This window comes from Streptomyces sp. NPDC127119 (assembly GCF_042677425.1).
GTDB lineage: Bacteria > Actinomycetota > Actinomycetes > Streptomycetales > Streptomycetaceae > Streptomyces.
The window spans coordinates 1-40,936 of sequence record NZ_JBHXTO010000087.1 but is presented as its reverse complement, the minus strand read 5'-3'; the positions used below and the strand labels follow the sequence as shown (position 1 = coordinate 40,936).

Annotated in this window: 31 protein-coding genes and 5 pseudogenes; 11 read left to right on the top strand and 25 right to left on the bottom strand. The window is 69.1% G+C overall.

Annotation, left to right across the window (positions count from 1 at the left end; translation table 11 throughout):
- Positions 1-49: 49 nt before the first annotated feature.
- From ACFVH5_RS29570 to ACFVH5_RS29560, 3 genes are all read right to left on the bottom strand, one after another.
- Positions 50-4,438 carry an FtsK/SpoIIIE domain-containing protein gene (locus ACFVH5_RS29570; RefSeq protein WP_385836763.1) on the bottom strand — a complete coding sequence of 1,463 codons (4,389 nt, stop codon included), beginning with the start codon at positions 4,436-4,438 and terminating at the stop codon, positions 50-52.
- Between the two features lie 140 nt (positions 4,439-4,578).
- Positions 4,579-4,872, bottom strand: a complete 294-nt coding sequence (locus ACFVH5_RS29565; RefSeq protein ID WP_210891234.1) for a WXG100 family type VII secretion target — start codon at positions 4,870-4,872, stop codon at positions 4,579-4,581.
- Positions 4,873-5,025: 153 nt separating this feature from the next.
- The gene (locus ACFVH5_RS29560; RefSeq protein ID WP_385836761.1) at positions 5,026-7,152 is read right to left on the bottom strand and encodes a hypothetical protein; all 2,127 of its coding nucleotides are present in this window, start codon (positions 7,150-7,152) and stop codon (positions 5,026-5,028) included.
- Positions 7,153-7,508: 356 nt separating this feature from the next.
- Here ACFVH5_RS29560 and ACFVH5_RS29555 point away from each other — a divergent pair, with 356 nt between their 5' ends.
- Positions 7,509-8,948 (top strand): hypothetical protein, encoded by a 1,440-nt coding sequence (locus ACFVH5_RS29555; RefSeq protein WP_385836760.1) that lies wholly within the window; start codon positions 7,509-7,511, stop codon positions 8,946-8,948.
- Between the two features lie 71 nt (positions 8,949-9,019).
- On the opposite strand, the gene ACFVH5_RS29550 is transcribed toward ACFVH5_RS29555, so the two are convergent.
- From ACFVH5_RS29550 to ACFVH5_RS29535, 4 genes are all read right to left on the bottom strand, one after another.
- A complete protein-coding gene (locus ACFVH5_RS29550; RefSeq protein WP_385836759.1) occupies positions 9,020-9,610 on the bottom strand; it encodes a sigma-70 family RNA polymerase sigma factor in 591 nt (196 codons plus the stop codon).
- Between the two features lie 461 nt (positions 9,611-10,071).
- Entirely contained in the window at positions 10,072-10,878 is an 807-nt protein-coding gene (locus ACFVH5_RS29545) for an alpha/beta hydrolase (RefSeq protein WP_385836758.1), read from the bottom strand.
- A 203-nt stretch (positions 10,879-11,081) separates the two neighbouring features.
- Positions 11,082-12,302, bottom strand: a complete 1,221-nt coding sequence (locus ACFVH5_RS29540; protein ID WP_385836757.1) for a metallophosphoesterase — start codon at positions 12,300-12,302, stop codon at positions 11,082-11,084.
- 584 nt (positions 12,303-12,886) lie between these two features.
- On the bottom strand, positions 12,887-13,780 hold the full coding sequence (locus tag ACFVH5_RS29535) for a LysR family transcriptional regulator (protein ID WP_385836756.1): 894 nt from the start codon (positions 13,778-13,780) through the stop codon (positions 12,887-12,889).
- 101 nt (positions 13,781-13,881) lie between these two features.
- Here ACFVH5_RS29535 and ACFVH5_RS29530 point away from each other — a divergent pair, with 101 nt between their 5' ends.
- Positions 13,882-14,970: an alcohol dehydrogenase catalytic domain-containing protein gene (locus ACFVH5_RS29530; protein WP_385836755.1), complete on the top strand. Its 1,089-nt coding sequence runs from the start codon at positions 13,882-13,884 to the stop codon at positions 14,968-14,970.
- A gap of 644 nt (positions 14,971-15,614) precedes the next feature.
- Here ACFVH5_RS29530 and ACFVH5_RS29525 read toward each other — a convergent pair.
- From ACFVH5_RS29525 to ACFVH5_RS29510, 4 genes and pseudogenes are all read right to left on the bottom strand, one after another.
- Positions 15,615-15,905 carry a hypothetical protein gene (locus tag ACFVH5_RS29525; protein ID WP_385836754.1) on the bottom strand — a complete coding sequence of 97 codons (291 nt, stop codon included), beginning with the start codon at positions 15,903-15,905 and terminating at the stop codon, positions 15,615-15,617.
- Positions 15,906-16,090: 185 nt separating this feature from the next.
- On the bottom strand, positions 16,091-16,909 hold the full coding sequence (locus ACFVH5_RS29520; protein ID WP_385836753.1) for an ANTAR domain-containing protein: 819 nt from the start codon (positions 16,907-16,909) through the stop codon (positions 16,091-16,093).
- 956 nt (positions 16,910-17,865) lie between these two features.
- Complete coding sequence (locus tag ACFVH5_RS29515; protein ID WP_385836752.1) at positions 17,866-18,996, bottom strand: amidohydrolase family protein; 1,131 nt, start codon at positions 18,994-18,996, stop codon at positions 17,866-17,868.
- 95 nt (positions 18,997-19,091) lie between these two features.
- A pseudogene (locus tag ACFVH5_RS29510) lies at positions 19,092-19,271 on the bottom strand (hypothetical protein); the annotation flags it as partial.
- 392 nt (positions 19,272-19,663) lie between these two features.
- Between ACFVH5_RS29510 and ACFVH5_RS29505 the strand changes: the two are divergent.
- The 3 genes and pseudogenes from ACFVH5_RS29505 to ACFVH5_RS29495 all read left to right on the top strand — a co-directional run.
- Positions 19,664-19,971: pseudogene (locus ACFVH5_RS29505) on the top strand (transposase); the annotation flags it as partial.
- 127 nt (positions 19,972-20,098) lie between these two features.
- The gene (locus ACFVH5_RS29500) at positions 20,099-20,782 is read left to right on the top strand and encodes a response regulator transcription factor (protein WP_385836751.1); all 684 of its coding nucleotides are present in this window, start codon (positions 20,099-20,101) and stop codon (positions 20,780-20,782) included.
- Entirely contained in the window at positions 20,779-22,254 is a 1,476-nt protein-coding gene (locus tag ACFVH5_RS29495; RefSeq protein WP_385836750.1) for an ATP-binding protein, read from the top strand. The genes ACFVH5_RS29500 and ACFVH5_RS29495 overlap by 4 nt, the downstream gene beginning before the upstream one ends.
- 296 nt (positions 22,255-22,550) lie before the next feature.
- Here the strand turns inward: ACFVH5_RS29495 and ACFVH5_RS29490 are convergent, their stop codons facing one another.
- The 4 genes and pseudogenes from ACFVH5_RS29490 to ACFVH5_RS29475 all read right to left on the bottom strand — a co-directional run bounded on the left by ACFVH5_RS29490 (position 22,551) and on the right by ACFVH5_RS29475 (position 25,812).
- Positions 22,551-24,707 (bottom strand): MMPL family transporter, encoded by a 2,157-nt coding sequence (locus tag ACFVH5_RS29490; protein WP_385836749.1) that lies wholly within the window; start codon positions 24,705-24,707, stop codon positions 22,551-22,553.
- A gap of 86 nt (positions 24,708-24,793) precedes the next feature.
- Positions 24,794-24,985: pseudogene (locus ACFVH5_RS29485) on the bottom strand (monooxygenase); the annotation flags it as partial.
- A 198-nt stretch (positions 24,986-25,183) separates the two neighbouring features.
- Positions 25,184-25,576, bottom strand: a pseudogene (locus ACFVH5_RS29480) (transposase); the annotation flags it as partial.
- The gene (locus tag ACFVH5_RS29475; protein WP_385836748.1) at positions 25,471-25,812 is read right to left on the bottom strand and encodes a hypothetical protein; all 342 of its coding nucleotides are present in this window, start codon (positions 25,810-25,812) and stop codon (positions 25,471-25,473) included. The pseudogene ACFVH5_RS29480 and the gene ACFVH5_RS29475, both read right to left, overlap by 106 nt.
- Positions 25,813-26,299: 487 nt before the next feature.
- Between ACFVH5_RS29475 and ACFVH5_RS29470 the strand changes: the two genes are divergently transcribed.
- Positions 26,300-27,766 carry a non-reducing end alpha-L-arabinofuranosidase family hydrolase gene (locus ACFVH5_RS29470; RefSeq protein WP_385836746.1) on the top strand — a complete coding sequence of 489 codons (1,467 nt, stop codon included), beginning with the start codon at positions 26,300-26,302 and terminating at the stop codon, positions 27,764-27,766.
- A gap of 636 nt (positions 27,767-28,402) precedes the next feature.
- Here ACFVH5_RS29470 and ACFVH5_RS29465 read toward each other — a convergent pair.
- Positions 28,403-29,062, bottom strand: coding sequence for a hypothetical protein (locus tag ACFVH5_RS29465; RefSeq protein ID WP_385836745.1), 660 nt, complete (start codon positions 29,060-29,062; stop codon positions 28,403-28,405).
- A gap of 413 nt (positions 29,063-29,475) precedes the next feature.
- Between ACFVH5_RS29465 and ACFVH5_RS29460 the strand changes: the two genes are divergently transcribed.
- Positions 29,476-29,775 (top strand): ferredoxin, encoded by a 300-nt coding sequence (locus ACFVH5_RS29460; RefSeq protein WP_385836744.1) that lies wholly within the window; start codon positions 29,476-29,478, stop codon positions 29,773-29,775.
- A gap of 16 nt (positions 29,776-29,791) precedes the next feature.
- On the opposite strand, the pseudogene ACFVH5_RS29455 reads toward ACFVH5_RS29460, so the two are convergent.
- Positions 29,792-29,842, bottom strand: a pseudogene (locus ACFVH5_RS29455) (hypothetical protein); the annotation flags it as partial.
- Between the two features lie 294 nt (positions 29,843-30,136).
- On the opposite strand from ACFVH5_RS29455, the gene ACFVH5_RS29450 reads away from it, so the two are divergent.
- Complete coding sequence (locus ACFVH5_RS29450) at positions 30,137-30,376, top strand: hypothetical protein (RefSeq protein ID WP_385836743.1); 240 nt, start codon at positions 30,137-30,139, stop codon at positions 30,374-30,376.
- A 145-nt stretch (positions 30,377-30,521) separates the two neighbouring features.
- Here the strand turns inward: ACFVH5_RS29450 and ACFVH5_RS29445 are convergent, their stop codons facing one another.
- The 3 genes from ACFVH5_RS29445 to ACFVH5_RS29435 all read right to left on the bottom strand — a co-directional run bounded on the left by ACFVH5_RS29445 (position 30,522) and on the right by ACFVH5_RS29435 (position 32,271).
- Complete coding sequence (locus tag ACFVH5_RS29445) at positions 30,522-30,749, bottom strand: hypothetical protein (protein WP_385836742.1); 228 nt, start codon at positions 30,747-30,749, stop codon at positions 30,522-30,524.
- A complete protein-coding gene (gene chvE / locus ACFVH5_RS29440) occupies positions 30,736-31,824 on the bottom strand; it encodes a multiple monosaccharide ABC transporter substrate-binding protein (RefSeq protein ID WP_385836741.1) in 1,089 nt (362 codons plus the stop codon). The genes ACFVH5_RS29445 and chvE overlap by 14 nt, the downstream gene beginning before the upstream one ends.
- A gap of 231 nt (positions 31,825-32,055) precedes the next feature.
- Positions 32,056-32,271 (bottom strand): hypothetical protein, encoded by a 216-nt coding sequence (locus ACFVH5_RS29435; protein WP_385836740.1) that lies wholly within the window; start codon positions 32,269-32,271, stop codon positions 32,056-32,058.
- A 326-nt stretch (positions 32,272-32,597) separates the two neighbouring features.
- Between ACFVH5_RS29435 and ACFVH5_RS29430 the strand changes: the two genes are divergently transcribed.
- A complete protein-coding gene (locus ACFVH5_RS29430) occupies positions 32,598-32,990 on the top strand; it encodes a GNAT family N-acetyltransferase (RefSeq protein ID WP_385836762.1) in 393 nt (130 codons plus the stop codon).
- A 4-nt stretch (positions 32,991-32,994) separates the two neighbouring features.
- On the opposite strand, the gene ACFVH5_RS29425 is transcribed toward ACFVH5_RS29430, so the two are convergent.
- Positions 32,995-33,903 carry a LysR family transcriptional regulator gene (locus tag ACFVH5_RS29425; protein ID WP_385836738.1) on the bottom strand — a complete coding sequence of 303 codons (909 nt, stop codon included), beginning with the start codon at positions 33,901-33,903 and terminating at the stop codon, positions 32,995-32,997.
- A 97-nt stretch (positions 33,904-34,000) separates the two neighbouring features.
- On the opposite strand from ACFVH5_RS29425, the gene ACFVH5_RS29420 reads away from it, so the two are divergent.
- On the top strand, positions 34,001-34,837 hold the full coding sequence (locus ACFVH5_RS29420) for an SDR family NAD(P)-dependent oxidoreductase (RefSeq protein ID WP_385836737.1): 837 nt from the start codon (positions 34,001-34,003) through the stop codon (positions 34,835-34,837).
- Positions 34,838-35,889: 1,052 nt separating this feature from the next.
- On the top strand, positions 35,890-37,284 hold the full coding sequence (locus ACFVH5_RS29415; RefSeq protein WP_385836736.1) for an MFS transporter: 1,395 nt from the start codon (positions 35,890-35,892) through the stop codon (positions 37,282-37,284).
- A 466-nt stretch (positions 37,285-37,750) separates the two neighbouring features.
- Here ACFVH5_RS29415 and ACFVH5_RS29410 read toward each other — a convergent pair whose 3' ends face one another.
- The 4 genes from ACFVH5_RS29410 to ACFVH5_RS29395 form a co-directional block, all read right to left on the bottom strand.
- Positions 37,751-38,080, bottom strand: coding sequence for a hypothetical protein (locus ACFVH5_RS29410; RefSeq protein ID WP_385836735.1), 330 nt, complete (start codon positions 38,078-38,080; stop codon positions 37,751-37,753).
- A gap of 29 nt (positions 38,081-38,109) precedes the next feature.
- Positions 38,110-38,856, bottom strand: a complete 747-nt coding sequence (locus ACFVH5_RS29405; RefSeq protein ID WP_385836734.1) for an anti-sigma factor domain-containing protein — start codon at positions 38,854-38,856, stop codon at positions 38,110-38,112.
- A gap of 295 nt (positions 38,857-39,151) precedes the next feature.
- Entirely contained in the window at positions 39,152-39,811 is a 660-nt protein-coding gene (locus ACFVH5_RS29400) for a fasciclin domain-containing protein (protein ID WP_384802814.1), read from the bottom strand.
- Positions 39,812-39,916: 105 nt separating this feature from the next.
- On the bottom strand, positions 39,917-40,936 hold a 1,020-nt coding region (locus ACFVH5_RS29395), incomplete at its 5' end, for a sulfite oxidase (RefSeq protein WP_385836733.1).

The window sequence follows — 40,936 nt, the reverse complement described above, 5'->3', positions numbered from 1 at the left end:
GGCCGACCGGCCTCCACCCCACTCCTCGTCGCGCCGCTGTCCGCCGGCGTCAGTCCTCGGGGCTCGTGGCCGGAACCTGTACGGCGGCCAGAGTGCCGTCCCCGAGGTGGAGCAGACCGCGTCCCGCCTGCGGAGCACCGCCGATGAGCCCGCGGGTGAGCCGCACGCCCACGACATCGCCGTCGCTCAGACTCTGCGGAGAGAGCAGCATGCCGGACCTGTTCCGCTTCACCTGACCCACCCAGCCCGCGAGACTCAGGGACAGCGACTCGGCGTTGCCCGCCACGACCAGCCCCCAGCCGGCCCCCGCTCCGCCGCGCGCCAGCAACGCCAGATCGGGGTCGATCTCCGCGCCCATGAAGAGTTCGGCGTCGTCCACCAGGATCACCGCGGTCTCCTGAGGGACGCTTCCGAGCGTCTCGCGGAACACGGCGGTCGACACGTCCGCCTCGGTGAGAACGGCGACGACACCCGGCCGCCCCGCCAGTTCACGCAGCGGTGACCTGCGCGGAGCGAGCACGATGACACCGCTGCCGGCCGCCAGGACGGAACACGCCACGCTCAGCAGAGCGGTGCTGCGGCCGGTGCGCGGCGGGCCGGCGATAGCGAACGTGGGCACGTCCGCCAGATCGGGACCCAGGGAGACCAGCGTGTCGCCGCCGACCGCGACCAGCGGACGCAGCGGACCTCCCGCGGTGTGCAGCGCCGTGGCATCGGCGTACGAGATGCGGTCGGGCAGGACGTCCAGCCGCGCCGGACGCCGGGCGTCGGGAACCTCCGCCTCCCGCAGGGCCAGAGCGGCTCCCAGTTCCGTGAGCACCTGGGCCTGCGCGGTGCCGGCCAGGTCCGTCGACAGCACGGCGATCTGCGCCTCGCTCAGATCCTGGGCCCGCAGCGCCCTGCCCGGCGCCGGATCGGTCGGCGCCGACCGGGACGGAACGCCCACCGTGCCGTAGTCCGAGCGGTCGTTGAGCCGCAGGACGAGCTTGTCCTCGGTCGTCCCGGCGAACCGGCCGCTGCCCAGCACCCGGTCGCCGGCCAGCACCACGTGGATGCCCGCGCCCGCCCCGTCCCTGAGGAGCTTGAGCATGCGCTCCAGGAAACTGCCGTTGTCGAACGTGGCGAACTCGCGCTCGAAGACCTCGAACCGGTCCACCAGCACCACGATGTGCGGCAGCCGCTCGTCCGCGGGCGCCATGCTCCGCAGCTCGGCGAGGTCGGCGGTCCCGCGCGCACCCAACAGCGTCTGACGCGAGCTGAGTTCGGCGACGAGCCGGTCGAGCAGGCGGTTGAGCCGCTCGGTCTGCTTGCGGTCCACGACGGCACCGCAGTGCGGCAGCGCGGTCAACGCGTTCAGCGCGCCGTTGCCGCAGTCGATGCCGTACAGATGCACGTCCTCCACCCCGTGCGCCTGGGCCAGCGCCGCCGACAGCGTACGCAGCGCCTGTGAGCGGCCACTGCGGGCGGAGCCGACGATGTGCAGATGGCCCGCCCGGTCGAGGTCGAACACCAGCGGACTGCGGTTCTGTTCGGCCGGCAGGTCCACCAGACCGTAGGCGACGGCGGGCAGCGACGCCTCGCGGTCGGCGACCGGCTTGGGGGACTGCGCGGGTGTCCAGGCGAGGACGTCCGGCAGCGCGGGCAGCCAGGGGCTCGGCTGGCGTGCCACCTCCGCGAGCCGGGCCGCCCGGGCGACGGCCGAGGTCAGCGTGGAGAGATCCGTGACGGCGGAGACGTTCCCGGCGGAGGAGCCTGGCCTGCGGGCCACCGGCCCGCCCAGCTCCTGCCAGCTCAGCGTGCGGGCCCGCACCGGCACCTCGGTGTCCACCACGGCCGCCGCCGCGGGACTTCGGCCGCCCACCCGGGCCGCCTGGAACGGCAGCAGCGCCGAAGGGCCCAGCCGGGCGTAGGCGCGGCCGGGTGTCGCGGAGGAGATCTCGCCCGCCTCGGGGGCGTCGATGATGTCCCGGCTCTCACCGGTGTCCGTGGTGCGCAGCGCGATGCGCAGGTTGGTGTTGGCCCGGATGTCGGCGGTCACGGCACCGCTGGGCCGCTGCGTGGCCAGGATCAGATGGATGCCCAGGGACCGTCCCCGCTGCGCGATGTTGACCAGCCCCGAGATGAAGTCGGGGAGTTCGCGCGCCATGGAGGCGAACTCGTCGATGACGAGCAGCAGTCGCGGCAGGGGCGGCAGCACGTCCCCGCCCCTGGTCCGCTTGTCGAGGTAGTCCTCGATGTCCTTCGCCGCCGCTTCCGACAGGATCGCCTCCCGGCGGCGCAGCTCCGCTCCCAGCGAGACCAGCGCACGTTCGACCAGGTGCGTGTCCAGGTCGGTCACTATGCCGACAGTGTGCGGCAGTTCCGCGCACTCGGCGAACGCGCTGCCGCCCTTGTAGTCCACGAGGACGAACGTCATCTCGTCGGGCCGGTTGACGACGGCGAGCGTGGCTATGATGGTCTGCAGCAGCTCCGACTTGCCCGAACCGGTGGTGCCCGCCACCAGACCGTGCGGGCCGTCCCGCACCAGGTCCACGGCGAAGTCGCCGTCGTAGCCGGTGCCCATGACCGCGCGGGTGCTGCGTCCCGACAGCGCCCAGCCGGCCACCACGGCCTCCGCCGTCGGCGGTTCGAGGCCCAGCAGATCGAGCAGCCGCACGGCGCCCGGGAGCACGCTCTCGTCCGAGTCGCCCACGCCCCGCAACGGCGCCAGGACCCGCCCCAGCCGGTCGTACCAGCCGGGATCGGGAACGTCGGTCCGTACGTCCTCCAGTGCCGCGCCCCCGCCGGTGCGCACCCGGGAACCACCGTCGGTCCCGGTGGGCAGCACCACGACGGCTCCGCACTCCTCGGGCAGCAGACGCTCCTCGCGGTCCATGCAGATCGTGTGCACCCCCACCGACGGGCCGTCGCGCAGCAGAGCGACGACACCCGGCAGGGAGCGGGCCCGGCGGGCCTGGTCCAGGATCACCAGGACGTCGGGCTGTCCGGCCACCCCGCCCCGCCGCAGCTCGGGCCCGGCGGCGAGACGGGACGCGACGAGCTGGCCGAGTTCGCCGATGCGCCGGGCCAGCGAGTCGGCGGTGGATCCCACCAGCGCGTACGTGTCCTCGGACTGCGGCCGGCAGTGCGGCAGCCAGCGTGTCCAGGCCCAGTCCCGCTCGGCGTCGGGGCCGGCCAACACGACGATCCGCAGATCCGCCGGACTGTGCAGACTCGCGGCCTGTGCCGCCAGCCAGCCGGCGAGCCCGCTGGAGCCCGGACCGGCGATGCCCGCCACTCCGGCACGTCTCAGGGGCACGGTGACCGGGACCTGGTTGAGGCCGGGCACCGTCGTGCGGCGGTGTTCGTCCTTCGTCGGGTCCTCCACGCTCACGGAGGACGGAATGTCGGCGGTACCCACCCGCAGGGTGAGGAAGTCCGCGTCCTGCCAGCGCCGTTCCCAGAGCCGTTCCGAGGGCTGGGAGGCCATCTGGAGCAGCGCGGCAGGATCCGGGTGCGCCGCCCTGAGGGCGCGCTGTTCCTCCCGTACGGCGTCCTCGATGTCCGACCGCAGACGCTCCATCGTGCGCTGGTGCTCCGCGAACTGCTCCTGGTACTTGAGCATCGCCTGCTTGCGGCCGCCGAACTGGGTGACCAGGGCGGCGATCGGTGACAGCAGCGCCAGGAAGACGAAGGTCCAGCGCCCCGTGACGAAGATGGCGATGACGGCGCTTCCCGCCGGCAGCAGCAGGATCGGCAGCAGGGGAATCGGGCGCTTGTCGGGTTTGACGGGTGGTGAGGGCAGGCGGAAACGGGGATTGCCGAGCGTGGGCAGGAAGCGGGGCGGGCGGTTGAACTCCAGCCCCAGCCCGTCGTCGGACGGGGTCAGCGGCGCCTTGGCCGATGTCCTCGAACTCAGCTCCAGCAGGACGTCCCCGACGGCCAGTTGGCTGCCCGCCCGCCAGGCCGCCCCGTCGCTCAGCGGCCGGCCGTCCAGCTGCGCGGCCTCACCGGGGGAGACGAACGCGGTGCCGTCCACCCTGACCTGGACCCGGGCGGCGAACGCGGGCACCGAGGAAGCCAGCCGGACACGGCAGTTCGGCGCGCTGCCCAGGTCGTACTCGCCCGGCGTCAGACGGAAGACGGTGCCGGCCCCCGGCCCCGAGACCAGCCGCAGTTCCGTCATGCCCTCGGGCTCGGGCGCCCAGGGAAGGGGCGCACCGAGACCGAGGTCCATGCCGTCGCGTATCCCCGCGGCCTGCAGGGTCAGGTCCGGATCGACGGGTTCGGCCCCCATGTAGAGGGCGGGGTCGACGCCGAACCCTCCGCCGGCACCGTCCTGCCCGACCGCACGGGCGAGTTCCGCCGCGAGCCGGCCCGTCCGGGCGGAGGGTTCGGTGTCGACGACGACAGGGATGGACACCCCCTCGTCCTGGGGGGCACGGACGCTGACGTTCAATCGCACGGTGATCGATGTCCTTCCACATGGGGGTGACGGCGGGGCGACGGGATGACGGGCCGACGGAGGCGCGAACCGGGTTGCAGAGCAACGGAGTTACGGGATGACGGGGTTACGGGATTACGGGGTCACGCGGGACGTCAGCCCAGGTTGGAACCGAGCTGCTCGTCGGTCTGCGAGAAGGCGTCGCCGACGGCCTTGACGTACTGGCTGATCCCCTGAAGTCCCTGGTTCACCTGCTCGAAGCCCTTGGCGAACTCGTCGAAGAAGGGCTGGAACTTCTGCTGTGCGGCGGGCGTGCTGTAGCCCTGGGACAGCAGCTGGGTGATCTTGCCGCGCACCTCGGTCAGCTTGTCCTGCAGCGACGAGAAGTCGTTGAGGAGGGAGGCCGAGGCGGCAGCGGTCTCGTCCGAGTTGACGGCGAAGTTGGGCATGGTTGTGCTCCTTGCGTAGGGGTGGGAAACCCGCCCAGGGAGTGGGCGGAGACTTTTGGCTCTGCGCGCTGCGCGCTGAGTGCTGCGCCGTGTGTCCCGCGGGCCGCGGGCCGCGGGCCGCGTCCGGTGTTCCGGGTTCTGTGTCCGGTGGCTCTAGGCGCCGGGGGAGGGAGGACGGGGGACGTCGGCCGCATCCGCCGGCGCGGTGGGCGAGGTGGGCGCGGTCGGTGACGTCGGCGAGGCCGGGGAGTCGGACGAGTCCGGCCGGTCGCTGACGGGCGAGGAGGGCGCGGTGGTGAACGCGTCGCTGGTCGGTGAGGAGGGAGGGGTGGTGAACCTGTCCGCCGTCGAGGAGGAGGGGGCCGTGGTGAATCCGTCCGCCGTCGGCGACGAGGGCGCTGTGACGAATCCGTCCGTCGTCGGCGACGAAGGAGCGCCGGCGAACCCGTCGGTGGAATCGGTGGAACCCGTGGGATCGGCCGAGGCCGGGGAGGGAGGCGGCGGCCCGTTCTCGGGCGAAGGACGTGGGCTCCCAGGGGGCGTCGGCGTCTGCGGGCCGTCCGCAGACACCGGGGAGTCCTGGTGTGTCGGGGTCGGGATCGGGACCGGGACCGGCGTGGCGGGCCGGTCGGCCGGGAGGCCACCGTCGCCCACCGAAGGCCGCGGACTCGACGGCGGGGACGGCTGAGGCGTCGGGGTCGGTGAGGACGGCGGGGTAGGAGAGGGCGGCGAGGGTGGTGACGACGGTGCGGACGGCCCGGGCTCGGACGGAGTCCTCCGGCCCAGGAACTGGTCCGCTCGCGCTTCCAGCCCCCTGTGGGCCGCCGGGCCGGGCGACTTGGGAATGAAGTTGGCCGCTTCGCCCGCAACGGCCTCGTTCAGCGGCGTCCCCTCACCGACCGCCACGATCACCTTGGCGCCCGATTCCGCACCGGCCGGGGCGAGTTCCGCAGCCTGGTCCTTGAGCCCGGCCTTGAAGCGCTCTCCGAGCGAGAGCGCGGGAGCCGTCCCGGCCGGGGCGGCAGGTACGTCGTCCAGGGGACGGGGAGTCGTTCGCGGTGTCGTTGGCGGAGCCACGGGCGTCACGGGCGGGACCGCCGCGGGGGGAGCGTTCGCGGCGGGGGGAGCGGCCGGGGGAGCGTCCGGCGCCGTCGCGCGAGGAGTCGGCTTGTCCCCCCGGTTCCGTATCGCGCCGCCTCCCCGGATGAGGCCGCCGGCCACCGCACCCGCCGCGGCACCGGCCAGGATGTTGCCCGCGGTGATCTTGTCGCGGTTGGCAGCCTTGACCAGGAGTTCGGTGACGGCACCCACCGCGAACTTGCCGACGATCTCCCCTCCGATCCGCGCCGTGGTGCTGCCCAGCAGGGCCCCGCCGACACGCGTCGCGGCGAAGGCTTCCCTGAGCCGCGTGAACGAGCCACTGGTTCTGGTGAGGAGACCGCCGAGCTGCTTGCTCAGCGCCGGTGCCACCCGGGTCAGCGCGGCGCCCCCCACCTTGAACGCGGCGGCGCCCGGTATCAGGGCGACGAGCCCGATGAGGAGGTCGCCGAGTTTGAGAGCGCCGGTCTGCCCCGCGACGATCTGATTGAAGATGAACGTCGCGAGCCCCAGAAGGAATCCGACCACGGGAAAGAAGATCGACGTCACCGCGATGATGATGGACAGCAGGATCTGGACGAACGGGAAGTCCTGGAAGAAGTCGGCGACCTTCTTGAAGAAGTCGCGCTCCGGGATGGCCTCGCCGGCGGCTTCGTCAAGGGTGTCCTGAGCCCTGGACGAAGCCGCCTGGCGCAGATTACGGGCGTCCTCGGCCAGTCGTTTCGCCGAGTTGAGCTCGTCCTGGGCGGCGGACACCCGGTCCCGCTGCTGTGTCGCGGCCGTCCGTTGCTCCGGGGTGGGGTCCGTGGGCAGTTCCGGGAGCACGCGGTTCGCGGTGCCGGCGACCGACTGCGCCTCGTTCATCGCCCGGTCGACCATGGCCTGGCTCTCCGTCAACGCGGCGGCGTAGGCCTTGTACGCCTCGGCCGCCGTGAGGAAGGACTTCTGGGTCCTGCGCATCTTGCCGGGCAGGTCCTGGAGTTTGTTCTGCAGTGCCGTCATGGCGTCGCCGGTGCCCTTCTCCACCGCGCCGCCCTCGCTCAGATGCCGGGCCGCGACCTCGGCCTTCTCGCCGATGTCGCGATAACGGCCTTCCAGGCGGCCTATCTCGTCGGGATCCCCGGGCGTCGGGTCCTCGGACATGCCGAGTACCTCGAAGCCGGAAACGTGCTGTCGTGCCACGGCATCTCCCGGGGATTCGGCTGCTGGTCGGCAGGTACACGAGACAGCCGCCCGAGTGGTTCACCCGTACACCGGTCCTTCGCGGCCGGCCGACCGTCCGTCCGCGGTCGCTCCCCCCTCGCCGATGCGGGAGTGGCGGGGGACGGGAGGGAGTCGAAAGCGAACCTTTCCCGCGGCGGTGCCGTGTACCCCGTGACATGCGCCCGCGCCCGGCCGCCGTCGTCCCGCACGACGGCCGCGCACGGCACAGACACGCACGACGGCCGCGCACGGTACAGACACGCACGGCACAGCCGCGCCCAGCACAGCCGCGCCCAGCGCGGACACGTACACCGGGAGACACGGATGGATCGATCATGATGGGCTCAGCGGACACGAACGGATCCGGCCGGCCACGGGGTGTGCGGCGGGCACTGTTCACCCATGGCGGGGCGGCACTGCTGATCGTTCTCGCCCTCGTCACGGCCTTGGCCTCAGGGGTGACGACGGGCCGGGCGACCGCCGCGGACGGCGACACCGTCAAGGTGTTCGTCGTGCGGACCGCCGGTGGCGACACCTTGGAGTCGATCGCCGCCCGCACTCTCGGCAGTTCCGCCAGGGCCGCGGAGATCTTCGACCTCAACCGCGGTCTTTCCCAGCCCGACGGAGGAGCGCTCACCGCACAGGGCGACGCGCTCCGCCCCGGCTGGATCCTCAGGCTCCCCGAGGACGCCACCGGACCGGACGTGCAGGTGGCACAGGAGACCGGGGCCGGTGCGGAGACAGTCGCACCCGCCACACCACCGCAGGAGGCGGCCCCCGGCGACACGGGAGCACAGCCCGACTCCGCCACCACCACCGTCGTCGTGCCGTTGCCGGCTCTGCTGGCCGTCGCCGGAGCGGTGTTGCTGGCCCTGGTCACCGCGGCCATTCTCGCCAGGAAGCGGGTACGGAGCACCTGGCGGGCGTTCCTCCGTCAGCTGCGCAGGCTGGGCGAACCCGCTCGCCGCCGCCGTCGCCTGCGTCAACGCGTGGCCCTCTCCGCCAGGTTCTCCGGCGACGCCGATCCGGTCCGGCGGGCCTATGCCGTGCTGCGGGAGTTCGCCGGTTCGGAAGGCCGCCCGGAGACAGCCGTGCACGCGCTGCGGGTGGATACCGCCGGGGCGACGGTGTGGGTCGAGGCCTCAGCCGCGGTCCCCGCGTCCTGGCAGCAGCTCGACCCGGCCCGCTGGCGCCGCCAGGCGGCCGACTGGCTCGGCCGCGGCGCCGACGCGACGACCACGGCCCGTACGGATTCCACCGACGGTTCGGCCTGCCTGGTGAGAGTCGGCATCGACGAGGAGGGTGCTCCTCTGCTGGTGGACCTCAGCCGGCTGGACGGTGTCCTGAGCGTCACCGGAGACGCCGGGGTCGGCCGGGCTGTCGTGAGCGGTCTGTTGGCCGAACTCGCCCGCAGCCGTCCGGAGATCCCGGTGACCTTGCGGCAAGGAGCGGAAGGGGGCGCGGGATTCACCCTGCCCGCCGGGCTGCGCGAGCCGACCGAGTCGGACGGACACCGCTCCTCCCGCGACGTGCGGGGCACGGGCACGGTCCGCGCGGGTGCGGTACGGCGCCCCGTACGCGGAGTCGTGGTGGTCGCGAGCACCCCCACCCGGCACGAGATCGCGGAACTCCTCGAACTGTGCGGTCCGGGAGGCGCCGGGTGGACGGGCCTGGTGTGCGGAGACCTCCCCGACGCCCGATGGCGTTGGCACGCCGAGGCCGGGGGATCGGTGGAACTCCCGCTCCTCGGGGTGAAGGTCACCGCACCCGCGTGACCCGTGCCTCGGGCCTCGTGCCTCGTGCCTCGGGAGGGCCTACGCGGGCCTACGCGCGGGTGTACGCGGGCCTACGCGGGTGTACGCGGGTCCACGGCCGGGCTGTCGCCGTGGAAACGCTGCCTGAGCCGGGTGAGGGCGTAGTGCTGACGGGACTTCACGGTGCCCGCCGGAACCCCCATCAGCTGGGCGGTCTCCCGGACCGTACGACCGCAGAGGTAGGTGTGGAACAGCACCTCCCGGTGTTCCAGGGGCAGTCGGCGCATCAGGGCGGTGGTCTCGATCGAGGCCACCACGGCATCGGCGTGATCGCGCTGCGCGATGTCCGTGTCCTCGGCGCCGACCAGTTCGTGGCGCGAGGCCGCGCTGCGCAGCCGGTCGATGATGAGGTTGCGCGTCACGGTGATGAGCCAGCCGCGCACGGAACCGGAGCGGTACATCAGCCGGTCGATGTGGTGCCATGCCCTGATGAGGACTTCCTGGACGACGTCCTCGGCGGCGTGCCGGTCGCCGAGGAGCTTCTCCGCGTAGGCGAGTACCGCCGGCCGGTGCTCGGCCAACAACGCCTGCACGTTGTGCTGTTGCACCTCGTCGAGCCGGGGAGAGGACGGGGCGGGGGACGAGGCGGGGGCCAAGGCAGGGGACGGGGCAGAGGGCGTCATGGGGCGCATCCTGAGGGGGAGGTTTGCCCGTGCGGTCCGTGTGCGGTCGACGGATCAGGGCAAAGAGGCCGGTGCGTACCGCCTCACCTGTGGGATCACCCCGTCGGTGTGCGGCAGCAGGAGCCTAGGAAGACACCGGTGACCAACCAGTGCCGAGAAGGTGGATGCCCCGCTGTCCGGTGTTCACCGGCCGCCCGGGCCGGGGTCCGGCCGGGACCGGAGCCGTGTGCCGGACCTGGCGACCCGGCACTGTCTGCCCGGTACACGACACAGTGCGCGACAACGTTCATGCACATCCCCCTTTCCTACGGCCTTTCTGCCCCCCGCCTGCCCGCCCGCCTGCCCGCCTGCCCGCCCGTCCGCCTGTCTGGCTGTCGGAGTGGGGGACACACGACAAACCGACTGCCCCTGACGTGCTGGGCAGTCGGTTTGTCACGGCTCGTTACATCCGGTTATGGCATTCAGGCCTGGACGGCGTGCCGCTTCGACCAGTCGAGGACGTGGTCGGCCACGTCGCGCCAGCCCTGGTCGATGGCCAGGGAGTGACCACGGTCCGGGAACTGCTTGAGCTCGGTGACGGCGGACGAGCCGCGGTACAGACGGTGGGCGGAGCGGGTCACCACGTCCGGGACGGTGTGGTCGGCCTGCCCCGAGATGAACAGCAGCGGCCCGCGATCGGAGCGGTCCGTCGCCACCTTCGCGGCGGAGTTCCGAGCGAAGTTGGCGAAGGCCGCCTCGAAGAGCGGTCGCCCGGGCGACGGGATCGTGTAGCGGTCGAACAGCTCGTCCGATTCGGCCTGCGGCACCGCGTTTCCGAAGCCGTACCTGAACTGCTCGGCCGTCAGCGACACCGCTCTGCTCCGGTTCGCGGGGTTCCCCAGCACCGGGAACCCGGCCTTCAACTGCGCGAAGGGAAGGGCTTTGACCCCCTTGATCTGGGCCGGATCAATGGCGACCGCGGCCCGGCCGAGCCCCTGGCCGAGCAGCTTCTGCGCGATCAGTCCGCCGAAGGAGTGGCCGATCAGCAGCGGTTGCTGGTCCAGGCCGCGTACGACCTCGGCGTAGTGGGCGGTGACGTCGTCGATCCCGAAGCCGGCCACGGCCTCGGGCCGGGTTCTCGCCTCGGCCACGGTCGCGGCCTCGCCGGGCCAGCCCGGCGCGACAGGATCGAAGCCGTGCTCGGAGAACAGGTCCTGCCATGGCTGCCACGACGATGCGTGCAGCCACAGCCCATGGATGAAGACGACAGGTACGAACGAGGCCGACACGGTCTGCTCCTGAGGAGTGGGGACGAAGACTTGCGGTGCTACCAGCTCAGTCTTGACCGCCGCCCGCACCGCTGAATCCGTCAGATGACTCCATGGCACGCGACACGCACGACTGCCGAGCTCCGCCGGTCGGCCAGTCCATTGCCGTTACGTCGCTACTCCGTGACTCCGCTACTCCGTGACTCGGTGCCTCCGCTACTCCGTTACGTCGAGGTGGGCTGCTGCGGGGAGCGGAGTACGAGCAGGGTGATCTCGCTGGGGGCGAAGACGCGGAACGGAGGGCCCCAGAAGCCGGTGCCGCGGCTGGTGTAGAGGAGGGTGCGGGGGCCGTGGTGGCTGAGCCCGGCGAGGGCGGGCTGATCGAGGCGGACGAGGTGGTGGAAGGGCCAGATCTGGCCGCCGTGGGTGTGGCCGGAGAGCTGGAGGTCGACGCCTCCTGCCGCGGCCCGGTCGATGAACTTGGGCTGATGGGCCAGGAGCAGGACGGGCAGTTCGGGGTCGGCGCCGTCGAGTGCTCCGTCGAGGTGGGCGCCGTGTCCGGCCAGGCCGGAGGACTCGGCGGTGACATCGTCCACGCCGGCGACCACGAGGGTGTCGCCTCCGCGTTCGAGCAGCACGTGGCGGTTGCGCAGCGGCTCCCAGCCCAGTTCGTCCATCAGGTCGACCCAGCCCTGGGCCTCGCTGTAGTACTCGTGGTTGCCGGTGACGTACACCCGGGCCCGGGTCGCCTGCACGGTGGCGAGCGGGGCGGCCTGGGCACGACGGCGTTCGGCCGTGCCGTCCGCGATGTCTCCGGTGTGGCAGACGAGGTCGGCGTCCAGGGTGTTCACCGTCTCGCACACCCGCTCCGACCAGCGGGCGCGGTCGAGGGGGCCGTAGTGCGTGTCGGTGATCAGGGCGACGCGAAGGCCGTCCAGCCCGGATCCCAGGCGGGGAAGCCGCACGTCGAGACTGCGTACCCGCGGAACCCGGCGGGCCTCGGCGTATCCCCAGCCGAGCAGTACGACCGTCACGCCGAGGACGGCCCAGGTGACGATCCGGGCCCGGTCCTGGCTCTCGCCGACACCGGCCACGGTCAGGGCGAGCCGCAGGAGGACGCCGAGCAGCACGGACCAGGTGAACAGGGTCCAACTGGCGCCCAGCAGGGTGTCACCGACGATCGCCGCCCGGTCCTGCTGGCGTCGGCCGTGACCGCGCGCCATCGCGAGCGGCATGACGACGAGGCCGAGGACGAACAGGGCGGTGCCGGCGAGCGTGACGGGCAACGGCCACTCCTGTCCGGCGTACAGGAGCACCCAGCACGGCACGGCCCACAGCAGGACGGGGGCGATCAGGGGGAGATAACGCATCAGGCGGTGCAGCAGGCTCGGCCGCTCGGCCTGTGCCTCACTGTCGGTGGGCCGGGTGTTACTGGTGTCGGTCACGCTTCCCCTCCTTGGCCGGGCGGCCGTCCCGCGCACTGTATCCGGTCACCCCCGACCGACCCGGACACGGTTCGAAGGGACCTGAAAGGACCAAGCGGACCAGGAGGACAAGATCGACCTCGTGCCCGGGGGGCAACAGGAACGAGCCCGGGGGCCACCAGGAAATGAGAAGGGAACTCGGGCACGCGACGGTGGGCTCCGAAGGGCGCCTGACTGCCGTGTGACCGGTCACCCTGTCAGACCTCAACCGAACAGCGCTGCCCGCGCAACCTCACCCGCGACGATCCGCCAGGCGGGCACGCGCACCGTCCGGCTCACGGGGCAGGATTTGGCCCCACGGCCTCCGGAGAGCAGTCCGGTGAGCAGGTCGCCTCGCGCGTGGGTCAAACGAAGATGCCGTGCGGGGTCCACACCTGGCCCCGGGCCGGGATCGATCAGCACCGCTGTGTTCTCCCCGGCTTCGGTGAGGACCAGTGGTGTCACCGGCGCCGTCGCCATTACCGCGAAGAGCAGGCCGGTGATGGCTGTGGTGCCTGCTCGCGAGGAGCTGAGGGATGCACGCGCTCGTGCGCGGCTGCGGTGGTTCAGGCGGTCGACGTGATGGCTCGGGTGACGGCCGTGATCGCCGGGGTGGGGCGGCCGGGCAGGCGCGCCACGAGGACCCGGCGGACCTCGGGCGGTGCGCCGTCCACGCGCAGCAGACTCACCCCGGGCGGCAGCAGGGGTGAGAGCCGGGACGGCACCGTCGTTACGCCGAAGCCGCCGGCGACCAGCTGGAGTTTGGTCAGCCAGTCGCCTACGGAGTGGACGATCCGTGGCCGTCCGGGCAGACCGGGCCAGACACCGAGCAGCGGTTCGACCCTCGACGAGGGGCCGGCGATCCACCCGGCGTCCACCAGCTCGTCGACGTGCACCGTGGTGCGTCCCGCGAACTCTCCGGTCGACGGCACCGCCACCACCAGTTCGGTGTCCGTGACGGTCTCGACGTGCAGAGGCGGCGCGTCGCCGTCGAAGGGCCGGTGCGGCGGGCGGGACGTCAGCACGGCGAGATCGAGCGACCCTGCACGCAGCGCCCGGACCAGACGGGGTGTGGTGCCCTCGCTGGTGGTGACCGTGACGGGCGGGCCGGCCTCCGCCAACCGTGCGAGCGCGGCGGGCAGGATGGCCGCCCCCGCGCTCAGGAACACCCCCAGCCGCACCCGTTCGGTCCGGGAGTCGACGCCGGCGAGCTCGCGCTCGGCTTCCGCGAGCGAGGCCAGGACCGTGTGGGCGTGCCGCAGCAGGGTCAGGCCGGACGCGGTCAGCCGCACCCCGTCCGGGCGGCGCTCGAACAGGACGGCACCGGCGCTGCGTTCGAGGGCGGCGGCCTGGCGTGAGACGGCCGACTGGGTGTAGCCGAGGTGGGTGGCCGCCGCGGTGAAACTGCCCGACTCGGCGATCTGCCGCAGTACCCGCAGTCCCGCACTGGAGATGTCCATGCGGCCTACGCATACCACACATGCCAGATCATCGCTTCCCGCATACCCGTCCAGCTCCTAACGTCGATCCCACGAGCACGGACGAACCAGGAGGCCATCACGTGCGAGCAGCAGTTCTGACGCAGTTCGGCGCCCCGCTCACAGTGCGGGAGCTGCCCGACCCCAAGGCCGGAGACGGCGAGGTGGTGGTCGAGGTGCTCGCCGCCGGCGTGGCGCCCTACGCGGCCGACGTCTTCAGCGGCAGACGCAACTACCCCCTCGTACCCCCTGTCGTGCCCGGCGTCGGCGGTGTGGGCCGAATCCTCCACATCGGTCCGGACGCCACCCGGCTGCGCGTCGGCGACCTGGTGTGGTGCGACTCGACGGTGCGCTCACGCGACGACGCCCTGACACCTGACATCACGCTCCAGGGCTGGAGCTCGCGCGGCGAGGGCGGCGCACAGCTCGCCCGCCACCTGCACGACGGCGCGTTCGCCGAACTCATGCGAGTCCCGACCGAGAACGTCTTCCCGCTTCCCCCCGCGGCCAGAGACGATCCGGCCCGCTGGGCGGCGCTCACGGTCCACGCCATCTCCTACGGCGGACTGCTGGCAGGCCAACTCGCAGCAGGCGAGACACTGCTGGTCAGCGGCGCCACCGGCAACCTCGGCAGCAGCGCGGTCGCGGTCGCCCTCGCCATGGGTGCGGGCCGGGTGATCGCCCCGGGCCGCAACCGGGCCGCACTCGACCTCCTGGCCGACCGGTTCGGCCCGCGGCTGCGCCCTGTCCCGCTGACCGCGGACGAGGCCACCGACCGCGCGGCAATCTTGGATGCGGCCGGCGGGCCGGTCGACATGGTGATCGACCTGCTCCCACCCAGCGCACCCAGCTCGGTGTCGCGCGCGGCGGCCATGACCGTGCGCGAATATGGCCGCGTCGTCCTCATGGGCGGCGTCGGCATGCTCGGTGGCGACGACCTCGCCCTGCCGTACCCATGGATCATGCGCAATTCGATCACCGTACGCGGGCAGTGGATGTACCCGCGCACAGCCAATGTCGGCATCATCCGGCTCCTCGCCTCGGGCGCTGTGGACCTCGCCCCCGAACGGGTCCGCTCGTTCGGCCTCGACGCCGTCAACGACGCCATCGCATACGCCGCCGCGCACGGCGGCCCGTTCGACCGCACCGCACTCACCCCATCGCCCGGCTGACACGACCCACCGAATCCCAGCGGCTGCACCCGCATCATGTGCAGAGGTCTCAGTGAGCGACTCTGTCGGGGATCTTGGGTGGGGATCAACTTTCCTTGGCGCCACCACAAGGGGCGGGGGAAGTCGTGCGACACAAGGCATGGCTGAAACGCTGTCGCTCGGCGAGGGCGGTGGGTGGCGTTCTGGGGATCTTGTGCGGTAAGGCGTTCGATGTTCACGGCGATCGCGGTCAGGACGTGCTGGACGTGAGTCGTGGCAAGGCCGTGGTAACGGCAGCGCCGCGCCCGGTGGCCGACTCGGCGATTGTGCACTCGACTCCGGAGCGCACGGCGTAGAGCTGGCGCCAAGCGGGGTCCTGCTGGTCGGCGCGGTTACGCGCCTGGAGTCCATGCGGTTGTTGGGGAAGGAAGCAGACCGTGCGGGCAGCACGGCCGCGAGCGTATGACGACCGGGCCGGGCAGGGGTCGTAATGGCGGGGGCGAAAGCGGGCGGCGATGTAGGGGGCTTGAGCCGGAGCCTCCCCCAGCTCTTGGTGGCCTGGCCGCGTGGACAGGCGACCTGCCGATTCGCGAGGTCGATGGTGAAGTCGTCGCGGGCGAAGCCGGTCTGCTCGTTGGGCTGCCACTGTCGCTGGCCTTCACCGGTCAGATGAGGGTGACGCCGTGGGTGCGGCCGGCCTGGTCGAGGAGGGCCACCGAGAGGTAACCGCCGTCCAAGAGGTGCTCGGCGGGAAGCAGACATCGCTTGGCCAGGGCGTACGTGAAATCGCGGCGGCAGAGCACAGCCTCGGCGGCCTTTCGGTCGGACGGATTGAGCAGGAACTGCAGCACGCACACGGTGGCCGGCTGAGCGGGCGAAAGTCCGGGGCGGCCGTCCCTGGGGTACCAGTCTGCGAATTCCTCGTCGCACCACAGCCCGTCGAGTCGGTCTCGCACCCACATCGCCGTAGTGCCCTGCGGGTTGCTCGCCCGCGCCCCCCCCGCGCGGCTGACGGAGGAACCTCCACTGCAGAACGGGGACGTGCCCGGTGCGAGAACGTCCGCCTTGGTGAGACCGAACGCTGTGACGAGAACCGCGCCGACGGCTGGCGCGAGGGGTCGGTCGTCGAGCTCCACCTTGTTCAGCAGGGGGTTTTCACCGCCTTGTGGGGCGGGCGACAGCAGTCCCCATTGACGCTATCGCGTGCGCGGTCAGCGAGGGGGTCGTGCGGGGTGCTGCGGACGATCCCGGTGGCCGTGGCGGTCAGTGTGCGGTTGTCGGCGAGTGCTTGCCGGCGGAGCTGCTTCGTTGCGTCGTCCAGGTGCAGGCCGTGGCGCTGGGCGAGGACTCCTTTGGCCTGCTCGATGATGATGCTGTTGTCCGCGGTGCGGCGCTGCCAGGCGGGCATCCGGCCGTCGGGCTGCCGGCGCAGCATGGCCTGCGTACAGGCGTCGGCGAGCAGCCGGGCGGGAGCGGTGTCGTAGGTGGTGAAGGGCCTCGGTTTCGCGGTGTGGAGGGTGAGTACGGCGAGGCGGCGCTCGTGCTGGTCCCAGCAGGACGGCGGCGGCTCCCTGACACCTTCCTGGCGAGCCTGGTCCGCGAAGTACGGCCACCGCTGTGCCCCCGGCGAATCGGGTGCCAACGAGGTGAGAACCGGGAAAGAGTTTCCGTTGGGCGGGGTGTGTGTGCGGGGGGAGTGTCCGGGCGCGCTGTCGATGGTCTGTCCCTCTCCCAGGTCGTGCTCGGCCGTGAGTAGACGCCAGCAGCGTTCGTCGCTGGCCGCGACGGGGACAGGTCCCGTCGTGTCGATCAGCAGGGTGACGCCGGCCGCGTCCACGGGCAGGAAGGCGAGGACCTGGACGGTGAGGTCGTACAGCAGGTCCAGCAGATCATGGCCGTCGAACGCCGCCAGCCGCCGGACCTGGGCCGTCAGCTGCCCGGTTCCTTCACCGAACGGCATGGCGCACGCTACCGGGCACGCTGAGGGTTCTGTGAGGTGGTGGTGTTCGGTCATGGATCCAATGAACTGCGCGCGATTGTCTCCCCTCTATCCGATGCGCGCAGGGTCTATCCGAACCGTGCATGCCTGAGGCGACGCAGCGGCACTGTTGAATTCCGGCCAAGGGCGCCTTGAGGAGACGGCCATGACCGAGAACGCGGCCCCCGAACCCGGCCCAAAACCGCAGGACGGTAATCCAGCGCGACCAGGCCACCCGCTCCGAGCGCGGCGACGGACGGGTGGGCGTGGTCAACTCCTTCGACCCCGTCATGGCCCACGCTGCCTCCCCGGAAGCAGGCTGGTCATGCACTCCGACGGTTTGAGCGAACGATGGAGTCCCAAGGCGCTTCCCGGCCTTTTCGGGCACTCCGCGGCCGTGATCGCGGGCCACCTCCTGCGCAGCACCGGGAAGCACCACGATGATGCCTCCGTTGCCGTCGCCAAAGGACTGTGGTGACACCGCGACGCGAGCCGAAGAGGGAGCGACGACAGACGGGCGTGCACGATCTCTTGATCGCCGTCACGTGTGACGAAGCCGAGATCGAGTTCGCGGGCGACGCGCTGTAGCCCCCCGAGATCGTGGACGTCCTCTCCAAGACAGCCGGCCGCGAGATCACCGCCGTCTCCATCTCCCGGGAGGAGCAGGAGCAGCACCTAGGCGCACCTGCGGCGGACAGCCAGACCTGGAATAACCGTATCGGCCACCCCGCACGCGGCCCGCTATGACCTGACCACGACCACCTTCGAGCAGTAGGCAGCGCAGCAGGACAGGACCATCCCGGTTACCTGAGTTCAGGCAGCACTCCAGGTTCACCAGCGCAGCCGTGAAACTGGAGTCGTTCTCGCGCGGGAAAACTCCGCTTCTGCCGACGCCGGCGCGGTCACTTCACGGGCATCACTCTGGCCGTCGCCACGTGTCAGACTTTGATTCCGAACAGTTTTTCCGCATTTCGGTACGCAATTTTTTCCTTGGCATCGCGTTGCAGAGCGACTCCCCGGAACCAGTCGGTTTGAGTTTTCATATCCGCAAACGGGTAGTCGGTTGCGAACATCACTCGATCCACACTTATGTGCTTCAACAGGAGATCGAGCAGCTCTGTCTGGGGGAATGCGCTGGTCGTGAACCAGAAATTGTCGTGGAAATACTGTTCGAACGGCTTGTCCAGGCTCTTCTTGGTTACTTCGCTCATCTTCTCCACGACGCGTTCGTAGAAGAACGGAAGACCCTCGCCCATGTGGCCGATGATGATCTGGAGCTTGGGATGCCTGTCGAATACTCCTGAGGTGACCATCCGGAGGCACTGGGTGACGACTTCCTGGTGCCATCCATATGCAGAGATGCTGAGAACCTGGTCCTGGAACTCTTTCTGGTATTCCGGCCGCATATTGCTGTAGTAGATTTCGAAAACCTCGTCAGGCGGCAGGCCCGGATGGATGTATATCGGCACATCAAGGGCTTCGGCGCGCGCCAACAGGGGCTCAAAGTCTGGATGGTCGAGGAATTTCGTCCCGATGATTCCATTGGTCAGACATCCCAGGAAGCCATCTTCCCGAACTGTGCGTTCCAGTTCGTCTGCCGAGGCCTCCGGATTCTGCAGAGGCAAGGTTGCAAATGCCTCGAACCGCCCCGGGTAGGTGGCCATCGGTCCATCGACAAGCAGCTTGTTGAGACGATACGCAAAATCGATGCCTTTCTGACCTTTGACATTCTGCACGCCTGGCGTGTGCGCGGAGAGGATTTGAACGTTGAGTCCCGCCTTGTCCATTGCGCCGATGCGGCGCGGGCCGAGTTCGGCAAGACCAGTATCTTCAAGGAACAGCCTGTCGTTCAGTACCATCAACTCATGGGTGGAAAAGGTCTCTTCCGTGCCGATGAAGGGCAGGTCCTGGTCTCGCTGTGAAAAATTCGTAGTCTCGTCGTCCGCTGCCACATGGGAGGCGATGGCATGCGTGGACAAGCCGGCACCGATGCCAAGTGCTGCCGTACCGGCTAAGAAGCCGCGGCGTCCCGTCGCGAGGCGCTTCACAGGGTTTGCGTTGGACTTCATGTCAGTTTCTCCTCGGGTTTTTGTGTAGTGCGGTATCCGGGCGGCATCCGTCTGCAAGCCACGACGGGTACCTCGCTTATCCGGATTCCTACTTCCTACCGAGCGAACCTGAGACGAACGTTAATGCGCTCAGGCCGGTTGGCGAACCAGGTGCCCAGCGCACGCACCGGCGTGGTGGCGTCGAGGACCTGCCCGGTGGGCACGGGCAAGGCGACACAGCCGTCGGGCCGGATCAGCAAGGCGTCGACATCCCCCCGGTCCGTGCGGGCGGTGACGGTGTTGACCCGTCAGGTCCACGCAGCCGCGGCGTCGTGGATCTCCGCCCGGTCGACGAGGTCCAGCAGGAGTCCGCAGCCAGGTGCAGGCGACGTGAGGTGAGAAACCGCAGCTCGACCGCAATGTCGTCGCCGCGGTGAACCGGCTGAAGGGCACATCACCTACGTCACCGGCTCACCGTCGCTCAACACCCGCACATGGCTGAGCAGTTCGAGCAATGCATTCTCTGCGTTGACCACACGCTGCGACAGATCCCGCGCGGGTCATCGCGGGATGCCGGGTGGCCAATCGTTGGAAGTCACCACTGGGCTGGAGACACACAGCCACACCCAGCATCCCCGGGCCTTCCGAGCCTACGAGTGACCGGAGTCAGCCCCAGAACAACGTGAGGAGACACGACCCTCACCGCGGCCGGTACTCCAAGCCCCAGCGCCTACAGCAGACAAAGCCTACGACCGCGCCGACCTGCGCAGACGGCTCCGCTGGAAACGTATCGGAGTGCTCATCGCCCGGAAAGACATCGAATCCAGCGAGCGATCAGGGCGTCGGAGGTGGGTGATCGAGCACACGATGTCATGGCTGTCCGGTTACCGCAGACGCAGTCCCCGATACGAGCGTCTGCCACGCAACTACCGGGCATTTCCCGGACTTTCCACCACCCCCTGCCGCTACCAGCGCCTCGTCCGCCGCACCACGTAGGGCACGATCTTGGGCATCCGGAAGAGCACGGCCCGCGGGCACCACAGCGGCGACGCTCTAATCCTGGCCTCAGGTTGATCGGGGACAATGAGCGGAAAAAGTATCGACTGGAGGGGGGCGGGCCGGCGTGCGGATCATGATCGCGGATGACGAGGCGGCCATCCGTGAGTCGCTGGAGCGGGTGCTCCAGGTCGAGGGTTACGACACCAGCACCGTCGCCAACGGTTTCGCCGTGCTCGACGGAGTCGGCGGCGACGCGCCGGATCTGCTGCTCCTCGACGTGATGATGCCCCGCCTCGGCGGGTTGGAGACCTGCCGGCGGTTGCGGGCCGCGGGCCGGGATCTGCCGGTGCTGATGCTGACCGCCCGCGACCAGGTCTCCGACCGGGTCGCGGGGCTGGACGCGGGCGCCGACGACTACCTTCCCAAGCCGTTCGCCACCGAGGAGTTACTGGCCCGGGTGCGGGCCCTGCTGCGCCGGCGCATGCCGACCGACGACGAGTCGCAGATCCTGTCGTTCGCCGACGTCCGGCTCGATCCCGACAGGTTCGAGGCGTGGCGGGGCGCGCGACCGCTGCGCCTGACCCGCACCGAGTTCTCCCTGCTGCAGGTCCTCGTGAGCAACGCGACCCGGGTCGTGACCCGCGACGCGCTGTTCGGGGCGATCTGGGGGTTCGGCATGAGCTCCACCGCCAACAACCTTCAGGTGTACGTGAGTTACCTGCGCCGCAAGATGGAGGCCGAGGGTGAGCCGCGATTGATCTACACGCTGCGCGGCCTGGGATACACGTTGCGGGAGACACCTCCGTGAGCAGGCACCCTGGCCGGGAACCGCGCCGGCTGACCCGATGGTGGCGCCGATGGTCCCTGCGGGCCAGGCTGACGGTGATCGCGGCGACGGCCATCGCGGTCAGCGTGTTCGTGGCCTTCCAGGTGGCCAGCCAGCTACTGGATTTGGAGCTGAAGGACACCGCCGAGAATCAGGTGCGCGCCGACTCCCGCGTCCTGGCGGCGAACGCGGAGCGCGCCGGTCTGGCGCGGGTCCAGCTACCGCCGTATCCCGGATCCGGTCGGCTGGTGCGGGTCATCCTGTCCGACGGCTCGATCCGGACGCCGGTCGGCCAACCCGCGCTGCCCCCGGTCAGCGAGGACGCCGGGCGCGTGGCGCAGGGCGCGTCGGCCGACCTGATGGAGTCGAACGACAGCGACGAGGACGGCTACGTCATCTACACGCTGCGGGCGGGCGACGGCGCGGTCCAGGTGGCCCACGTCGTCGACGACAGCCCGATCAACCAGTTCGGGTTCGGCATGCTGCTGATCGGGCTGCTCTGCGTGGTCGGCGGCGCCCTGGTCGGAAGGACCGTGGCGCGGACCGGGCTGGCACCGCTCGACCGGCTGACCGCCGCCGCGGTGCATGTCGCGCACACCCGGGATCTCGACGCCGACATCCCGGATGAGGGCGGTGGGGAGATCCGGCGGCTGATCCAGTCGATCAACGACATGCTCGCCGCGCTCCGGGACTCCCGGCGGGCCCAGCGGCTGCTCGCCGAGGACGCCGCCCACGAGCTCAAGACCCCGCTCACCAGCCTGCGCCTCAACGTCGAGCTGCTGATCCGGCTCGATCGGCGCGGCACCCTGGACAGCGCACTGCCGGCGGAGAGCCGGACCCGGCTGCTCAACGATCTCGGCGCCCAGGTGGCCGAGTTGAGCACCCTTGCCGCCGAGCTGACCGACCTGGCGCGCGGTGACGTCAGCGACGAGAGCACCGAGGTGCTCGACCTCGCCGACGTGGTGGTGGCCGCTGCGACCCGGGCGGGTTCCCGCGTGCCCGACGTCGAGATGGCGCTCGACGTGACCTCTGTGTGGGTGAGCGGGCGTCCCGCTGCGCTTGAGCGGGCGGTGCTCAACCTCATCGACAACGCCGGCAAGTGGTCCCCCGAGGACCAGCCGGTCCAGGTCCGGCTCCGTGCCGAGGGCGCGTCGGCGGTGCTGGAGGTCGACGACGCCGGGCCGGGTATCGACGCGGCCGACGTACCGCGGGTGTTCGACCGGTTCTACCGTGCTGACAGCGCCCGGGCGTTGCCGGGATCCGGTCTGGGGCTGTCGATCGTGCAGCGGGTCGTCGATGCCCACGGCGGCCGGGCCACCGTCGCCCGCTCCGCACGCGGTGGCGCGCTGCTTCGGGTCGACCTTCCGGCCGCGGCCCCGCTCGCCCCGGTCGCCCCGGTCGCGCGCCGCGCCGCCGGGGAGGACACGGCCGGGGAGGACACCGCGGTGCGCTGACCCGCCCCGGCGGCGCGGCGCGGGACAGGGGCGGCGGTCCTCAGGCATGGCCCCGGCGGCTCACCGTCGGGGCAGGACACCGCGATGCGCATCCCAAGCCCCGGCCGCACGGCGCAGGACCAAGGGTGGCGACCGTCGGGCAATGGCTCGCGCGGCCCACCACCGGGCAGGACACGGTGCGCCGACCCCGTCCCTGGCGTGTGGCGCAGGACCAAAGGGCGGCGACCGTCGGGCCAATGGAAAAGATCCGGGACGGGTCTGGGGCCCCGTCCCGGATCTCGTCCGTGCCGCCGCGCTCACCGTTGCAGCGCGGGCTCCTGTTCCTCGTCGTCGGCGAGTGTCTGCTGACCGTCCGGCACTTCAGCCGCCGGCCGGGACAGCCGGCTCGGCCACCAGATCCGGCGGCCGATCAGCAAGGTGAGGGCGGGCACCAGGACCGACCGCACCAGCAGGGCGTCGAGGAGCACGCCGAAAGCGACCAGGAACCCGACCTCGATCAGCATCACCAGCGGAAGTGTGGCGAGGACCGCGAACGTGGCCGCCAGGACCAGGCCTGCCGAGGTGATGACGCCACCGGTGGCGGAGAGGGCTTTGAGCATGCCCTCTCTGGTGCCGAGACGCACGGTCTCCTCCCGGGCCCGGCTGGTCAGGAAGATGTTGTAGTCGACGCCGAGTGCCACCAGGAAGAGGAATGCCAGCAGTGGCACCGAATAGTCGATGCCCTTGAACCCGAGGATCGTGTCGAAGACGAACACGCTGCCGCCGAAGGCTGCGGCGAATGAGACGACCACGGTGGCCATCAGGACCAGCGGAGCCGCGATCGCGCGCAGCAGCAGCCCGAGGACGATCAGGACGACGGCGAGCACCAGCGGGATCACCAGCTTCTCGTCGCGCTTGGTGGTCACCTCGGTGTCGAGGTTCTCCGCACTCGGCCCGCCGACGATTGCCTCCGCCCCGCTCACCGCGTGCACGGCGGTGCGTACCCGCTTGATCGTGTCGTACTCCGCGGCGGTGTCCGGCGCGTCCTTCGGGAACACGGAGATGTTGGCCCAGCCACGGCTGGTCTGCTCCGGGACGGCCTGGGCCACACCGCGGGTGCCCTTGACGATGTCGAGCACCTGCTTCTGGTGTGCAGGCCGCGTGAAGACCGTCATCGGCTGGCCGCCGAGCTCCGGGAAGTGCTGGCGCAGAACGGTGAAGCCGGTGACCGACTCCGGCGCGGACAGGAACTGGTCCTGCTCCCGCAGGGCGCCGGTGTTGCCCGCCAGCCCGAGGGCGAGCACGCCGAGGACTCCGAGCGAGCCGAGCGTCGCCACCCACCGGCGGCGGCTGATGGCGATGCCGAGCCGTCCCCACAGCCCCGGCTTCTCCTCCACGGCCATGCCGAGCCGCGGGATGGCCGGCCAGAAGATCCGCCTGCCGAGCACCACGAGCACCGCCGGGAACAGCGTCAGCATGGCCACCAGCGCGCACAGGATGCCGGCCGCACCGATCGGACCCAATCCGCTGGTGCTGTTCAGGTCCGCGACGAGCAGGCACAGCAGGCCGGCGACCACGGTGGCCGCGGACGCGACGATGGCCGGCGCCGCGCAGCGCAGCGCGTGGACCATCGCGACCCGGACGTTCTCATGGTGGTGCAGTGCCTCCCGATAGCGAGCGATGAGCAACAGCGCGTAGTCCGTGCCGACGCCGAACACCAGGATCGTCAGCAGCGCCGAATTCTGGTCGTTGACCACGATGCCGAAGCCCCTGACGAGCAGGTAGACGGTCCCCATCGAGGTCAGTGCGGCCGCGCCGACGGCCACCAGCGGGATGATCCACAACACCGGGCTGCGGTAGGTGAGGATGAGCAGGAGCGTGACGACGACGATGGTGGTGAGGAGGACCTGCACGTCGATGCCGTCGAAGACGGCATCCATGTCGCCGTCGATCGCGCCCGGGCCGGTCACGTCGAGTTCCAGGCCCAAGGGGCGGTCCTTCGCGGCGTCACGCAACGGGCCGACGAGGTCCTCCGGTGCGCCGTAGGCCGTGCTCACCTCAAGGGTGAACATCATCGCCTTGCGGTCGGTGGAGGGGTTCGCCGGTGAGCCCTCGTCGTCCTCACCGGCGGCGCTCTTCGCCTTCGGCGGGTACCGCTTGGCAAGGGTGTTGTAGTGGCGCTCGACCGTCGCGCGGTCGGCGTCGGTCATGCCGCCGGAGCGGTGGTACACGAAGACGAACGTGTTGTTGTCACCGCCGGGGAGACTGTCGTCCAGCACCGCCACCTTGGTGGACTCGGCACTGGCCGGCAGGGTGTCCACTGCGCTGTCGGTGGTGACCGAGCTCAACTTTCCGCTCAGCGGCACCATGCCCGCCGCCAGCACCAGCCACAGGCCAATCACCAACCATGGCACCCACCGGCCTGCCAACCGACCGGCCGGAGCTTGCCCGGACGGCGCTGAGTTGACTGCCATCACTAGCCTCCTACATACGAGTTACATCGCTTAACGGGATGCCTATTTCGTACCGAGCGAACCTGAGACGACTGTTAATACGGTGCTCAGACCGGTTGGCCGAACCAGGTGCCCAGCGCACGCACCAGCGTGGTGGCGTCGAGGTCCTGCCCGGTAGGCAGGGCCCAGGCGACACAGCAGTCGGGCCGGATGAGCAACGCGTCGACGTCCACCTGGTTCGTGCGGGCGGTGACGGCGTTCAACTGTCCGGTCCACACGGCCGCGACGTCGCGGACCTCCGCCCGGTCGCGAGGTCGGGCAGGAGCCCACGACCCTCACGCAGCAGGTCCGCCGGCCGGGTCACCGCGGTGACGACGTCCGGTCGGGCCGCTCCAGCGTCACCCTCATGTCTTCATGTCCGGGCACAGGGTGCCGACGAGCCGGTGGTCGTACCGGACGTCCATGCCGGCGAGCATGTCGGCGACGTACCTGTGGGCGTCATCGATGCCCCAGGCCGTCGGAGCGACGAGCGGCAGCATCCGTTCAGCGATCCGCTGCTGCACCGGCACCGGCACCGGCACCGGCACCGGATCCCAGGTCGACTGATTCACGAACTGCTGCAGGTTCTGCTCGTTGCCGTCCGGCAACCGAGACGCCATGGCCTGAACGGACTTGCGGCCGCCATCCAGCATCAACCGGTGCGTGGCGTGGTCCGCGTGTTCAGTTGCGTGAGCGGTTTCTCGGACGGCAGCCGTTACCTGTGCCGGACTGGACCTCCGGGCGGTCAGTGGTGGAGGGCGCGTTCGAGGATGGGGTGGCAGTCGACGATCTGGTCGACGCCGACGATGTGCAGGCCGCGCTGGACGGCTTGTTGGGTGCCGGCGATGCACAGCCAGTTCTTGAAGACGCGGCGCAGCCGCTCGCGGATCGCCTCGCGGAGGTACTTGGCGAACCAATGGGCGTCGCCTTCGTAGTACTGCCGGTTGATGCCGATCAGCACCGTGTCGGTGTCGTACACCAGAGAGAAGTTGAGGCTTTCGATGTCGTGGCTCTCCGACGTGCGGAGGTAGCAGGCACGGAGCCGGGAGAGCGGCAGCAGTTCGACCCGTTTGCTGCGCCAGGGCATCCCAGGCCGGGCGATGGTCAACGACCGGCCGTCGAAAGTGAAGGCGCAACCCCTTTGGCCACCGCTCACCATAAGAAAGTTTCTCCTTCTGTTTCGAAACATTCGATTCGTTGTCGAGTAGGGCGGGAACGCCCGACGCCGCCATCGGCGGACACTGCCTAGCCCGGGGCGAGACAAGGATGAGCGTGCGGACCCCTCGCGCCGACCTCCCGCTTCTGTGTGGCGGCCCTTGGATCGACGGGCCGGATGAGACCTGCTCGCTGGAGCATTTCTCGTCCCCGAGGCCGCTCGCGAAGCCCTTGGCGGTGAGGGGCTGATTGCGGACATGTGCGTGACAAGGCTTGACCGAGAGGTCGCTCGTTCCTAGCTTGTGGCGTCGAAGGATCCGGGAATTCCTCGAATGTTTCGACGCTGTCCCGGGTCCCCTTGTCGGGCTGCTCCTCGGCTCGTCCGCGTCGCCTCGCCCCACCCTCAAGGAGGCTCTCTGATGTGGTTCCGACGCTCGTCCCCGGTTCGTCCCAGACGCCTGCTCGCCGTTCTTTCACCCCTGCTGCTCGTGGCCACCTTTCTCGGCGCCCAGCCCGCCGCCGCGGCAACCGTGGACCCCAACGCCTCGTACGTGCTGGTCAACCGCAACAGTGGTAAGGCTCTGGACGTCTACAACATGGCGACCACCGACGGAGCCCGCATCACCCAGTGGAGCAGAAACGACCAGAACCAGCAGCAGTGGCAGTTCGTCGAATCCGGAGACGGCTACTACCGCATCACATCCCGCCACTCCGGCAAGGTGCTGGACCTCTACAACTGGTCCACCGCGAACGGTGGCTCGATCGTCCAGTGGACCGACCTGAACAGCACCAATCAGCAGTGGCGACTGGCCGACAGTTCGGACGGCTACGTGAGGCTCATCTCGCGGCACACCAACAAGGCTCTCGAAGTACAAGGCGCCTCCACCGCCGACAACGCGAACATCGTCCAGTACGACGACTGGGGCGGCACCAACCAGCAGTGGCAGCTCGTCAAGGTCGGCGCCGAAACCCCTGGGCAGTGCGACCTCCCGTCGACATACCGCTGGACTTCTACGGCCGCGTTGGCGCAGCCCAAGTCCGGGTGGGTCTCCCTCAAGGACTTCACCGTCGCCCCCTACAACGGGCGGCAACTCGTCTATGCGACGACGCACGACACGGGGACGAGCTGGGGCTCGATGAACTTCGGCCTGTTCACCAACTGGTCGGACATGGCCTCGGCCGGCCAGAACACGATGTCGACTCCCACCGTCGCGCCCACGCTCTTCTACTTCGCGCCGAAGAACGTGTGGGTACTCGCCTACCAGTGGGGCGGGACCGCCTTCTCCTACCGGACGTCGAGCGACCCCACCAACCCGAATGGCTGGTCATCGCCGCAGGTGCTCTTCTCCGGAAGCATCTCCGGCTCCGGAACCGGCCCCATCGACCAGACACTCATCGGCGACGGGACCAACATGTACCTGTTCTTCGCCGGCGACAACGGCAAGATCTACCGGGCCGGTATGCCGATAGGAAACTTCCCCGGCAGCTTCGGCGCTACCTCCACAGTGGTCATGAGCGATACGACGAACAACCTGTTCGAAGCCCCTCAGGTCTACAAACTGCAGGGCCAGAACCGCTACCTCATGATCGTTGAGGCGATCGGCGGGCAGGGCCGCTACTTCCGCTCCTTCACGGCCACCAGCCTGAACGGCTCATGGACACCCCAAGCCGCGACCGAGAGCAACCCCTTCGCCGGCAAGGCCAACAGCGGCGCCACCTGGACCAACGACATCAGCCACGGCGAACTGATCCGCACCGGCTCCGATCAGACCATGACCGTCGATCCCTGCAATCTGCAGTTGCTCTACCAGGGCCGCAGCCCCAACTCCGGCGGTGACTACGGCCTCCTGCCCTACCGCCCGGGTCTGCTGACACTGCAGCACTGACGGCCTGGCACGGGTCCGGCTCCCCTACGGAGCCGGCGGGGCGGGCCCGGCGAAAGGTGCCGAGCCCGCCCGGGCCAGGCGAGTCATCAGCGCTCACTCGGCGACACAGCGCGAGATCGGCAATCACGGTCGGCCCACTTCACGACGATGTCGGCGAACTCCTGCGGCACCTGCTCCTGCGCCGCCCTGTGTCCGTCGTCGGACAGCACTCTGGTCGGACGGCCCAGCGCCGCCGCGAACTTGGCCAGGGACGGCAGGGAGAAGCTGCCGTCGGGGCGCAGACCGCGAGGGTGCGGGCGATGATCTTCGGCAGGCGGGGTTCCATGGCACAGCGGCGCACCGTCTCGTGGCCCTTCTCGACACGGTCGAGGACGGTCAGTGCGTCGACGACGTACCGGCCCAGGGCTTCTTCTTCCCCTGGCCGGTAGAAGGGGCTCCGCCCTTCCCACAGCTCTCGCAGATGTGCGCCGTCGGCCCCGTCCGCGAAGCGCTAGACGGTGTGCGGCCCGTGGGGTCTCGCGGACGCCCCACAGCCCGAGGTGTCCATCGCGATCGCCCCGTACCGGGCACCGACCAGGGGAGCATTCGGGGTACTCCGTCCAGGAGCGGGGCGTCTGGTGGAGCATCAGTACGGGCTCACCGTCGGCGGACTCCACGTAGTGCAACTGGCCGAAGCGGCTGGGGGCGTAGCCCTTGTGCAGCGTGTTCGTGTCCGTCATGTGTGCGTCGCTTTCGTCGCAGGGCCGGCAGCACCGAAGCACCGACGGCTTCGATGAGGTCGGTGGGCGGGTCGTACGAGCCGACGTCCTGTGGGAACATCCCGCGTACGCTGCCGGCGTGCAGGGCGCGCGGCCGCCGGGGCGATATCGTCGGCGGGGTCCTCGGCGTGCACCAGGTCCGGATGTACGCCGTCGACGACATCGGGCACGTAGTCCTCGATGACGGCGAGGCGAGGAGCGGGCCGTCGCCGTTCCGGCCGATCGTGGCACGGATGGGCTTGATCCGGCGGCCGGCCGCTTCGACGTCGTCGGTCGCCTCGCAGCACGCGGACATCGCGAGCGGCACCGTTTCCGCCGCCCGGCCCGCCGCGCGCGCGTCCTCCAGCACGCGGGCCGTGACCAGGTCCCCTGACCGCCGACCGTCCCGCGCCGCCCCTTCCGACGGCGGTGCGGGTGTGCCACCGAGCGCCAGGTCGGTCGCCCGGATCACGTCCGCCACCATGCACCCCCGGTGCGGGAGGTCCGCACCGAGCGCGAGCGCGACCTCGAAGAGCGTGCCGAATCCCGTTCGATGCACGGCGAGTTGAGACCCTACGACGGAGGAGGTCAGCCCGGTCCTGCCTCCGGTGATCTGGCGATCCGGCGTTCCGCAGCCGAGCCGCGCTCGACGATGACGCGCTGAACGCCGTACACCGCGCCGACATCACCCTCGGCGAGCAGGGACCGTACGGGGGACAGCGCTCACCCGTAGGCCCTGCCGCCGACAACGGGTCGGCGGCGATCACCGCCCGCTCACCAACGCAGTGTCGACGCCTACCGGGCCGAGCGGTGTCGCCCCGCGGGAAGCCGAGCGCGGTGTTCCGGCCCGGCAGAGCCTCCGTGAAGAGGCGCCGGTTGTCCTCGCGCGGAAGTCGGGGTCGGCCTTGCGGTCCACCGTGATCGCCTGCTGGCGACATCACCGACTACCCCGGCAAGGTCCGCGTCGACATCATGGACCGGTCCTGCGCGGAGGAGCGCCTGGTCGACTGCATCTACGAGGGCGAGCGCAAGCTCGACATCAACCCCATGGAAGGCATCGACTGCGGGGCCCGCGAGGTCGCCTGCCCCGACGAGGCGGGTCTCCTTGGTGATGCGGTGCCGGATCTCGGCCCGCTCCGCCCGGTCGGCGCCGATGAGCCGGCTCACCTCGCAGTCGGTGACGATCTCCACGCCCAGTGCCCGGACCTTCTCGACGGACGCCGCGTGGGCGCGGAAGCGGGCGGAAGCGGGCGGTGCGGTGCACGAGGGTGACCGAGCGGGCGGTCGGCGCGAGGAGGGCCGCCCAGTCGAAGGCGCTGTCGTCGCCGCCGACGACCACCACGTCCCGGTCCGCGTGCACGGACGGGTCCGGCACGAAGTAGTCGAGGCCGCGGCCGAGGAACTCCTCCCCGGCGGGCAGCGGGCGCGGGGTGAACGTGCCCTCGCCGCCCGTGATGGCGACCGCCTTGGCGCGCACCGTTGCCCCTGGTCGCTGTGGACGACCGGCAGGCCGTCGGCGTCGTACGCCAGCTCGGCCGCCCGGTGGCCCAGGAGATGGCGCGGGGAGTACGACTCGGCCTGGCCGACGAGACCGTCCACCAGGTCGAGTCCGCGTACGGACAGGAAGCCGGCGATGTCGAAGATCGGCTTCTCGGGATACATCGCGCTGATCTGCCCGCCGAGCTGCGGCACCGGCGCGCGGCTCACCACCTGTCAGATCCGGCTCCTCAAGGGAGGGCCCGCTGCCGTGGTGGGCGAGTCGCCCTCCGGTTGCTCCGCCGAATCCGTTCTCGCTTCTGGCCCGCCTGCCGCGGTGCACTGTGCGTGGGTCACCGGGCGCCGGGCCGCGAGCGCGGCGCCCGGTCCGCCATGACCATCTGATGTGAGGGCCGTTACCGAGAATTGCGATCGTGGTGCGCGGTCAGCGTGAGGGCGTGGCGACGGACTCGGCGTATACACCGGGCGCGGCAGCCAGCAGGCTCCCGCTCTGGGGGCCAAGGGAGCCCTTGACGTCGAATTCAGTTACTTGCCGAGGCGGGCACGGCATGGGTGTAGTCGAGCGGCCCCCGCTGCGCTCGCCTGATCGCGAGGGGCGAGGGGCGAGGGGCGAGGAGCGAGGCGGCGCAGACGAACGGGACGAGCGCGGTGACGTTCGAAGGCGCGATGGTCGACGAGGCCCATGCCCACACGGCAGGCTTGTTCTCGAACGACATGGAGGCGCCGGCCGTTCTGCTATTTGAGCTCATCCGCTGTGTAGTACCCGTCCCCGACGAGCGCTTTCACATAATTCGACTTGTCCACATCGACGGGGGGCAGCAGGTAGGCGGGAACCACCTTCACCAGATTGTCGTAACTCTTGGTGTCGTTTATTTCCGGCTTCTTGTTCTTGAGCTTTGCGTCGACCATGTCGGCGGCCACTTTGGCGAGTTTCCGCAGGTCTTTGTAAACGGTTTCCGTCTGCTCCCCTTCTATTATCGACTTCACTGAGGCGAGCTCGGCGTCCTGGCCTGTGATGACCGGCCAGGGTTTTGTTTTCGAGCCGTAGGAATCCGACCTCAGTGCGGATATGATGCCGATGGAGATGCCGTCGTAGGGCGAGAGTACCGCGTCGACCTTGCCGTTCTTGTAGGACGAGGTGAGAATGTCCTCCATGCGTTTCTGTGCGGTGGCACCGTCCCATCGGAGAGTGGTGATCTGATTGAGCTGGGTTTGGCCGGACCTGACGACAAGCTGTTTCTTGTCGATGTAGGGCTGCAGAATCTTCATCGCACCGTTGAAGAAATAGCGCGTATTGTTGTCGTCGTTCGAACCCGCGAAGAGCTCGATATTGAATTTCTTCGCGGACCCATCTTCCAGTCCGAGCTTCTTTGCGATGTATCCGCCTTGCAGCTCGCCCACCTTCTCGTTGTCGAAGGAGGCGTAGTAGTCCACGTTCTTGGTGCCCAGGATGAGCCGGTCATAGGCGATCACCGAAATGCCGGCGTCGGCGGCCTGCTGGGTCACGTTGTTCAATGATTTGTTGTCTATGGCCGCGATGACCAGTGCTTTGACGCCCTGCGTGATCAAGTTCTCGATCTGAGAAACCTGCTGATCGGGATCGTCCTCACCGAAAACCAGTTTTACCTTGTACCCCTTCGACTCCAGTTCCTTCTTGACGTTCGCGCCGTCGGCTATCCATCGCTCCGAGGATTTCGTCGGCATCGCGACACCGATGGTGGCTCCCTTGGCGTTGTCCTCATCGTCTCCGTTGCCGTTCTGCCCGCAAGCCGAGAAGACTAAAGCGAGAAGCACTACTGAGGGCACTGCCCTGAAATTCTTCATGCCGAGAGAACTCCTAGCATTGCTGTGGTCCGTCGAAGCTTCTGTTCGATATATCGACAACTGTTCGAGAGTTGTCGCGGACCTTATGAGCCTCCCTATGGGGTGTCAAGCAGACACGCAATAACGGTTTCGCGCGTCCGGGAGCCTCGTCAGTCACACAACTCGACGGAACCGTCCAGTCGGGTCAGTTCGCTTTTTGAGTCGCTTGAGGGCGGGTGTCGGCATCAGAGTTCAACAGCCGGCGCGGCGACGGGTCGTCCGACAGTGCGGTTGAGGATCACACTTGACGATGTCGGGGAACAGCCGGCCGAGGATGAGTCGAGCGGGCGGCTTGTCGCTGTCCACGAGCTCCAGAACGGCCGCCTTGGTTGCCTCGGCGTCGCCGATCTCGAACTCGGGAGCGCGGTCGATCGATCTGGTCCGCTGCCGGTTCTTAGGCAGCGACATGGTGGGGCTGGAGACCGTGGCGTCCGTGAGCGGCGGGGTGCTGTCAACGCGCCGCGCACGCCGGCAGGCGGTCGTTCGGGCGGCGGCCGATGTTGAGGGTGCGCCGATGGCGGAACTGGCGGGCTCGGTGGATGAGGTGCTGCTCGGGCTCGGGGACGGTGTGAAGCACATGGAGTGCAAGACGTATCGGGCGTATCAGTGGCTGCGGAACGTCGTGCACTTGCGAGCCCGCGCGACAGGAGAACTACGCTGCGGCCGTTCGGCTGCGTGTCGGGCGCCGCGTTGATGCCTTGAGTTCTGCAGACAACGCGCTCGCGCTCCTGGCGGTGCAACCGGTCAGGGCGTACTTGATCGGGTTCGGTCGGCTCGCCACTGACCCGCACCAGCAGCGCGGATCCACTTTCGGTTCCGCGCTGTGCTCCGATGCGTGGGGTGTTGGCTACGGCCTGGAAACCGTACGGCTCCTGCTCGGATTGGCCTTCGACGAGCTGCATCTACACCGCCTGTGGGGAGCCCGCTCCCCACGCAACGAGACCTCTGCGAAGACCACGACGGCCGCTGGAACGGTCGAGGAAGGCACCATCCGAGCACATATCCCCAAAGCCGGACAGCGGCGTGACTCCGTCATGCGCGCGATCCTCGACGATGAATGGGCCGCACATGGACCACCTCGGCGGTGGGGGAGCTCTCTCCCCAGAGCCGGCCTCGCAGCTCCGTGAGTACTCAATCTGTTGCGGGCTGGCGGAGGAGGCTTGTACCGCACCAGTTCTGCTGGTTGGGATGGTCGAGCATGGCCGTCTCTGCCGAACCTGGATTGCGCCGTACGCCGACGAGGACGGGTTCGGTCAGGGTGGGCTGTAGCGGGCAGGCCAGGTCTTCGAAGCCTTCGGGGATGGCCGAGGCCGGGACCACGGTGACGCCCAGGCCCTGCGCGACGAGCCGTACGGCGGTGGAGATCTGTGAGGCTCGGGCCACGGTATGCGGGCTGAGGCCCGCGTTCGTGAGCAGGCGGGCGAGGTAGTCGTCGAGGAGGCTGGCGCGCCGGAACCGGATCCATCCCTCGGAGGTCAGGTCTTCCAGGCGCAGGGCGGCGCCGTCCGCGCGAAGCGGGTGCTCTTTCGGCAGGACGGCGACGTAGGCCTCCTCGCCCAGAGGGTGAGCGTCGAAGGTGCAGCCGGCGGGGAAGCGGTGCACGAGAATCATGTCGAGGTTTCCCTGGCGGACCAGCCGTTCCATGTCCGCAGGATCGGGCTCCTCGTAGAGGGTCACCTGCAGCTTCGGGTGGAGGTTGCGCAACTGCCCCAGTGCTCGCGGCAGTTGGCGGGCTCCCAGGCCCATGTGGACAGCCATGACGAGTTCGCCGGTGAGTTCCCCGCCTGCGGCGCGGGCGGCTGTGATGGCACGCCGGGATGCGGTGGTTGCGATCTCCGCCTGTGCGAGGAAGGCCCGCCCAGCGACCGTCACGGTCACTCCGCTCGGGGTGCGGGTGAACAGCTGCACCCCGAGGTGTTTCTCCAGGGTGGCGACCTGCTGCGACAGGGAGGGCTGGGTGACGCCCAGCCGTTCTGCTGCCGCCGTCATGGAGCCTTCTTCGGCGACGGCCAGGGCGTATTCGTATTGGCGCAGGTTCATTCGAGATCCAACCGTCAACCTGACATAGAAGATGTCAATGCAGAGTATACGTTGCCACTATTTGCCTCTATGTCAGGCCGGTCATACCGTGATGCACATGCAGCGCAGCCACCAGGGCAGGAAGATTTCCGCCCGGTCTCGGCGCGCGCTGTCAGGCATCATTTATTCCCTTTTCGAGGAGTACGCCATGGATTTCGAAGGCAAGAGGGTTCTGATTACGGGTGCGGGGTCGCGGGGAGGTATCGGCGCCGCGACGGCGCACGCGTTCGCACGTGACGGAGCGTCGGTGGTGATTACCGGCCGCAACGCGGACCGCGGGGCCGAGGTGGTCGACGACATCACCGCCGGCGGAGGAAGGGCCCGGTTCATTCTCGCTGATCTGAGCGATCTCGCCGACGTCGAGCGGTTGGCCAGGGAGGCGGGCGAGGTCGACGTGCTGGTCAACAACGCGGCCAGCTACAGGGCTAGCATCAAGCCGAGCCTCGACCAGGACAGCGCGGCGAACGCGGAGTCATGGGACACCAACGTGCGCGCCAACTTCGTCCTCAGCACACGACTTGTCCCGGGGATGATCGAGCGGGGCGGCGGGAACATCGTCAACATCAGCAGTATCGCCGCGGCGATCGCCATGCCGCACATGGCGACGTATGGAGCACAGAAGGCGGCTGTCGAATCCCTCACCCGCAGTTGGGCCGCGGAGTGGGGCCCGCACGGCATACGCGTCAACGCGGTGGCTCCCGGGAACGTGAACAGCGACAACGTGGTGGACTTCATCGGCGCCGACCAGTTCATGTCCTGGTCCGAGGTCAACCCGCTCAAGCGCAACGCCACGCCCGAGGAACTCGCCGAGGTCATCGCGTTCGTGGCGAGCGACCGGGCGAGCTTCGTCACCGGCCAGGTGATCGTGGCCGACGGCGGTCGCCTCGCCGTCTGAACGACACGGCAACCACTGCCGCTGCCGCCGCGAAGGTCTCCGGCCGCCCGCTCGTGTGCGACCGGAGACCGAAACCGCCGACGAGGCATGCCGGCCGCTGATTCCGTTTCCTGACCCTCCGTCAACCGTGTCGCGTCACGAGAGGGCGTCACGGACGCGGTCGTGCAGAGCCAGAGGGTTCCGGCAGTCCAGTTCATGCTCGGTCAGCTCGTCCCTGGGCTGCATCAAGTCGTCCATGCAGGTGTAACGGAAGTCGGCCGCCAGCCCCAGGCAGAGGACATGGCGTCGGACAGCAGCGCCCGTCCCACCACGAGCATGGTTCGTAGCCGCCTGCTCGGCACGGCGTCCGTGGGCCGAATCGGGCAAGGACAGTCGGCTGGTTGCCGGCCGCAGAGAGGGGGACGGCAGGGCTGGAGCCGGCATTGGAGCCGTCCGACCGTGTCGGGTGCGGGCTGTTGGACAGATCTCAAATGGGTGCGTGTGGTGGGAACGTGCGCCCAGTCATGTGCGGGGCGGCCGACGGACCTGCCCCGCACGTCAGGAGCCCGTCGCACCGGCTGCCGCGGTACGCAAGGGCCTACTGATTGAGGAGCGCTACCTCCCCCTGGGGACCGTTAAGGAGCACCAGGCTCTGAAGGTCGAGATTCAGCCGGACGTACGCGAGACCGCTGCCCGGCTCGGAGCAGATGTTCCCTACGCCCTGAAAGTCCTGGCCGGTCAGCTGGCCGTTGATCCTGACATGGGTGGGCCCTCGGGACTGCCCGGCATTCTGACGGTGCGGGTCGACGGCACGATCCGGCTCAACGTGGATCATCTGCCCGGCGACCACGACGCACCGAGCGCGGCCGGCACCCGGCCCCGGCCACCGTCATACGCATGCTGCGTGAGCACGACGAGCAGACGGCCACGTCCCCCTGGGGCTCACCGCCTGACCTACGGCTCAGTCCCTAACGTCGTTTTTTCGGCGAGAACTGCTGGAACCGTGTTCCGGCCGTCTCCGGCTGTGAACGAGGCATCACCAGTACGATGCCCGGCATGCATCACCTCTGTGATTGACCAGCGATCGTTCCGTGGCCCTCCGCAGGCCGCGGAGCACATACGACGTCATCCCGTCGTTCGTCCCGGTCAGCATTCGGGACGTCACACTGCTGGAGTCACTGGTGCTCTTCGCGCGACGCCGCCCTCACGGAAGTCTTGTCGCGCTCCTGCGTGACAACGCCGACTTCCGACGCCTCTTCTGCGCTTCCGCTCTCAGCCTGACCGGTGACTGGGTCACTTTTGTCGCCCTCAGCAGCTTCGTCTATCGTCAGACGGGTTCGGCAGGCTGGACAGTGCTGCTGTTCGCAGTCAACTCCCTCCCCGGAGTTGTGCTGCTGCCACTGATCGGCCCGCTCACCGACAGGTTCGACCGGCAACGCCTGCGTATCGCGTGTGACCTGGGCGCGATCATTCCGGTCGTCGGCCTGCTGGCCGCATTTCACACCCGGTCCGTCCCACTGGCCCTTGGCTGCCTGGCAGGGCTGTCCATCGCCGCCGCCATGGCGAGCCCCATCCCCGAGGCCGCGCTGCCGAACCTCGTCGCCTCCCGTGAACTCCCCTTGGCACAGACCGCGCTCGGAAGCCTGTACTCGGCGGGCCTGCTGGTGGGAGCCGGCCTGGGAGGCGTCGTCTCCGCGGCATGGGGCACCTCGGCCACCCTCGTCGTTGACGGTGCGTCCTTCGCCGTCTCCGCACTCCTCATCGCGAGGATCAGGCAGCCGCTCTCCAAGGCCATGACGACTCGTCGGATCCGGATGCGGGCCGATACAGCCGAACTCTGGACCTTCGTACGGTCCACGCCGGTAGTGTCCGCCTTCCTGTGGCTGACCGTGGGCCTGCGGCTCTGCTACGGCATGGTCGGCCTGTTGCCTGTGTACGCCCTCGACGGCTTTCACGTCGGCGACGCCGGGGTCGGGGTCCTTTATCTGGCACAAGGGTTCGGCGCCGTACTCGGTCCTTTCCTCGGCCGACGGCTCGTCGCCGGGTCGATGCGCCGGAGACTGCACGCAGCCGGAGCCGCTCTGGCACTCTTCGGGCTCGGCTATCTCGTCCTGGCACAGGTCACAGCCTTCGGTCCCGGCATGGCCGCAGCTCTGATAGGCCACATCGGAGTCGGCGCGTGCGCGATCCTCGCCGTCAACGGCCTTCAGCTCGCAACTCCCGACCACATCCGTGGTCGCGTCATGGTCCTCGTCTTCGGTCTCTCCTCCGCTTTCCAGGGTGTGTCGTCTCTTGCGGTGGCACCTCTGACCGCGTCCGTCGGCATGCCCGACACCACCCGGCTTCTGGCAGGGCTCGCCGTCGTCTACGCCGCTATCTGGATGGTCGGTGTAACACGCACAGAGAAGGCGCGAAAGATCGCCGAACCGGACACGGCCCACGGGGACACTCCCGGCCTCACACGTTGAGCCTGTCAAGAACATGTCCGCCTGCGCTCTCACGGAACAACAGGGCAGCCATGTAAACAATCGGAGGCGTCTCCTCCTGTTCCGAATCAGCGCACGAACAGCGCATATGCACTCGGCGTTACCCTTCGGAATCGGCCTGTATGTACACCTCGAAGGCGCACTCTTCGAGGGCAAGGCCATGGAGCGGCAATGAGTGTCCGGACGTTCGGTGTCGCACGGCAACCACCAACCCCGAAGGGAAGTGACCACAGTGGACGACCTCCTCCAGTACGGCGGGCCGGACGGCTTGGCCTAAGGCTCCTCCTTCACCTGATCGGATCAATCCCGTCTGGAGCGGGCGTCCCTGGGACGGAGCCGTCTTGTATCAGTGCGTGCATGAGAGCAGGGGAAGGCGTCTCCTGGCGCTGGACAGCGGCGCATCATGGCGCACACGGTCCGCGGACGCTTGCGAGAAGGCAGCAGCAGTTCACGAGGACGGAGCGCACCATGCCTGCCATGCCGTCTCCAGTTCGGAGTGCCAGTGGACACGAGGGTCGACCGTCTGGGCCCGCAGCCCGGAGGGAGCCAGTAGGTGAATGGTCTGGGAGCCCGCGGGCCAGGGCGGTTCGAGGAGAGGGTCGTCCGTGAAAAGTCGGACTTCCCGCAGGTCCAGGACGACCGTCAGCGCGTCGGCGCACCTGGCGGTGAGTTCCTGGTGCAGGGCGCTGCTGGTACTCACCGTCAGACGTCCTGCCACGGCACACCACAGCCGGGTGCCCGACACCGCGAGGACGCGGACGCGGAAGAGGGCCGACATGTGTCCTCACCTCTGCTCGGTGGATCCGCTCATGCCGTCAGGGCGAGCAGCGCGAGGGGGGCGGAAGTGGGGTGGACGGATCCACCGGCGGGTTCTACCGTGACTCCCACCGCGAACGCGGTGTTCGGGGAACCCGCCAGTATGACGGCCTGAGTCGCTCTGCGCGCATCCATCAGACCTGCCGATCGCATCGACTCCCCTACGCCGTACCACAGTTGGTAGACCTTGCCCGGAGGCGGACTGGGGATGCCCGCCGCGATCAGGACGGCCTGGTTTCGGGAGCGGGATACGACGACCGTGGCCTGGGAGGCGCTCTGAAGGCTGGCCCGGTGGGAGACAGCATCGTAGGCGCCCAGGACGGCGACCAGCTGGTCCGACCGATGGACAGTCTGCCGGGCGGCAACCACGGCGGCGTCGGCGCGATCGTGCTGCCACAAGGTGCCGACACCCAGCACGGAGGCACTGGCCAGGCAAGCGGCCAGCGCGAGCCGGGACAGCCGCCGGCGGAGCACGATGTCCGTGCGCGACTGGTGGTGCGGCGGAGTGACCTGCCGGATCGCGCCAAGCCTGGAGAGCACATGCTGCTTCATCGCCACCGGGGCGGTGACAGCTGTCGCCGCCGCCAGTTTCACGGCGGTGGCGGTGAACCCGGCCACCTCATCGTGACACGGCCGACAGCCCCTCAAGTGGACCTCGAACAGGGCGCGTTCGTCCTCATCCAGCGCATGGAGGGCATATGCGCCGGTCAGTGAGTGGATATCAGCGTGGTTGCTCATGTGCTCACTCCCAGACGGCTACGCAGTCGGACCTTCCCGAGGCGCGCAAAGGCGGCCGTCCTGCGGTGCACGGACGACCGGGAAGTCACCGGACGGTGGACCGGTGACATGCGAAGGGGCGGAGTTGTGACCCCGAAGAGGCCCTTCAAGACTGCGAAGTTGTTCTTGATCGGGCGCTCAGACCTCGGGCAGCAGTGAGCGCGACCGGGGCTGATGACCTATCCCCTGTTCCTCTCCCTCCCAAAGCCTCACCGCCGGGCGTCACCTGCTGTGACGCCCGGGGTACGGCGGTTTGTCAGCTGGTGGGCATCAGGACCGTGTCGATGATGTAGACGTTGGCGTTGGCGGTCTTGACGTTGCCGCAGACGACCTTCGCGGAGTCGTTCACCTTGTAGGACTCGCCCGAGCCGGAGGTCGTCAGCTTCGACTTCTCCAGTGTCGGGAAGGAGCCGTTCTCCAGGTCCTTCGGGGCGAGCTTCTGGCCCACGACGTGGTAGGTGAGGATCTTCGTGAGCATGGCCTTGTCGGCGAGGACCTTGTCCAGGTCGGCCTTCGGGATCTTCGCGAAGGCGTCGTTGGTCGGGGCGAACACCGTGATGTCCTTGGCGTTGTTGAGGGTGTCGACCAGGCCGGCCTTCTTCACGGCGGTGACCAGGGTGGACAGGGCCGGGTTGTTGGAGGCGGCCGTGGCGACCGGGTCCTGGGCCATGCCGTCGAACGAACCGGATCCGCTCTTGGGGACCGTGGCGCAGCCCGGGCCGAACGGCTCGTCCTTCGAGGCGGTGTCGCCGGAGCCGGCCATGCTGTCGTCGGACTCGGTGGCGGCGGCCGACGCCTTGCTGGAGGAGTCCGACTTGGCGGAGTCGCTGCCGCTGTCGGAGCAGGCGCTGAGGGACAGCGGGAGAACGGTGGCCGCGGCCACGATCACGGCGATACGGCTGATGCGAGTGTTCATGGTGTTTCTCCTATGGGTTGACACAGCCGTGGCTGTGTTCGTTCGGGGGTGGGAAATGTGGCTCGGGCTGGGGGGATGGGGGGGTGGGGGTGTTGGCTGGGGGTGTCACTCGACGGTCACCACGACCGAGTGCCGGCCGCTCGCGCCGTCGGGGACGGTTCCTGTGCGTTTCTCGGTCTGCACGGTGCCGGTGCGGTCCGTGGCCCGGACGGTGAGGGTGTGGCCGCCCTGGGTGGCCGGCCAGTCGTAGGACCACTGACGCCAGGTGTCGCGGGAGTCCTCGGCGGCGAGCCGGGCCTCCTGCCAGGGGCCGTCGTCGACGCGGACCTCGACCTTGTCGATGCCGCGGTGCTGTGCCCAGGCGACCCCCGCGACCATGACCGAACCGGCCCTGGGGCGGGCGAACGGCTTGGGGGTGTCGATCCGGGACTGGGTCTTGATGGGGGCCTGCCGGGCCCAGTCCCGCTTGACCCAGTAGGCGTCGTAGTCGTCGAACGTGGTGAGTTCGATGTCCTTGATCCATTTGCAGGCCGAGACGTAGCCGAAGAGGCCGGGTACCAGCATCCGGACCGGGAAGCCGTGGGCGAAGGGGAGCGGTTCCCCGTTCATCCCGAGTGCGAGGAGTGCGTCACGGCCGTCCATGACGTCCTCGACCGGGCTGCCGATCGTCATGCCGTCGACGGAACGGGACACCAGCTGGTCGGCACGGCCGCCCTTGGAGGGCGGTTTCACCCCGCACTCGGCCAGCAGGTCGGCGAGCCGTACGCCGATCCAGCGGGCGTTGCCCACATACGGGCCGCCGACCTCGTTCGACACGCAGGTGAGCGTGATGTCGCGCTCGATCAGTTCGCGCCGCAGCAGGTCGTCGAAGGTGAGGGTGACCGGCCGGGTGACCCCCTTGCCGTGGATCCGCAGCTTCCAGGAGGTCGCGTCCACCTTCGGCACCACGAGTGCGGTGTCCACACGGTAGAAGTCCTTGTTCGGGGTGGTGAAAGGACTCACGTCACGGATCCGCAGCTGCGCACCTTTGGGAATCGCGTCCGCGCGGGACGCCGGGGCGGGCAGTACGACGTCGGCCCGTGAGGCCGCCGCTTCGCGGCTCTTGGAGCCGCTCAGGGCGCGGCC

What these genes read in the sequence shown, in the direction of transcription:
- ACFVH5_RS29400 (WP_384802814.1), bottom strand. Translation starts at nt 39,811, where the DNA reads ATGAACACTCGCATCAGCCGTATCGCCGTGATCGTGGCCGCGGCCACC.
- ACFVH5_RS29410 (WP_385836735.1), bottom strand. Translation starts at nt 38,080, where the DNA reads ATGTCGGCCCTCTTCCGCGTCCGCGTCCTCGCGGTGTCGGGCACCCGG.
- ACFVH5_RS29515 (WP_385836752.1), bottom strand. Translation starts at nt 18,996, where the DNA reads ATGAAGTCCAACGCAAACCCTGTGAAGCGCCTCGCGACGGGACGCCGC.
- ACFVH5_RS29470 (WP_385836746.1), top strand. Translation starts at nt 26,300, where the DNA reads ATGTGGTTCCGACGCTCGTCCCCGGTTCGTCCCAGACGCCTGCTCGCC.
- ACFVH5_RS29445 (WP_385836742.1), bottom strand. Translation starts at nt 30,749, where the DNA reads ATGAGCTCAAATAGCAGAACGGCCGGCGCCTCCATGTCGTTCGAGAAC.
- ACFVH5_RS29460 (WP_385836744.1), top strand. Translation starts at nt 29,476, where the DNA reads ATGGACCGGTCCTGCGCGGAGGAGCGCCTGGTCGACTGCATCTACGAG.
- ACFVH5_RS29405 (WP_385836734.1), bottom strand. Translation starts at nt 38,856, where the DNA reads ATGAGCAACCACGCTGATATCCACTCACTGACCGGCGCATATGCCCTC.
- chvE (WP_385836741.1), bottom strand. Translation starts at nt 31,824, where the DNA reads ATGAAGAATTTCAGGGCAGTGCCCTCAGTAGTGCTTCTCGCTTTAGTC.
- ACFVH5_RS29425 (WP_385836738.1), bottom strand. Translation starts at nt 33,903, where the DNA reads ATGAACCTGCGCCAATACGAATACGCCCTGGCCGTCGCCGAAGAAGGC.
- ACFVH5_RS29490 (WP_385836749.1), bottom strand. Translation starts at nt 24,707, where the DNA reads ATGGCAGTCAACTCAGCGCCGTCCGGGCAAGCTCCGGCCGGTCGGTTG.
- ACFVH5_RS29450 (WP_385836743.1), top strand. Translation starts at nt 30,137, where the DNA reads ATGTCGAAGATCGGCTTCTCGGGATACATCGCGCTGATCTGCCCGCCG.
- ACFVH5_RS29435 (WP_385836740.1), bottom strand. Translation starts at nt 32,271, where the DNA reads ATGTCGCTGCCTAAGAACCGGCAGCGGACCAGATCGATCGACCGCGCT.
- ACFVH5_RS29550 (WP_385836759.1), bottom strand. Translation starts at nt 9,610, where the DNA reads ATGACGCCCTCTGCCCCGTCCCCTGCCTTGGCCCCCGCCTCGTCCCCC.
- ACFVH5_RS29475 (WP_385836748.1), bottom strand. Translation starts at nt 25,812, where the DNA reads ATGCCCTGGCGCAGCAAACGGGTCGAACTGCTGCCGCTCTCCCGGCTC.
- ACFVH5_RS29520 (WP_385836753.1), bottom strand. Translation starts at nt 16,909, where the DNA reads ATGCCGTTCGGTGAAGGAACCGGGCAGCTGACGGCCCAGGTCCGGCGG.
- ACFVH5_RS29420 (WP_385836737.1), top strand. Translation starts at nt 34,001, where the DNA reads ATGCAGCGCAGCCACCAGGGCAGGAAGATTTCCGCCCGGTCTCGGCGC.
- ACFVH5_RS29535 (WP_385836756.1), bottom strand. Translation starts at nt 13,780, where the DNA reads ATGGACATCTCCAGTGCGGGACTGCGGGTACTGCGGCAGATCGCCGAG.
- ACFVH5_RS29555 (WP_385836760.1), top strand. Translation starts at nt 7,509, where the DNA reads ATGATGGGCTCAGCGGACACGAACGGATCCGGCCGGCCACGGGGTGTG.
- ACFVH5_RS29565 (WP_210891234.1), bottom strand. Translation starts at nt 4,872, where the DNA reads ATGCCCAACTTCGCCGTCAACTCGGACGAGACCGCTGCCGCCTCGGCC.